This is a genomic window from Arthrobacter sp. J156 (assembly GCF_056172865.1).
Map to the genome: position 1 here is coordinate 3165498 of NZ_CM149650.1, position 55722 is coordinate 3221219.

The 55722-nt window shown below is 70.3% G+C and carries 57 protein-coding genes and 1 pseudogene (1 of these 58 cut by a window edge); 32 read left to right on the forward strand and 26 right to left on the reverse strand.

The features are described from left to right. Positions 1-50: 50 nt before the first annotated feature. Positions 51-1727, reverse strand: a complete 1677-nt coding sequence (locus tag AC0QR5_RS14695) for an SLC13 family permease (RefSeq protein ID WP_329862170.1) — start codon at positions 1725-1727, stop codon at positions 51-53. A 158-nt stretch (positions 1728-1885) separates the two neighbouring features. Here AC0QR5_RS14695 and AC0QR5_RS14700 point away from each other — a divergent pair, with 158 nt between their 5' ends. After that, a complete protein-coding gene (locus tag AC0QR5_RS14700) occupies positions 1886-2803 on the forward strand; it encodes a LysR family transcriptional regulator (RefSeq protein WP_329862169.1) in 918 nt (305 codons plus the stop codon). 214 nt (positions 2804-3017) lie between these two features. Next, on the forward strand, positions 3018-4118 hold the full coding sequence (locus tag AC0QR5_RS14705) for a tartrate dehydrogenase (RefSeq protein ID WP_329862168.1): 1101 nt from the start codon (positions 3018-3020) through the stop codon (positions 4116-4118). 142 nt (positions 4119-4260) lie between these two features. Here the strand turns inward: AC0QR5_RS14705 and AC0QR5_RS14710 are convergent, their stop codons facing one another. Then, a complete protein-coding gene (locus AC0QR5_RS14710) occupies positions 4261-5190 on the reverse strand; it encodes a DMT family transporter (RefSeq protein WP_329862215.1) in 930 nt (309 codons plus the stop codon). A gap of 175 nt (positions 5191-5365) precedes the next feature. Here AC0QR5_RS14710 and AC0QR5_RS14715 point away from each other — a divergent pair, with 175 nt between their 5' ends. Then, a complete protein-coding gene (locus AC0QR5_RS14715; protein WP_329862167.1) occupies positions 5366-5878 on the forward strand; it encodes a MarR family winged helix-turn-helix transcriptional regulator in 513 nt (170 codons plus the stop codon). Here AC0QR5_RS14715 and AC0QR5_RS14720 read toward each other — a convergent pair. Next, the gene (locus AC0QR5_RS14720) at positions 5875-6492 is read right to left on the reverse strand and encodes a LysE family translocator (protein WP_329862166.1); all 618 of its coding nucleotides are present in this window, start codon (positions 6490-6492) and stop codon (positions 5875-5877) included. The two genes, AC0QR5_RS14715 and AC0QR5_RS14720, sit on opposite strands and share 4 nt — an antisense overlap. A gap of 139 nt (positions 6493-6631) precedes the next feature. On the opposite strand from AC0QR5_RS14720, the gene AC0QR5_RS14725 reads away from it, so the two are divergent. After that, complete coding sequence (locus AC0QR5_RS14725; protein WP_329862165.1) at positions 6632-7084, forward strand: Lrp/AsnC family transcriptional regulator; 453 nt, start codon at positions 6632-6634, stop codon at positions 7082-7084. 222 nt (positions 7085-7306) lie between these two features. Here AC0QR5_RS14725 and AC0QR5_RS14730 read toward each other — a convergent pair whose 3' ends face one another. Further along, the gene (locus AC0QR5_RS14730; RefSeq protein WP_329862164.1) at positions 7307-7879 is read right to left on the reverse strand and encodes an NADPH-dependent F420 reductase; all 573 of its coding nucleotides are present in this window, start codon (positions 7877-7879) and stop codon (positions 7307-7309) included. A 206-nt stretch (positions 7880-8085) separates the two neighbouring features. Between AC0QR5_RS14730 and AC0QR5_RS14735 the strand changes: the two genes are divergently transcribed. The 10 genes from AC0QR5_RS14735 (at position 8086) to AC0QR5_RS14780 (ending at position 19376) form a co-directional block, all read left to right on the forward strand. Then, positions 8086-9834: a hypothetical protein gene (locus AC0QR5_RS14735; protein WP_329862163.1), complete on the forward strand. Its 1749-nt coding sequence runs from the start codon at positions 8086-8088 to the stop codon at positions 9832-9834. Next, entirely contained in the window at positions 9831-12602 is a 2772-nt protein-coding gene (locus AC0QR5_RS14740; protein ID WP_329862162.1) for a DUF5129 domain-containing protein, read from the forward strand. The genes AC0QR5_RS14735 and AC0QR5_RS14740 overlap by 4 nt, the downstream gene beginning before the upstream one ends. A 259-nt stretch (positions 12603-12861) precedes the next feature. Next, entirely contained in the window at positions 12862-13143 is a 282-nt protein-coding gene (locus tag AC0QR5_RS14745; RefSeq protein WP_329862161.1) for a hypothetical protein, read from the forward strand. 401 nt (positions 13144-13544) lie between these two features. Beyond that, complete coding sequence (locus AC0QR5_RS14750; RefSeq protein WP_329862160.1) at positions 13545-14066, forward strand: hypothetical protein; 522 nt, start codon at positions 13545-13547, stop codon at positions 14064-14066. Further along, positions 14063-14644, forward strand: a complete 582-nt coding sequence (locus AC0QR5_RS14755) for a hypothetical protein (protein ID WP_329862159.1) — start codon at positions 14063-14065, stop codon at positions 14642-14644. Before AC0QR5_RS14750 ends, AC0QR5_RS14755 begins: the two co-directional genes overlap by 4 nt. 65 nt (positions 14645-14709) lie before the next feature. Next, positions 14710-15156 carry a hypothetical protein gene (locus AC0QR5_RS14760; protein ID WP_329862158.1) on the forward strand — a complete coding sequence of 149 codons (447 nt, stop codon included), beginning with the start codon at positions 14710-14712 and terminating at the stop codon, positions 15154-15156. Further along, on the forward strand, positions 15153-16979 hold the full coding sequence (locus tag AC0QR5_RS14765; RefSeq protein WP_329862157.1) for a hypothetical protein: 1827 nt from the start codon (positions 15153-15155) through the stop codon (positions 16977-16979). The genes AC0QR5_RS14760 and AC0QR5_RS14765 overlap by 4 nt, the downstream gene beginning before the upstream one ends. Next, positions 16976-17659 carry an ABC transporter ATP-binding protein gene (locus tag AC0QR5_RS14770; protein WP_329862156.1) on the forward strand — a complete coding sequence of 228 codons (684 nt, stop codon included), beginning with the start codon at positions 16976-16978 and terminating at the stop codon, positions 17657-17659. Before AC0QR5_RS14765 ends, AC0QR5_RS14770 begins: the two co-directional genes overlap by 4 nt. After that, on the forward strand, positions 17656-18588 hold the full coding sequence (locus tag AC0QR5_RS14775) for an ABC transporter ATP-binding protein (protein ID WP_329862155.1): 933 nt from the start codon (positions 17656-17658) through the stop codon (positions 18586-18588). Before AC0QR5_RS14770 ends, AC0QR5_RS14775 begins: the two co-directional genes overlap by 4 nt. Further along, positions 18585-19376, forward strand: coding sequence for a hypothetical protein (locus AC0QR5_RS14780; protein ID WP_329862154.1), 792 nt, complete (start codon positions 18585-18587; stop codon positions 19374-19376). Before AC0QR5_RS14775 ends, AC0QR5_RS14780 begins: the two co-directional genes overlap by 4 nt. A gap of 32 nt (positions 19377-19408) precedes the next feature. Here the strand turns inward: AC0QR5_RS14780 and AC0QR5_RS14785 are convergent, their stop codons facing one another. Then, entirely contained in the window at positions 19409-20587 is a 1179-nt protein-coding gene (locus tag AC0QR5_RS14785; RefSeq protein ID WP_329862153.1) for a sensor histidine kinase, read from the reverse strand. A 126-nt stretch (positions 20588-20713) separates the two neighbouring features. Continuing rightward, positions 20714-21019: a hypothetical protein gene (locus tag AC0QR5_RS14790; protein WP_329862152.1), complete on the reverse strand. Its 306-nt coding sequence runs from the start codon at positions 21017-21019 to the stop codon at positions 20714-20716. A 90-nt stretch (positions 21020-21109) separates the two neighbouring features. Between AC0QR5_RS14790 and AC0QR5_RS14795 the strand changes: the two genes are divergently transcribed. Beyond that, positions 21110-21820 carry a response regulator transcription factor gene (locus AC0QR5_RS14795; RefSeq protein ID WP_329862151.1) on the forward strand — a complete coding sequence of 237 codons (711 nt, stop codon included), beginning with the start codon at positions 21110-21112 and terminating at the stop codon, positions 21818-21820. Positions 21821-22002: 182 nt separating this feature from the next. Next, a complete protein-coding gene (locus AC0QR5_RS14800; RefSeq protein WP_329862150.1) occupies positions 22003-22860 on the forward strand; it encodes a VOC family protein in 858 nt (285 codons plus the stop codon). A gap of 25 nt (positions 22861-22885) precedes the next feature. Here AC0QR5_RS14800 and AC0QR5_RS14805 read toward each other — a convergent pair whose 3' ends face one another. Next, on the reverse strand, positions 22886-23278 hold the full coding sequence (locus AC0QR5_RS14805; protein WP_329862149.1) for a nuclear transport factor 2 family protein: 393 nt from the start codon (positions 23276-23278) through the stop codon (positions 22886-22888). A gap of 94 nt (positions 23279-23372) precedes the next feature. Here AC0QR5_RS14805 and AC0QR5_RS14810 point away from each other — a divergent pair, with 94 nt between their 5' ends. Further along, positions 23373-23537: a winged helix-turn-helix transcriptional regulator gene (locus AC0QR5_RS14810; RefSeq protein WP_329862148.1), complete on the forward strand. Its 165-nt coding sequence runs from the start codon at positions 23373-23375 to the stop codon at positions 23535-23537. Between the two features lie 17 nt (positions 23538-23554). On the opposite strand, the gene AC0QR5_RS14815 is transcribed toward AC0QR5_RS14810, so the two are convergent. Next, a complete protein-coding gene (locus AC0QR5_RS14815; RefSeq protein WP_329862147.1) occupies positions 23555-23827 on the reverse strand; it encodes a hypothetical protein in 273 nt (90 codons plus the stop codon). A 205-nt stretch (positions 23828-24032) separates the two neighbouring features. Between AC0QR5_RS14815 and AC0QR5_RS14820 the strand changes: the two genes are divergently transcribed. Continuing rightward, the gene (locus AC0QR5_RS14820; protein WP_329862146.1) at positions 24033-25112 is read left to right on the forward strand and encodes a lactonase family protein; all 1080 of its coding nucleotides are present in this window, start codon (positions 24033-24035) and stop codon (positions 25110-25112) included. Positions 25113-25240: 128 nt separating this feature from the next. On the opposite strand, the gene AC0QR5_RS14825 is transcribed toward AC0QR5_RS14820, so the two are convergent. The 4 genes from AC0QR5_RS14825 to AC0QR5_RS14840 all read right to left on the reverse strand — a co-directional run bounded on the left by AC0QR5_RS14825 (position 25241) and on the right by AC0QR5_RS14840 (position 29547). After that, on the reverse strand, positions 25241-26344 hold the full coding sequence (locus tag AC0QR5_RS14825) for a hypothetical protein (protein WP_329862145.1): 1104 nt from the start codon (positions 26342-26344) through the stop codon (positions 25241-25243). Positions 26345-26469: 125 nt separating this feature from the next. Further along, complete coding sequence (locus AC0QR5_RS14830; RefSeq protein WP_329862144.1) at positions 26470-26907, reverse strand: GntR family transcriptional regulator; 438 nt, start codon at positions 26905-26907, stop codon at positions 26470-26472. A gap of 303 nt (positions 26908-27210) precedes the next feature. After that, the gene (locus AC0QR5_RS14835) at positions 27211-28233 is read right to left on the reverse strand and encodes an LLM class flavin-dependent oxidoreductase (protein WP_329862143.1); all 1023 of its coding nucleotides are present in this window, start codon (positions 28231-28233) and stop codon (positions 27211-27213) included. 228 nt (positions 28234-28461) lie between these two features. Beyond that, positions 28462-29547, reverse strand: a complete 1086-nt coding sequence (locus AC0QR5_RS14840; RefSeq protein ID WP_329862142.1) for a hypothetical protein — start codon at positions 29545-29547, stop codon at positions 28462-28464. A 191-nt stretch (positions 29548-29738) separates the two neighbouring features. On the opposite strand from AC0QR5_RS14840, the gene AC0QR5_RS14845 reads away from it, so the two are divergent. From AC0QR5_RS14845 to AC0QR5_RS14860, 4 genes are read left to right on the forward strand one after another with little or no spacing between them, the layout of a single operon-like run. Further along, on the forward strand, positions 29739-30317 hold the full coding sequence (locus AC0QR5_RS14845) for a helix-turn-helix domain-containing protein (RefSeq protein WP_329862141.1): 579 nt from the start codon (positions 29739-29741) through the stop codon (positions 30315-30317). Between the two features lie 35 nt (positions 30318-30352). Then, complete coding sequence (locus AC0QR5_RS14850; RefSeq protein ID WP_329862140.1) at positions 30353-31873, forward strand: type I restriction-modification system subunit M; 1521 nt, start codon at positions 30353-30355, stop codon at positions 31871-31873. Next, a complete protein-coding gene (locus tag AC0QR5_RS14855) occupies positions 31870-33012 on the forward strand; it encodes a restriction endonuclease subunit S (protein ID WP_329862139.1) in 1143 nt (380 codons plus the stop codon). The genes AC0QR5_RS14850 and AC0QR5_RS14855 overlap by 4 nt, the downstream gene beginning before the upstream one ends. After that, a complete protein-coding gene (locus tag AC0QR5_RS14860) occupies positions 33009-33944 on the forward strand; it encodes a restriction endonuclease (protein WP_329862138.1) in 936 nt (311 codons plus the stop codon). Before AC0QR5_RS14855 ends, AC0QR5_RS14860 begins: the two co-directional genes overlap by 4 nt. A gap of 4 nt (positions 33945-33948) precedes the next feature. Here the strand turns inward: AC0QR5_RS14860 and AC0QR5_RS14865 are convergent, their stop codons facing one another. From AC0QR5_RS14865 to AC0QR5_RS14875, 3 genes are read right to left on the reverse strand one after another with little or no spacing between them, the layout of a single operon-like run. Continuing rightward, on the reverse strand, positions 33949-34179 hold the full coding sequence (locus AC0QR5_RS14865; protein WP_329862137.1) for a hypothetical protein: 231 nt from the start codon (positions 34177-34179) through the stop codon (positions 33949-33951). A 5-nt stretch (positions 34180-34184) separates the two neighbouring features. After that, positions 34185-34715: a hypothetical protein gene (locus AC0QR5_RS14870; RefSeq protein ID WP_329862136.1), complete on the reverse strand. Its 531-nt coding sequence runs from the start codon at positions 34713-34715 to the stop codon at positions 34185-34187. After that, positions 34712-35017: a hypothetical protein gene (locus AC0QR5_RS14875; protein WP_329862135.1), complete on the reverse strand. Its 306-nt coding sequence runs from the start codon at positions 35015-35017 to the stop codon at positions 34712-34714. The genes AC0QR5_RS14870 and AC0QR5_RS14875 overlap by 4 nt, the downstream gene beginning before the upstream one ends. Positions 35018-35111: 94 nt before the next feature. Here AC0QR5_RS14875 and AC0QR5_RS14880 point away from each other — a divergent pair, with 94 nt between their 5' ends. Then, a complete protein-coding gene (locus tag AC0QR5_RS14880) occupies positions 35112-38579 on the forward strand; it encodes a DEAD/DEAH box helicase family protein (RefSeq protein WP_329862134.1) in 3468 nt (1155 codons plus the stop codon). A 41-nt stretch (positions 38580-38620) separates the two neighbouring features. On the opposite strand, the gene AC0QR5_RS14885 is transcribed toward AC0QR5_RS14880, so the two are convergent. Together AC0QR5_RS14885 and AC0QR5_RS14890 are read right to left on the reverse strand one after the other, a co-directional pair. Continuing rightward, a complete protein-coding gene (locus tag AC0QR5_RS14885; RefSeq protein ID WP_475372478.1) occupies positions 38621-39598 on the reverse strand; it encodes an SRPBCC family protein in 978 nt (325 codons plus the stop codon). Positions 39599-39631: 33 nt separating this feature from the next. Continuing rightward, positions 39632-40879: an exonuclease domain-containing protein gene (locus tag AC0QR5_RS14890; RefSeq protein ID WP_329862133.1), complete on the reverse strand. Its 1248-nt coding sequence runs from the start codon at positions 40877-40879 to the stop codon at positions 39632-39634. Between the two features lie 177 nt (positions 40880-41056). On the opposite strand from AC0QR5_RS14890, the gene AC0QR5_RS14895 reads away from it, so the two are divergent. Together AC0QR5_RS14895 and AC0QR5_RS14900 are read left to right on the forward strand one after the other, a co-directional pair. Then, the gene (locus AC0QR5_RS14895) at positions 41057-41725 is read left to right on the forward strand and encodes a DNA alkylation repair protein (RefSeq protein WP_329862132.1); all 669 of its coding nucleotides are present in this window, start codon (positions 41057-41059) and stop codon (positions 41723-41725) included. Positions 41726-41956: 231 nt separating this feature from the next. Continuing rightward, positions 41957-42406: a PaaI family thioesterase gene (locus tag AC0QR5_RS14900; protein WP_430970742.1), complete on the forward strand. Its 450-nt coding sequence runs from the start codon at positions 41957-41959 to the stop codon at positions 42404-42406. A 75-nt stretch (positions 42407-42481) separates the two neighbouring features. Here the strand turns inward: AC0QR5_RS14900 and AC0QR5_RS14905 are convergent, their stop codons facing one another. Further along, the gene (locus AC0QR5_RS14905) at positions 42482-43630 is read right to left on the reverse strand and encodes a N(5)-(carboxyethyl)ornithine synthase (RefSeq protein WP_329862130.1); all 1149 of its coding nucleotides are present in this window, start codon (positions 43628-43630) and stop codon (positions 42482-42484) included. A gap of 5 nt (positions 43631-43635) precedes the next feature. Then, positions 43636-43773 carry a hypothetical protein gene (locus AC0QR5_RS14910; RefSeq protein ID WP_329862129.1) on the reverse strand — a complete coding sequence of 46 codons (138 nt, stop codon included), beginning with the start codon at positions 43771-43773 and terminating at the stop codon, positions 43636-43638. Between the two features lie 124 nt (positions 43774-43897). Here AC0QR5_RS14910 and AC0QR5_RS14915 point away from each other — a divergent pair, with 124 nt between their 5' ends. Further along, entirely contained in the window at positions 43898-44308 is a 411-nt protein-coding gene (locus AC0QR5_RS14915) for a VOC family protein (RefSeq protein WP_329862128.1), read from the forward strand. Between the two features lie 75 nt (positions 44309-44383). On the opposite strand, the pseudogene AC0QR5_RS14920 reads toward AC0QR5_RS14915, so the two are convergent. The 4 genes and pseudogenes from AC0QR5_RS14920 to AC0QR5_RS14935 all read right to left on the reverse strand — a co-directional run bounded on the left by AC0QR5_RS14920 (position 44384) and on the right by AC0QR5_RS14935 (position 47361). Next, positions 44384-45266, reverse strand: a pseudogene (locus AC0QR5_RS14920) (IS5 family transposase). 46 nt (positions 45267-45312) lie between these two features. Further along, a complete protein-coding gene (locus tag AC0QR5_RS14925; protein WP_329862127.1) occupies positions 45313-46416 on the reverse strand; it encodes a hypothetical protein in 1104 nt (367 codons plus the stop codon). Further along, positions 46406-46942, reverse strand: a complete 537-nt coding sequence (locus tag AC0QR5_RS14930; RefSeq protein ID WP_329862126.1) for an RNA polymerase sigma factor — start codon at positions 46940-46942, stop codon at positions 46406-46408. The genes AC0QR5_RS14925 and AC0QR5_RS14930 overlap by 11 nt, the downstream gene beginning before the upstream one ends. A 134-nt stretch (positions 46943-47076) precedes the next feature. After that, positions 47077-47361, reverse strand: a complete 285-nt coding sequence (locus AC0QR5_RS14935; RefSeq protein ID WP_329862125.1) for a hypothetical protein — start codon at positions 47359-47361, stop codon at positions 47077-47079. A 320-nt stretch (positions 47362-47681) separates the two neighbouring features. On the opposite strand from AC0QR5_RS14935, the gene AC0QR5_RS14940 reads away from it, so the two are divergent. The 4 genes from AC0QR5_RS14940 (at position 47682) to istB (ending at position 51475) form a co-directional block, all read left to right on the forward strand. Beyond that, on the forward strand, positions 47682-48095 hold the full coding sequence (locus AC0QR5_RS14940; RefSeq protein ID WP_329862124.1) for a (R)-mandelonitrile lyase: 414 nt from the start codon (positions 47682-47684) through the stop codon (positions 48093-48095). A gap of 33 nt (positions 48096-48128) precedes the next feature. After that, entirely contained in the window at positions 48129-49169 is a 1041-nt protein-coding gene (locus tag AC0QR5_RS14945; protein WP_329862123.1) for a zinc-binding dehydrogenase, read from the forward strand. Positions 49170-49484: 315 nt separating this feature from the next. Then, positions 49485-50720 carry an IS21 family transposase gene (istA, locus tag AC0QR5_RS14950; protein WP_430633782.1) on the forward strand — a complete coding sequence of 412 codons (1236 nt, stop codon included), beginning with the start codon at positions 49485-49487 and terminating at the stop codon, positions 50718-50720. Beyond that, positions 50717-51475 carry an IS21-like element helper ATPase IstB gene (istB, locus tag AC0QR5_RS14955; protein ID WP_329862121.1) on the forward strand — a complete coding sequence of 253 codons (759 nt, stop codon included), beginning with the start codon at positions 50717-50719 and terminating at the stop codon, positions 51473-51475. Before istA ends, istB begins: the two co-directional genes overlap by 4 nt. 193 nt (positions 51476-51668) lie before the next feature. On the opposite strand, the gene AC0QR5_RS14960 is transcribed toward istB, so the two are convergent. Beyond that, positions 51669-52649, reverse strand: a complete 981-nt coding sequence (locus tag AC0QR5_RS14960) for a hypothetical protein (RefSeq protein WP_329864297.1) — start codon at positions 52647-52649, stop codon at positions 51669-51671. A 225-nt stretch (positions 52650-52874) separates the two neighbouring features. On the opposite strand from AC0QR5_RS14960, the gene AC0QR5_RS14965 reads away from it, so the two are divergent. Both AC0QR5_RS14965 and AC0QR5_RS14970 read left to right on the forward strand, forming a co-directional pair. Beyond that, positions 52875-53354, forward strand: a complete 480-nt coding sequence (locus tag AC0QR5_RS14965; protein WP_329864295.1) for a hypothetical protein — start codon at positions 52875-52877, stop codon at positions 53352-53354. A gap of 111 nt (positions 53355-53465) precedes the next feature. Further along, positions 53466-53597 carry a calponin homology domain-containing protein gene (locus AC0QR5_RS14970; RefSeq protein ID WP_329864293.1) on the forward strand — a complete coding sequence of 44 codons (132 nt, stop codon included), beginning with the start codon at positions 53466-53468 and terminating at the stop codon, positions 53595-53597. Here the strand turns inward: AC0QR5_RS14970 and AC0QR5_RS14975 are convergent. Together AC0QR5_RS14975 and AC0QR5_RS14980 are read right to left on the reverse strand one after the other, a co-directional pair. Beyond that, positions 53590-54828 carry an IS256 family transposase gene (locus AC0QR5_RS14975; protein ID WP_475372535.1) on the reverse strand — a complete coding sequence of 413 codons (1239 nt, stop codon included), beginning with the start codon at positions 54826-54828 and terminating at the stop codon, positions 53590-53592. The two genes, AC0QR5_RS14970 and AC0QR5_RS14975, sit on opposite strands and share 8 nt — an antisense overlap. A gap of 472 nt (positions 54829-55300) precedes the next feature. After that, on the reverse strand, positions 55301-55722 hold the 3' portion of the coding sequence (locus tag AC0QR5_RS14980) for a S8 family peptidase (RefSeq protein ID WP_329862582.1). The gene runs 2095 nt beyond the window's last position; 422 of the gene's 2517 nt are visible here — the last part of the coding sequence; its start codon lies beyond the right edge, outside the window; it ends in the stop codon at positions 55301-55303.

Here is a 55722-nt window from a genome sequence, read left to right on the forward strand (position 1 = left end):
CAGCCCTGAGGACGACGTGGGAGTGGAGAGTGATGCGGGGGACGGGGCGGTCAGCCGCCGATGCCGGTGACCGCCACCATCACCGGGAGCAGGACGATGATGAGCGCGGCGCCGAGGACGTCGAAGAAGACGCCCGTGCGGACCATGCGGATGATCGGCACGGTCCCGGAGCCGTAGACGATCGCGTTCTGCGGCGTGGACACCGGCAGCATGAAGCCGAAGGAAGCCCCGAACGTCGCGGCGAGGGCGGGCACGAACGGATCCACGTCCATGGCCAGGCACAGCGGGATGACGATCGGGACGACGACGGCCGCGGCCGCGGTATTGCTCGTGGTCTCGGAGATGACGATCGCGAGGACGGCGGCGAACGCGGTGATCGCGAAGACGCTCGTCACGCCGAGACCCTCGGACGCGGCGGCACCGATGGTCTCCGCCAGGCCCGTCGCGGCGAGCAGCGCGCCGAAGATGATGCCGGTGCCGAACAGGAGGATGGTTCCCCAGTCGATCTTGGCGGCATCGGACCATGTCAGCGTGGCCTTGCGGGCCTTCCAGTCGGTGGGCAGGATGAACAGCAGCGCGGCGCCGAGGACCGCGACGATCCCCTCGTCGAGCCGTTCGTCGAGGAACAGGTACGCCTCCGACTCGGTGCCGGCGACGAGGCTGACGATCGCGGGCAGGAGCCACAGGGTGACGGTGAAGCCGAACGCGGCGAGCGTATTGACCTCGGCGCGGGACATCTTGCCGCGGGCGGCCTTCTGTTCGGCGATGAACTCCTCGACGCCCTCGATCCGGCGCAGTTCCGGCTTGTTGAGCAGGAACATGATGACGGCCAGGACGGCGAACATCGCGGCGCACAGCGGCAGCGCGGTGGCGGTCCACTGGGCGAAGGAGATCCGCACGCCGGTGGCCTCCTCGATGAGCCCGCGGCCGATCAGGTTCGGCGGGGCGCCGACCGGGGTGAGCAGCCCGCCGACGCTCGCGCCGTAGGCGAGCATGAGCATCAGGGCGGCGCCGACGCGCAGCCGCTTGGGGTCGAAGTCGGACGCCACGACGCCCCGGTCCTGCATCAACTGGGCGATCACAGCGAGGATGCCGAGCGCCGTGGGCATGAGCATCGCCACGGTCGCCGTGTTCGAGACGAACGCGGAGAGCAGGCATGTGATGACGCCGAACGCGATGATGATCCGGTACGTGGACTTGGCGACGCCGGGCAGCGACAGCACGGCGAACGCGAGCCGCTGGGCGAGCCCGTGCTTGAGCATGGCCTGGGCGAGGATGAACGCGCCGATGAACGTGAAGATCGTGGTGGACCCGAACGGCGCCAGGACGGACTTGGCGTCCGCGACGCCGAGGAGCACGATCGCGGCGACTCCGATGAGGCCGCCGATGGGGATGGGGACGGGTTCGCAGATCCAGAGCACGATCACGCCCAGGAGCACGGCGGCGAGCAGCTGCTGCGTTGGTTCCATGCCGGTCGGCAGGAGGGCGAAGCCGATCGCGACGGCGGGGGCGAGGAAGAAGCCCAGGGTCTGGCGGATGCGTTCGAACCTCTCCTCGCGCGGGGAGAGCTTCTGCTCGCTGAGGCTGCGGAACGTCTTGCCGCCGAGGAGCGCCTCGCGGACGTTGGTGCGGGCGCCGGGGGCGCTGCCGGAGGCCGGGGGTACGACGCCGGTGCCGCCGGCGGTGCCCCGGGTTGCGTTGGTGGGGGTGGCTAGGTGCTGGGACATCATCGTCCTTCGTGTCGATCGAGTCCGGTGGGGTGGTCATCCCACGATCGGCCCGTGACGCGGCTCACGTCCAAGACCTTTCCCCTACCTCCGGAATAGGCATACCCTATGGACGCGGCCCCGCCCGGCGCCCGCCCCTATCTTTTTCGGGAGGATCCATGGACGTCCGCCAGCTGCGCTACTTCCTCGCCGTCGTCGACCACCAGGGCTTCAGCCGCGCGGCGGAGAAGCTCTACATCGCCCAGCCCTCGCTCTCCCAGGCGATCAAGTCGCTCGAGCATGAGGTGGGGCTGCCGCTCTTCCACCGCGTCGGACGCCGCGTCGTGCTCAGCGAGGCGGGCCACGAGCTCGTCGGCCCCGCGCGGCTCGTGGTGCGCGACCTCGAGGCCGCGTCCTCGGCGATGGACGCGCTCAAGGGCGTCCGCACGGGCCGGCTCGAGCTGACCGCCATGCCGTCCCCGGGAATCGAGCCGCTCACGGCGATGATCGCCGAGTTCTCCCGCGCGCACCCGGGCATCACCGTGGGAGTCGACGGGGCCTTCACCCCGGAGGAGGTCATCGCGACGGTCCGGGGCGGCAGCGCGGAGATCGGCCTGCTCGGCTCGGACCGGCCCATCCGCGTCCCCGACCTCGACGTCACGCAGCTCGAGCGCCAGCCGCTCGTGCTCATCGAGAGCCCCGGCGCGGGCGCGTTCGAGGCGGACGAGGCGATCCGCCGGGAGGACCTCGCGGGCCGTCGCGTCGTCGTCTCACAGCGCGGATCGCTCATGCGTTGGCTGGTCGACGACATCCTGGCCTCGGGCGTCGACGTGCGGATCGCCGTCGAGGTCGCGCACCGGACCTCCGTCCTGCCGCTCGTGCTGGCCGGGATCGGCCACGCCGTGATGCCGCTCTCGTGGGCTCCGCTCGCCCGCCGGTCCGGTCTGCGGGTGCTGCGGATCGAGCCGCTCTCGGAGCTCCATGTGGCGATCGTCGGGCGGCGCGCCGATCTTACGCCCGCGGCACGCGCCTTCCTCGACGTGGCGCGCAGCTATGCGGCGACGCATCGGGACGACGACGCCGGGGCCGCGCCCTGATCCCGATCCGGCGCCCCGGGAACGGGGGTGCCGGTTCGCTGGCGGGCGCGATGCGAGGGCCGCGCGGAGGCGCGCGTCCGGCGTCGTACTCATAGGTCCTGCCTATCCCGGCCATGGACAAAAGGTCTTGGACGCGATGCACCCGGCCGGCGTTCCATGGAACCCACGGCCCCCGCACCGACGCGGCCGGCCAAGGATCCACGGGAGGAACACCATGACGCAGACCCAGGTCTTCACGATCGCCTCGATCCCCGCCGACGGCGTCGGCCAGGAGGTCGTCGCCGCCGGGCGCCGCGTCCTCGACGCCGTTCAGGCGCAGTCCGCCGGCCGCTTCGCGTTCGACTGGACCGAGTTCGACTGGGGCAGCGACTACTACGCGCGGCACGGCCGGATGATGGCCGAGGACGGGCTCGAGCAGCTCAAGGACTTCGACGCGATCTACTTCGGCGCCGTCGGCTGGGAGAACGTGCCGGACCACGTGAGCCTGTGGGGGCTGCGCCTGAACATCACGCAGAACTTCGATCAGTGGGCCAACATCCGCCCCGTGCGGTTCCTGCCCGGCGTCGAATCCCCGCTGCGCAAGGCGGACCGAGCCGAGCTCGACTGGGTCGTGGTCCGCGAGAACAGCGAGGGCGAGTACGCGGGCCTCGGGGGGCGCAACCTCTCCGGCCGCGGCCCCGGCAACGAGGTCGCCCTGCAGACGGCACTGTTCACCGAGAAGGGCTGCGAGCGGATCATGCGCTTCGCGTTCGACCTGGCCCGCACGCGCGCCGTGAAGAAGGTCTCCTCCGTGACCAAGTCCAACGCCCAGCAGTACGGCATGGTGCTCTGGGACGAGGTCTTCGCCCGCGTGGCCGCGGACTACCCGGACGTCGCGACCGAGTCCGTGCTTGTGGACGCGATGAGCGCCAAGTTCATCCTCAAGCCGGAGGAGCTCTCCGTCGTCGTCGCGTCCAACCTCAACGCGGACATCCTCTCCGACCTCGGCTCCGCGCTGGCCGGCAGCCTGGGCCTGGCCGCGAGCGCCAACCTGAATCCTGAGCGCCGCTTCCCGTCGATGTTCGAGCCCGTCCACGGCTCCGCCCCGGACATCGCGGGGCAGGGCATCTCCAATCCCATCGGGGCGATCGCGAGCGCGGCCCTCATGCTGGACCACTTCGGATTGCACGAGGAGGCGCGGCGGGTCGAGGCCGCGATCGAGGCGGCCACCGCTGCCGGGGCCCTGACCCGCGACATCGGCGGCACGGCGGGCACGGACGAGGTCGTGGACGCGATCGTCGCGGCGCTCGGGGCGGATCTCGCGGCGGCCGTCTGACCCCTCAGTCCCGCATCACCCTCCACTCCCGGGTCGTTGTCAGCTCTGAAAACGACGCTGGGGTGGACAGCGTTGCGCGAGGGGGTGCCGGGGGCGGGGGTCAGTGGCGCGCCGGGGTCGCCGTGTGCTCCGCCGTGGTCGGCTAGTCCGCAGGCGCCGGGAGCGGCGCCGTGGATGCGGGCGGGGGAGTGCGACGCCGGAGCCCCGCCGTGGCGCGCAGCCACGCCTCGAGCGCGGGCTGGCCCAGCAGGATCCCGGCCAGGACCAGCCCCATGCCGGCCAGTTGGCGGCCGCTGAGCGCCTCGCCGGCCACCGCGGTGCCGAGCAGCACGCCCGTGACGGGGTTCAAGAGCCCGATCAGGCCCACGGTTCCCGCGCCGAGCCGGCCGAGCGCGGCGAACCAGCACGCGTACGCGAGCGCGGTCGCGATCACCGACTGGTAGGCCATCGCGGTGACGGCCGGCCCGTCGAAATGGGGAAGCGCGCCCTCGACGAGCGCGGCCGCCGGCAGCAGCATGACCCCGCCGAAGACGAGCTGCCAGGAGGTCTGGGACAACACGTCCACGCCCGCGCCCCACTTCTTGGCCAGCACGTAGCCGAGGGAGGCCATGGCCATCGCCGAGACGGAGGCCAGCACGCCCGGGGCGCGCACCGCCGTCGTACCCGTCAGCACCATGAGGGCGACGCCCGCGATGCCGAGCGCCGCGCCGCCCAGGGCGAGCGCGCGCGGGCGTTCGCTGATCACGGCCCAGGCGATGAGCATCATCGCCACGGGGGACGTGGCCATCAGCGTCGAGGCGATGCTGGCCGGCAGCAGCTGCGCGGCGACGTAGACGAGCGCGAAGAACGCGCCCATGTTCAGGGTGCCCAGGACCGCGGCCTTCCACCACCACGCCCCGCGGGGGAGGCGGCGCCGGATCGCCAGCAGGAGCAGGCCCGCGGGCAGGGCGCGCAGGGCCGCGCCCCACAGCGGGGCGTCCGCGGGGAGGAACATCGGGGTGACCAGGTACGTGCTGCCCCACGTGATCGGCGCGACGGCCGCCACGAGGACCCAGCGCCATTTAGCTTCCATGGAAGACACTTTAGCTTCCTGGGAAGCTAAACGTCGAATGCGTTCGGCTTTTCCCGCGGGCCGCCCCGGAGTCCTCCCGGCGAGGTCGGGGAACGTGCGGGAAAACGTGCCCCTATCGAACCACTACCCCGACGCCGGCGGCCGGACTCGCTTCCCGGGAAGCTAGGCTGGGCGGGTGAGCGAAGTGAACGACAGGGTCGCGCAGATCCAGGCCGAGTGGGCCCGCGAGCGCCCGGAACTGGACACCTCGCCGATGGGCGTGATCGGGAGGTTGCATCGGCTGGCGTCCTTCCTGCGGGAGGAGCTCGTGGCCCTCTATGCCCGCCACGGGCTGGGGGAGGGCGACTTCGACGTCCTGGCCGCGCTGCGCCGGGCGGGTGCGCCGTTCGAGCGGGCGCCGAAGGACCTCGCCGCGCACACCATGGTCACGACGGGCGCCATGACCAAGCGGATCGACCGGCTCGAGGCGGCCGGGCTCGTGGACCGGCGGGCCTCGGAGGTGGATGGCCGCGGACGGGTCGTCGCGCTCACGGCCCGGGGCCTCGAGGTCATCGACGCCGCTTTCGCCGAGCACCTGGACAACGAGCGCCGTCTCCTGGCTGCGCTCTCGGAGGCAGAGGCGGAGCAACTGCAGGCGCTGCTCGCCACGTGGCTGCGGTCGTTCGAGGGCGCCCCGGCCGAACGCTAGCGCAGCAGCTGCTCGAGCAGGAGCGCGACGCCGATGGCCACCATCGCGGCGCCGGAGAACCGGGTGACGGCGCGGGCCGCGGCCGGCCGGGTGCCCAGCACGGCGCGGGAGCCGACGCCGACGGCGAGGTAGACCACCGCGCAGCTCGCGATGTGCACGAGGCCGAGCGCGACGATCTGGCCGGACAGCGGCCAGGCGCCGCCCGGGTCCGTGAACTGGGGGAGCAGGGCCAGGAACAGCAGGAACACCTTGGGGTTCAGGCCGCTGATTCCCGCTCCCTTGAGGCCCTGCCGCAGCCAGCCGCCGGCGGCCGGCTCCTGCCCGGCCGCGGGGACGGCAGGCCGGGCGAACATTCCCACCCCGAGCCAGATCAGGTAGGCGCACCCGGCCACGGTCAGGACCGTCAACGCCCAGGGCGTCGCGGCCAACAGCGCCCCGACGCCGGCGGCGACCACGAGCGTCGCGGCCAGGTGGCCCGCGAGCAGCCCGGCGACCGCCGGGACCACGGAGCGGTTCCGGAGCCCCGCAGAGATGGCGTAGGCCCAGTCGGCCCCCGGAGTGATCACGAAGAGTGCCGAGACGGCCCAGAAGGCGGCGACGGTGGCGAGGGGCATGGAGGGATCTTCCTGGCTGGCGATTCCGGCCCGGGATTCCTCCCCGGTTCCGGCCTGTGCTAGAAGATTAGTGAAATTCTCGCGAAATGTGCTTCCAAATTCTTTCCCAGAACGGCGCTTCAAGGGGAGAATTCTTCCCATGGACCAGCTTGACCGCGCAATCCTTGCGGAGCTACAACGGGACGGCCGCCTGACGGTCACCGAACTCGCCGAGCGGGTGGGGCTGAGCCTGTCCCCGTGCCACCGCCGGCTGCGCGCCCTCGAGGCGTCCGGCGCGGTCACGGGCTACCGGGCCCAGCTCGACGCCGGCGCGCTCGGCTTGGGCTTCGACACGCTCGTCTTCGTCACGATGCGCGATTCGATCCGGGACACCCTCGACGCCTTCGAGGGCGCGGTGGCGGAGATCCCGAACGTGCTCCAGGCCCAGCGGCTCTTCGGCAACCCGGACTACCTCCTGCGCGTGGTCACTGCCGATCTTCCGGCGTACCAGCGCCTCTACGACGACCAGTTGGCCACCCTCCCCGGAGTGCAGAGCCTCAGCTCCACCCTGGTCATGAAGAACGTCGTCGAGAACCGTCCCCTGCCGCTGTAGCCGCCGCCCCCTCCGAGCGGTGTCGGGGAAAAGTCCGGAATACCGCCCGCGGAGGGACATCTTCCCCGACACCGCGAGGGTGGGGCGCGGGTGGCGGTGGGGCTTCGACGTCGTGCCCCCAAGGCCCTCGACGTCGCCACCTATGAAAAACGCTCTCCACTCCCGGGTTGCTTCGACGACGTCGTGGCAACCCGGGAGTGGAGAGTGTTGTGCCCGTGGGGCTTAGACGAGCGCGAAGCCCTCGGTCCAGGAGATCTTCTCGCCGGCCGCGAGGGTGATCTGCAGGAAGCCGATACCCTCGAGCTCGCGGGCTCGGGACAGGGCCCCGGCGTCGACCGCGCGCAGGCCGCCCGCGGCGACGATCCCGGAGAGCAGGGCCTTCGCCTCGGCGTCGTCCCCGGCGATGAGCACGGTGGTGCGGTTCTCGCCGACGGTGCCGGAGGCGAGGGTCGCGGCGAAGTTCGTGTTGAAGGCCTTGAGGACCTTGGCGCTCGGCACGGCGGCGGCGATCTCCGCGGCGGCCGAGGAATCGGCGTCGACCGTCAGCGCGTCGAACGTCTCGAAGTTCAGCGGGTTGGTGATGTCGACGACGACCTTGCCGGCGAGCTGGGAGCCGCGGGCCTCGAGGATCCCGGCGACGGCCGGGTAGGGGACGGCGAGGACGACGACGTCGCCCGTCACCGGCTGTGCGGAGTCGGCGCTGCCGAGGACCTGGACGTCGTTGCCGCCCTTGCTTGCGATGCCGGCGATGGCCTGGCCCATGTTGCCGTTGCCGATGATGGTCACGTTCGCCATGAGAGTCTCCCTTGGATCGTTTAGTTGAAGCTACAAGTAAAACTCTACGCTTCGTTGTTTGAAGTGTCAAGTGATTGGGGTGCCAGGATCTCTCCGGCCGCCACTACCCATCCGGCGGTGCCGGGAATGTCGTCGACGGGCCGGACGCCGGGGTCACCGCTAGAGTTGTTCCAGTCACCTGCCTAACGCACCGGACCGGAAACCCCATGCCCGCACCGCACCGCACTCCACGTCCGCACGTCGGCGCGCCTTGGCCGAGCCGCACGTCCGCCAAGGGCTCCCTGCGCGCGGCGACCCTCGCCCTGCTGCTCGGGGCGGCCCTGGCGCCGACCGCCCCGGCCGCCGCCGAGACAACGACGCCGGAGCCTCCTTCCAGCCCCGCCCCCGTCTACCCGACGGCGGACCCGGAGGCGCCGCCCGCCGAGGAGGACGAACCGCTCGTGTTCCCGGGGCGCACGGCGGAGTCGGAGCACCTCTTCCTCTCGGTCGCCGACGCGCTCGAGCCGCGGGTCGACGCGGCGGCCGTCACCTCGGCCCTCGAAGCCGCGGACCACCACGGCGCGCAGCTCTACCTCGGCGTGGACGGCGAGCCGTCGTCGAGCTCGAGCGCCGCCCAGCTGGTCCGCGGGCTGCTCCTCTTCGGCGAGACCGACGCGCTCGCCGACGACTGGCTCGAGAACGGCAGGCGGCTCGGCTTCGTCGGCGACGACTGGATCGTCATCGGCGTGATCGTCCCCGCCGAGCCGGGTGTGCCCGCGGACGTCTCGATCGACATGGGGCGCAACATGGACGTCGTGGCCGACGGCGGCCTGGAGGCCATCGAGGCGGCCGGCGCGGAGGACTTCGCCGCGGGCCGCTACACCGAGGCCCTCACGCGGCTCGCGGTGGCGGCGGGGACCGGGATCCAGCCCCGCTTCGACGCCCGCCCGATGCTCGCCGGGGCCGGGGTGGTCCTCGGCGCGGGGCTGCTGGGGTACTGGCTTGTCGGAGTACGACGCCGGAGCCGCGCCGATGCGGTCCGCTCGGCCGAGCGCCGGGGTGCTGCTCTCAGGGGCGGGATCCGCACCGGTGCCGGGCGGCTGCGGGAGATCGCGCAGCGTCCGCCGGGACCCGTCCCGGCCATCCCGTCCGCGACCCCGGGCGATGCCGAGGCCCCGCGCGATGCCGCAATCCGGCGCGATGCCGCCACCGCGGGCGACGCCGCGACCGCGCCCGCCCCGGGGACCTTTCACGCCGCGGACGAGGTTCCCGCGAGCGTCCGGCTGGCCCGCGTCCTCGACGGCCTGGCGGAACGGGCCGATACCGAGCTGCGGCGGGCCGTGGAGCTCGACGTCGGGGACGTCGAGTCCCTGACAGCGATCCGCGAGCGGGTCGATGCCCAGGTGGCGGCGCTCGAGGGCGTCCTGGTGCTGGAACGCGGCGGGCCGGCGGCCAGACAGGCGTGGGAGCGGCAGTTCTCGGCCCACGCGGAACGCCTCCGCCTCGCCGCCGACGGGCTCGCCGTGCCCGGGGCCCGCGCGCTTGCGTCCGCTCACGAGCTGCTCGCGGCGACCGTGGGGCACACCACGGCCCTCGACGGCCTCCGGGAGGAAGCGCGGCGGATCGCCTCCCGGCTGAACCGCGCGGGCCCGTACGGGCTCCTGGACCGCGTCGACGCCTTGCGCGCGGAGCTCGACGCCGCCTTCGCCGCGTTCACCGCAGACGCTGCGGGCGCCCGGATCGCGCTTCCGGAGGAGGTCCAGGCTCAAGGCCGCGGGATCGGCTTCGCGGCGGAGGGGCGCCGCCCCGCGGAGCACGACGTCGTCGGCCTCCTCGCCCTCGCGGCCGCCGCCGCGGCCGCTGGAGCGCCTGGACCGGCCTCTGCGGGGTCCTCCGCCGCTCAGGCGACCTCGGAGTCAGGCCCGGCGGAGCGCACGGAGTCCGCGGCACGGAGCCGGAAGGAAGGACGCGCATGAGCGTCGACGACGCGGCGACGCGCGCCCCGGCAGACACCGGAACCCGCCTGATCCACGCCCGCAGCCGCCCGCGCTTCGGCCTGCCGTGGCTCGCGATCGCCCTCGGCGCCGCGACCGCGGCGTTCGCGGGGACCGGGGCCGCCGCGCTCACCGCACAGCCCGCGGCTGAGGTGGTGATCGAGGTCGACGACGGCCTGCCGTACAACATCAGCCAGGCCACGGTCGACGCCGTCCTGCCGGAGACGATCCCGGCGTGGGAGCCGGTCACCGTCAAGGTCACGTCGCGGCTCCTGAGCTACGCGGAACTGTACGGGGAAGCGGACCCCGGCTACGACGTCGTCCTCTCCACGGCGCTCGAGAACGACACCGATTCCGACGCCGACGAGCGCTTTGCCGGCGCCGCGGTCCGCGTGGACCCGCCCGGACCGGACCGCCCGCGGGACGCCGGCTTCGACATCAACCGCGCGTTCCAGGGCAACCTCGGGCTGGGGCACGGGCCGCAGGCCGTGGCCGCCGCCGCGCGCACGGCGTCCGAGGTGCTCCACCCCGGCCCCGTGCGGACCCCGCACTTCTGGGCGGCCGGGACCGCGCTCGGACTGCTCGGCACCGTCGGCGCGCTCGGCCTGTCCCTGCGCCGCCGCGCCCGCTGGGAACGGCGCTACCGCCGGCTGGCGGCCGCCCAGCACCGGCTGGCCCGCGTGGTCCTGGACCTGGAGGCGCTCGAGGTCACCTACCTCTCCACCCCCGAGCAGGCCCGGCCGGCGGGATTCACGCGGGCGTGGGAGGCCCTGCGGGACTCCTCGCTCGCCGCGGCGCGCACGGAGGACGCCGTGGTCGGGGCCGTGTCCTCGCGCCGGACCGCGCTCACGGAGGGCACGGAGAAGCGCCTCGCCGCGTTCGAGGCCGCCGCGGACCGCCTGACGACGCTCGCCGACGCGCTCCTCGGGGCCGGCGCCGTCCACGGAGGGCACTCTGGCGGGGGATCGACATTCGACCGCCTCGCGGCCCCCGTCAACGACGCCGCCCGGGAGCTGCTCGTCCGCCTCGAGGCCGCGCCCGCCGGGACCCTCGACGAGGGGCTCGAGGAGGAGCTGCGCGCCGCGCTCGCGGGCCTGCTCTCCGTCGCGGGGGAGCACGGCGCGGCCGCGGACGCTGCCGTGGAAGCCGCCCGTGGCGCGGACCGGGATTCCGGGGCCGGCCGACGCGGGGGCAGGGCCCGTGCGGGCCGGAATGACGCGGGCCGGAATGACGCGGGCCGGGAGGGCGCGCCTGGGGTCGGCGTGGACGCATGGGTGCGGGCCGAGCGGCGGCTCGGCCGGGCGGCGGGCGCGGTCGGAAAGCGCCTGCGCCGCTACCCCGGCGGCGACCGGCTCTCCCGCCGGCTCCGCGCGACGGAGGACCTGGGTGCGCTCCGGGCCGGGCTCGGTCTCCCGCGGTCCGGGGGTGCGCTGGACGCGCTGGACCGCGCGAACGCCGCCGCCCGCTCGCTGCTGGGCGAGGTCCCGGCGTACGACGCCGATGCCTCCGCCGCCGCCTCGGCCCGCCGGCGGTGGTCGGCCCGGTTCGGGGGCTGGATCGAGCGCAGCGGGCTCAATCCCGCGGGCCCCGGACGCGAGGGGGCCGCGGTCGGAACGGGCCCCGTCGGCACGGCCTCGAGTGGCGTGGGCGGCGCGAAGGGCGCGCGCGGCGGCCGTCCCGGAGCCGGGCGGCACCGGGCCGCCGTGTGGGCGGTCGGGGGCACCGCCGTCGTCCTGTCCTCGCTCATCGCCTCCGGGATCATCGTCTCGTCCGTGACCGAACGACCGGGCTGGGCGCTCACCGGAGGCGTGCCGCTGCGCTCGCTGACCGTGGACGGCGAGGCCGGGGGGATCGACGAGGCCTCGATCCGGCGCTACCTCGAGGACAGCTTCCCGTCCGAGCTCGACGTCGTCGTGGCGCTGCGCGACGCGGAGGAGTACCTGCCGATCGTGCCCGATCCGCACGACCCCGGGCATGACATCCTGGACCCGGCCGGCACCCTGGACATGCTGTGGCGGATCAAGGCCGAGTTCCCGGAACTCGTGGATCCCGCGACGCGGGAGCTGCGCGGGGACCAGGCGGTCCTGCCGGTCATGGTGTTCGACGACGGAACCGTGAACATCCCCACCGTCCTGGCGGGGGCCGTGGCCGTCGGCGACGTGAACCGGCTGCAGCGCACGCAGTGGACGCACGGCAGCTTCCACGCCTCCGGGAGCCCCGAGGTGCGCGTCGCCTCCGAGCTGGAGGACCTGGCCCGCGGCCTGCAGGCCAACGGGTACCGGGACGCCGACGTGGACTTCTGGGCGCTGTACTGGCTCGTCGCCGCCGCGCTGGCACTGGGGCTCGTGGGCGTGGGCCAGGCCGTGCGCTACGGAGGGGCCATGTCCGCGTCGCTGGGCCGCTTCGGCCGCGGCGGCGCGGGGCTGCGCAGGGCCCGGGAGGAGCTGGAGCGGCTGGCCCTGGGGCTGGACGACTCGCGCCTGAACGCGGTCGCCGTGCTCGGCGCCGGGGCCGCGGGGACCGCCGCGGAAGCGGACCAGCGGCTCTTCGAGCGCGCCCTCGTGATGGCGTGGCGGGAGGCGGAGGAGCTCGCCGCGCTGCCGCTCGCGGGCCGGCTCGGGCCGCGCTACGAGCGGCGCGTGGAGCACCTGCAGGGCCTCGCCGCGGTGCTGGGGGAGCGGGACGCGGACGTCGAACGCCGGACCAGGCGCCTCCTGGCCGCCGCCCGCCCCCACCCCAGCGCACTTTAAGCCTCAACCGATCCGGGAACTCCTCGTCAGCGCGATGTAGCCGCGACTTAACCGCGCCGGACGCCCGAAAGGTGCGCGGGAGTGTCGGAAGCGGCGCACGCACAACAGCCCTGGGTGGATCGTGATGCGGGGTGGCGGGGGAGCCGAAAGTAGCTAGTGCCGCTGCCGCGTTGCTGGTGGGATCGAGGGAGCACGCAGAAAGCGTGCGACGGTGGGACGGATGGTCCCACCGGACACCCCGTCTGGAAGGACACTCATCATGCAGTCGAGCATTCGCACCTCCCGAGGCCTCCTCGCCGCCGCATTCGCCGCCGTCGGACTCGTCGTCGGTACCGCGTCGACGTTCATCGTCGCGGGCCTCATCGGCGCCGGAACCGCTGGAAGCTACGCCCTGGCGACGAAGATCGTCGACGCGATCATGGTCGGCGCGAGCGCCGCGGCCATCGCCGCCCTCCTGCTCACCGCCGGCCTCGGAACCGCGGTCATCGCCACCGTCCGCTGGGCGATCGGCTTCTTCGGCCGCAAGAAGGCGATTGCCTGAGCCCCGCAGCACATTGCTGACGGGCCCAGGCAATCACACGATGCCCTGAGAACTCAGGAACCGCTGGTGCTGGTCCTTCGACCTTGCGCGGAGAGGGGCCAGCGCCAACGGCATCAGGCTACAACGAGGCGCCACGGCAGGCAACGGCCTACCGGCGGCCGGGCGGCCGTCCAGAGGCGGCGGACCGGCGGAAAGGACCCCAGGAGATCATGGACGAGCACCACGCGTCGGCAGCGCCATCCGTGCCGCCCTCACCGGCCGGAGCCCCCCTGCCACACCCGCCGCCGGGACCGCCACGGGGGGCACGGCCACAGCCGGCCGATGGGACCGGGACCGCATCCTTCTCGCCCGGCGCACCCGGCCCGGCCCGACGGCGAAGGGGCGCCGCGGAGCGGCTCGTCGTGGCCACCTCCGTCGTGGTCACCGCGGTCCTGTGGGGCGCTCTCATCTGGATCGGCTATTCGAGCGGCCTGCGCTTCCCGGTGGCCGGCGGCGCGGGCCGGGAGCAGGACTGGGGAGAGCTGGGACCGATCCTCGCGACCAACCTCGCCGCGGCCCTCGGGCTCGCCTCGGGCATGCTGACCGCCGGCCTCTCCACGTTCGCGTCGAGCATCATCCTCGGTCTGTTCACCGGGGCCGTGTTCCACGGCGCCGTGGACGCCCTGGGCGCGGCCGGCGCCGCACAGACGCTCGCCCCCTACTTCGTCTTCGAGGGACTCGGCCTTCTGGCAGCTTCCGTGGCGGGCTTCATCCCCGTCCTCGGGCTCCTGAGGCACTGGGGCGCGGGCGGAGCCGTGACCGTGCGCAGCTCCCTGCGGGCCTACGGAGCGGCCGTGCGCTGGACCCTGCCGCCCCTCGCCACATCCCTGGTCCTGATCACGGCCGGGGCCGTCCTTGAAGTCATCGGAGGAATCCCGCAATGAAGGCAGCTACCCCGCCCCCGGCCGATCTGGCCGTCGACGCGGCACCCGCACCGTCCCGGCGCTCCGCTCTCCGCGGCCTGCTCCGCGTCCTGGCTTCCGTGGCCGTCGTGGGCGCCGGGATCGCGCTCATCTACGCGGCCGTGGACTCCCGCTCCGCTCTCATCGCGGCCCAGGCGCCCATCCGGGACGCCGGACTGGATCCGGAGTTCGCCGAGCTGGCCGTACGCTCCGGAGTGGTCGTGACGACGCTCGGCATTGCGTTGAGCTACCTCGTCGCCCGCGGAGTCGAGGCCATCGTCGTGGCCCAGTGGCGCCGCCGTTTCCCGCTGTCCGTCCGCCCGCGCGCCGTGGACCTCACGACCATCCTGGCCTTCGGCTGGGCGGCCTTCCTCGACACGCATCCCGTGCAGTTGGCCGCCGCGGCGCCGGGGTGGGTGTTCCTGGCCGTCCCCGCCCTCGTCCTGGCGCGCCAGGCTATCGCCTCGCGCAGGGCCGGGTGGCCGGGCACGGGCACGACCGTGCTGCTGGCCGGCGCCCTCACCGCGCTGACCTTGCTGGCCTACGGCCGGTGGTTCTGACCATGGCCTCCCAGCACCCCCCAACCACGCAGGCGACCCGCGTCCGCCGTCCCGAGGAGGACCCAGTGAAGAACAGCACGAAGCAGCGCACGAGGCCGGGGAAGTGGACCGGTCCGGCAGCGATCGGCAGCTGGGTGTCCGCGGCGGCCGCGCTGGCGCTGATGGCCTGGATCGGCCTGACCTCGTCCGCGGCGGCGGTGGTCGACGACGCCGCGGCCGCCGGACGGCTCGAACTCCTGTGGCGCGTCCAGGGAGGAGCGGCGGCGTTGCTGCTGTTGATGTGGATCCCGTTCGCCTTCCACCGCAGGATGCTGCCCGTCGTGGCCACGGGGATCTGTGCCGTGGGGGCGATGGCGGCCGTTGCGGGGCTGGCGTTCTTCCGGGAGCTCGACACGGTATGGATCCACGGGGCGGCCGCGGTCGTCCTGGGGCTCGGGGCCCTCGTCCAGCTCGCGGTGCGCTTCCCGGACGTTCCCGGCGGCAGGGCGGGGGTCGGGCGTTGGCCTTCATGACAGAACACGAGGTCCTCCGGGAGGAGCGGCCGGGCCGGGCCGTGCCCGGCGGCACCCGGGAGTACGACGGCGGGGCCGGCCCCATCACGCCCGTCGCCTACGGGTTCATCGCCTCGGTGCGCTACGTCAACTCGCTGCGTCTGCTCCGGTACTGCCTGCGCAATTCGCTGCCGTTCCCGGGCCGACACCGCGGCCTGCTCCTGGCGCTCGCCACGCTCGGCGCCGTCGTCGTGGTCCCGGCGCTGGCGCTGCTTGCCGGCGCCGCCGTGTCACTCGTGGCCGGAGCCATCGGGATCGACCCCGTCGACGCGGCCGGCGTGATCCTCCTGGCAGTCGTCGTCTCGGCGGCGGCCTCGGCGGTCACGGCCCTCACGGGCCGGGCCCGCGAAGAGCTCGTCCGACCCGTCGACGGACCCCACTACGTCGGGCTGGACCTGCATCCCTGGGCGTCCGGGACGGCGCACGTCCTGCTCCCGCGCCTGCTCGGCACGCTCGCGCGATCGGGTGTCGGCGCGCTCGCTTGCGTCGGCGCCGTGGTGGGCGCCCCGGGGGCGTCCCCGGAAGACGCGGCGGCCTGCGCGGTGGCGGCGGCGCTCGTGCCGTGGGCCGCTTCGATGACGGCCACGGGCCTGCAGATCACGCTCGCCGCGCGTACTCGGGGCGCGGCGCCGGGTTGGGCCGCGACCGCCACCGGCACGGTGCTCCTCTTCGGCGCGGTGCTGGCCGCCACCGCGCTGGCCGCCGCGGAGGGGCGGCTGTCGCTGCCTGGCGACGAGGTGCTGTTGGGTTCGCTGCGGGACGCGGGAGCGTTCGGCGCACGGATGGCTCCCGCCGCGGCGTACGCCGCCGGGGCCGTCTGCCTCCTCGGTGCGGGGCTCCTCTCGGCGGTGCTGGCGGCCCTGCGCGGTTCCCGACGCCCCGGCCCCTATGCCGTTCCCGGTGCGCTCCGCGAGCCCCGGCCGACAGCGTGGCACCGGACCGCCGGGAACCGGCCCGGCCGCGAGGGCACAGGACCTGCCGGAGCCGGTCGCGCCTTCCCGCCCACACCGGGTTCCGTCCACCGCCGAAGCAGAGGACTCGCCACGATGCTCGTGCGCCAGGTGCGCGGCGGAGCGTCGCAGGCCTCCGCGCTGTATCGCCGCCTCGAGCGCGTCATGCCGTTGCTGGGAGCCGTGGTGGCCGGATTCGGTGCCGGCATCCTGGCCACCGGTGAGCAGCAACAGGTGGCGTGGCTCGACGTCGCCTCGGCGGGCGCGCTGGCCATGGCCGTGGTGCTCGTCGGCCTGACGGTGACGAGCGCCTCGGGTCCCGTGAGCTGGATCCCGCGGCTGCGATGGCTCGCCGATTCCGGCATCGACACCGGCGCGCTGTGCCGGTCCGTCGTGGTCCAGGCCCTGCGCCTGTGTGCCGTCCCGGTGCTGGTGCCGGTCGCAGGGTTCTGCCTGGTCCGGTCCTCGCCCGCTCCGCTGATCGAAGCGGCGGCACTCGTGACTTTCCTGACCGCCGTCGTCCTGGTGGCCGACCTCGTCGACCCGCAGCGCCAGGAGAACGGCGACGGATCCGCCGAGGGCGGGCTCGGCGGAACGCTCGTCCTGCTGCTCGGCACGCTCGGCGCGACCACGGTCTGGCTGCTGCCCTGGGGCGCGGCCGTGGCCGGCTTGTCCGCGGCGGCCGGGCTGATGCTCTGGTGGACGCCGCGGCTCCTGCGCCGCCGGATCCACCCATGGCGGCTCGGGTCCGATGCGGCCGGGCACCGCTCGTCCGGCGACGCGGCGCGACGTCCCGCACCCACTCCCTCGACCCCAACGGAGGACACGCCATGACCACCCGCACGCGCCGCGGCGCACCGGACTCCGCGCCCCCGTTCCTGGAAGTCGAGGGTCTGACGGTCGGCTACATGCCGGGTGTTCCCGTCCTGCGGGACCTCACCTTCACGGCCGCGCTGCCCCTCGTCCACTTGCGCGGCACCAACGGGAGCGGCAAGTCGACCCTGCTTGAAGTCGTGGCCGGCATCCTCGAGCCGTGGAGCGGCACCGTGCGCGTCCAGGGCTTTCCGCCACCGAGCGACGCCGCCCGCGCGGCCCGCCGCGTCGTCCGCGCCGATCCCGCCCTGATCCCGGCGCTCTCCGTCAGGGCGCAGGCCGAGCTGATGTCCCAGTCGCTCGGCCTTCCTGGGGAGGCGCTCTTCGAGCGGCTGGCCTCCCACCGGCTCGGTTCGTGGCTCGACGCTCCTGCGGGAGAGCTCTCCACCGGCAACCTCCGCAAGGCCTGGTTCGTCCTGGCGACGGCGTCACCGGCGTCGCTGATGATCCTGGACGAACCGTTCAACGGCCTGGACGACTCCGGCGTCGTCCGCGTGGTCGAGGAGATCGACGGCTGGATCGCCGAGGGACGCAGGGTCCTCGTCGTGGCGCACGACCTCCCGGACGGGCTGGTCCCGCACGAGCGGATCGAGCTGCCTGCGTGGCGGCACGCGGCCGGCCGAATGGGAGGCCGCCCGTGATCGCCTGCAGCTCGGTCACCAAGCGCTACGGCCGCCTGACCGCCGTGGAGGGCCTCGACCTCGAGGTCCCGCGCGGCCGCATCGTCGGGATGATCGGCCCCAACGCGGCGGGCAAGACGACGACGCTGGGGATGATGTGCGGCCTGATCGCCCCGACGGCGGGCGGCATCCGGGTGAACGGGCTGCCGCCGACCCGGCTGCCGGATCCGGCGGGCGTCGTGGGCACGGTGCTCGACGCCGGGGCGGCGCCCGGCGGGGTCGCGGTCTCCGAGTTCCTCGAGCAGGTCCGGCTGGTCGCCGGTGCCGGGCGCGAACGGCTGGTCCGGGTCGTCGAGGAGCTGGGCCTGGGCCCCGTCGCCGGCTCCCCTTTCAGGGCCTGCTCGCTGGGTTCGCGCCGGCGCGTCATGCTGGCGGCCGCTCTGCTTGGCCGGCCACAGTACCTGCTCCTGGACGAGCCGCTCAACGGGCTGGACCCCACGATGGTCCGGTGGCTGGCGGGGTACCTGCGGGAGCTGGCCGACCGCGACGGAGTCGGGGTCCTGCTGTCCTCCCACCTGCTCGACGAGCAGTCGCGCGTGTGCGACGCGATCGTCGTCATGGGCTCGGGGCGCGTCCTGGCCCGCGGCACTCTGGGGGACGTCCTGGCGGCCCACCGTGCTCCCGCGGTCCTCGTCGGAACGACGCCGGAGCTCCTGGGCCCGCTGGCAAGCCGCCTCCGGGCGGACGGATGGGACGTGGCCCTGCGCGACGGTGCCTGCGTGGTGGCCGGCGGGTCGCCGGAGGCGCTGGCCCGCGAGGTCCTCGGGGCCGGGTACCCCCTCACGCGCCTCGAGCGGGACGTCCCGTCCCTGCAGGAGGCCTACTTCGCGCTGACGGCCGGCCACGAGGGGCTCAGGTCCGCCGGCGCCCCGTCGGGGGTGGATTCGTGAGTGCCGGTACGACGCCGGTGCCCGGGCCGGGTGCCCGGCTGCTCCTGTCCGTGGCGCGGCAGTACTCCCGGGACCGGTGGTGGCTCGCGACGATGGCCGTGGGGTCGGTGCTCGCCGTCGGCCTGGCCGTCCTCTTCGCCCTCGTCGCGTCGAACGGGCCGGAGCCGGCCGCGCCGGGGACGCCGGGGATCCTGTCGATGGCGCTCACGGGCTGGTCGACCCTCGTGGCCGCGGCCGCCGTCGCGGCGGGTCTCGTGGCCGGCTCCGAATGGACGTCGGGCCGGTACGTCGTTTCCTTCACCCTGACCCCGCGGCGTGCCCGGGTCGTCACCGCGCACGTGGTGGCCGCCGCGGGCTGCACGGCGGTGGCCGCGCTGCCCGTGGGGACCGTGATGGTCGTGGCCGCGCAGTCCGTGGCAGGCGCGTCCTCCGGGGGAGCCGGCGGATCCGCGGCGCTTGGCTGGGCGTCCGCGTCCGCCGTCGTCCTCTTGGGCTGTCTCGGGGCCGCGTGCGGTGCCGCATCCGGCGCGGCCCTGGCGATGGCCGCGCGCTCGCGGGTCGCGGGCGTCCTCGCCGTGGCCCTGCTGTTCTTCGTCCTGCCCCCGCTCGCGGCTGCGGGCGGTTGGCGGCCCGAGCTCCTGCCCGCCGCCCAGTGGTCCCAGCTCGGCGCCGCGGCCTTGATGGACGGGGGATGGCAGCTGGCCGTCGCCGCCGCGGCGGCACTGGCGTGGCCGCTCCTGGCGACGGTCGCGGCCGTGGTCCGGACGGTGCGGCGCGACATCGCCTGACGCCGCCTGCCCGCCGCCCGTCCCGGCCGGGGTCACTCCCCGACGAAGGACAGGGAGGCCGTGACCGTCCACCAGCCGTCGCCGGGTCCCGCTTCGAGCGTTCCCCCGAAGGCCCGCACGCGCTCCCTCATGTTCTTCAGCCCGTAGTGCCATGAGCCGGTCCGGCCCGTGGGGACCGTCACGGGGCCGGCCAGCTCGTTGGCGACGACGAGCGTTGCGGACGTGGCCGCGACGTCGAGCGAGAGCCGGCAGCGGGCGCCGTCGGGTGCGTGTTTGAGGATGTTGGTGGCGGCCTCCTGCAGGAGCCGGTAGAAGGTGCTGCTCTGGGCGGGCGGGATGCGCTCCCCGGGAAGTCCGGTCACGGAGAGCTCTGGGCGGTGGCCGAGGCTCGTGAGCGTGAGCGCGATCTGTTCGAGGCCCACCTCGATGCGGACGACCCCCGTGCCGTCGGCCGGGGCCGCGTCGGCGGGTTCGACGTAGAGCAGCGTCAGGAGCGTGCGCATGTCGGAGAGCGTCTGCTTGGCGACGCGGTTGACGGTGTTGAGGATCTCGCTCGTGGTCTCGGGGGAGGAGGAGAACCTCTGGGCCTCGGTCTGCAGGGAGATCACGGCGAGGTTGTGGGCCAGGATGTCGTGCAGGTCGCGGGCCATGGAGCGTTTGAGGGCCACGGTGCTGCGCTCGGCCTCCAGCCGCTCCCGCTCGCGCTCCGCTTCGAGCTCGAGCTCCGTGACGCGGTGGGTGCGCAGGGCCCAGCCGAGGCCGCCGGCGACGGCGCAGGCCGGCAGGAGGTAGACGAGCAGCGGCGCGTCCTGAGGGTAGAAGAGGATCAGGGAACCGATCCAGATCGCCATCCCCGCCACGCAGCCGAGCAGCGTGTTGCGCTTGAGGTAGAGGAGCGTGAGGAGGAGCAGGAACGGGAGGACGAGGGCGGCCAGGATGTAGTTGCCCGTGACGAGCGAGGTCGCGAGGGCGACGAGGGAGAACGTCACCGTGGTCGCCATGGAATGCCAGACCAGGAGCAGCGCGACGACGAGCTGCAGCGTGGGAAGGTACGTCAGGAGCGCCGGCTGGACCGGCCCGCCGCCGGGCGTACCGGCCAGGTCGGCGCCCAGGAAGACGGCCTCCGTGAGCGCGATGACGACGGCGGCGGCCGTGAGGGCGAGCTTGGACCGGCGGGTGCCGGCGGGCACGTCGGCGTCGATCGTGCGCATCACGCGCTGTCTGTGGGACACGGCGTCCACCCCCTGGCCTCGGCCTCCATCCTGCCGCAGGGGCGTCGTGGCGGCCAAGCCGCGGGACGGGCCGGCGCGCCCCGGCGGCCAACCCGTCGCGGAGGGTCAGCGGCAGCCGATCCCGAACTTGCGGCACAGCCACTTGCCGAGTTCGGTTTCCAGGCCGTCAGGCCCCTGGGAGTCTGCGGAGGGGGCGTGCGCCGCCAGCGCCGTGGCCGGCACGGCGGGCGCGGGGGCGGCCGCGGAGGCCGGGCCCGGGACGGCGGCCGCCAGGGCCAGTGCGGCGGCCAGGGCCAGGCCGGGGCGCACGAGGCGAGGGCTGCGCCGTCGTCCCCTGGCCGGAGAAGGGGCCCGGGAGGCGCCGGTGCCCGGCGCCGCGTGGAAGGAGGAGGATGCGGTGATGGTGTCCATGCTTCGAGGATGCCCGCGCGCCGTCGCCCGGACTACATACTTTCGGCTGCATCTGGGCCGGGAGTCGCGGTTCGGCTATATGGTGGTCATATGGGGGAACTCGGGATCCTGATCGTCGACGACGAGCCGCTGCAGCGGCAGGCGCTGTCGATGATCGTCGGCGGCTCGCCGGGTTTCCGCGTCGTCGGCGAGGCCGCGGACGGCCGGGCGGCCGTGGAGGGATACCTGGACCATGGGCCGGACGTCGTCCTGATGGACCTGATGATGCCGCGCATGAACGGCGTCGAGGCCTCCCAGCGTCTCATGCGGCTCGATCCCCGGGCCAGGATCGTCGTCATGACCTCGCTGGCCTCCGAACAGTTCCTCGTGCCGGCCCTCGCGGCCGGGGCGTGCGGGTACCTGACCAAGGACGTCGGGGCCGAGGAGATCCTCGACGCCCTGCGTGGGGCCGCCGCGGGGGACTTGAGGCTCTCGGCCACCGTGACCCGGAACCTGGTTCAGCTGGCCGTGCGCAACTTCTCCGCGGAGACCACCGCGGACCCGCGCGCCGCCGCGCCGGACGGAGGCGATCCCGCGGTCCGCGTCACGGCGCGTGAGCAGTCCGTGCTGGACCTGCTGGCCCGGGGCCTGTCGAATGCGGAGATCGGGCAGGAGCTGTACCTCTCCGAAGCCACCGTGAAGGCCAATCTCGCGCGGGTCATGATGAAGCTCGGCGCGCAGAACCGCGTCCAGACCCTCATCAAGGCCGTGCGGCTGGGACTCGTGGACCTGGCGGAGGGCGGACCGGCGACGTCCGTCTAAACAGGATGTCGCCCGCCCACCCCCTCCCCAGCGCACTTTAAGTTTCAACGGTTTGTGGAGCTGCTTGTCAGGGGCCTTGAGCCGCGGCTAAACCGCGCAGGAGGCCCGAAAGGTGCGCAGGAGTGCCGGCGGTGCGCGGCTACAGGGTACGGGGCGCCGGAGTACGGGCCTACGATGGCCCCATGGACGAGGACGACGGCGGAGGCGCGGACCGGGCGCGGATCGGTGCCCCCGACCCGGAGGGGGAGATCGACGACGACGGCAGCGGTCCGGGCGTCGACGAACGCCCCGACGGCCTCGAGGGGGCGTGGATGGTGCCCGCGCTGCCCTGCGGCGACATCGACGAGATGCAGGCGTTCTGGACGGCGCTCGGGCTGCGGACCACGTACCGGCAGCTGCGCCCCAACCCCTACCTCGCCCTGAACCGCAAGGGCCTGGACCTGCACTACTTCGGCATGCCCGGGGTCGACCCGGAGCAGAGCTACTCGACGTGCATCGTCGTCGTCCCGGATACGGCTCCCGTCCACGCGCTCTTCACCGACGGACTCCGGGGCCTCTACGGCCGCGTCCCGGTGGCCGGCGTCCCGCGCATCACCCGGCCGCGCAAGCGTGCCAACAACGCCGGCCTGAGCGGCTTCAGCCTGGTCGACCCCGCCGGCAACTGGATCCGGTTCACGCGCCGCCCGGACGCGGAGCACCGCCCACGCGCGGTGGAGGGCAGGACGGAGTGGGTGTCCGACGGCGGCGGGCCGCTCGCGCGGGCGGTGGAGAACGCCGTCGTCATTGCCGACTCCCACGGCGACGTGGGCCAGGCGCTGCGCGTGCTCTCCGGGGCCGTGGGCCGGGGCGCGGAAGAACCGCTCGCGGACCGCGCGGCGGCGTGGGCGTACCTCGCGGAGCTGCGCGTCTGCGCGGGCGACGCCGCCGGCGCGCGGGAGGCGGCGGACGAGGTCCGGCACCTGGCCGGGGCGGCGGACCTTGGGGACCGGGACCGCCGGACGGTCGACGACGCGGTCCGCGCGCTCGACGAGCTCCTCTGACGCCGGCCCGCCCGGCGCGGCCGGTCTAGGCGGCGTCCCAGAAGCGGTCTTCGGCCGCCTGGTCCTCGCTGATCAACCAGATCTCGGCGATCCTGCCGTCGGCGACGCGGAACACGTCGACGCCGCGCTGGTCGAGCGTTCCGCCCCCGGGCCGGGTGGCCGTGAAGCGGAGCGTGGTGGAGACCAGGTCCCCGCTCTCGGTGGCCGACTCCGTCTCGAGGGCGAACGTGCCGCCGCTGAGCTCCATAAAGCGACCCAGGTGTGCGAGGATCGCGGCCGGGCCCACCTTGTCGCCGGACAGCTGGTTGGCACCCGGCTGGTGCCACACCGCGTCCTCGGCCAGCAGGGACGCCAGCGCGTCCATATCCCCTGCCGCCGCGGCGGCTCCGTAGTGTCCGACGACGTCGATGGCCGACATGATGTACCTCCGTGGTTGGTTCGGTAGCGTTGTGCTTCCCAGCGTGCCGAGAGGCGGGCGGTTACTTCAACGTGACCAGAGAGGCCGGATTCCCATGACGAGGCAATGGACCGTGTTCTCCGCGAAGTGCCCGTCGCGCGCCTCGCTGGCCCGCATCGCCAACAAGTGGACGGCCATGATCGTGGTCCTGCTGCACGGAGGCCCGTTGAGGTTCGGCGAGCTGCACCGCTCCGTGGACGGGCGGCTGCTGGAACCCTGACCGGCAGCCCGCATGGTTCAGCCCTGCCGCGGTGGGTCCTGCGGCGATCTGGGCTCGGCGCCGCCCGTCGAGACCCGTGCGGATCCCGGAGCCGCCGCGGACCCGCCGAGCGAGTGCCGCTTTCGGCGACGCGCCCACCAGGTTCCGAGGGGGACCAGGGCGATGGCAAGGCCGATCGCGAGGGCGTAGTAGGAGAGACCCGGCACATCGCCCAGGGCCAAGGCCATCAGCACGACCATCAGGACCGGCGTAACGATCCACTCCCACGGGATCCCCCGGTCACGGTCCACTCGGTACTCCCGGTCCCCGACCTTGCGCATGCCCTCGACCACAACCCGCCGCTCCGCCGTCGTGCACCGGACCCCGGACGGGGGCACCGGCGTCGTCCCCTCATCATGCCAGCCCGCGCGGCCCCGATAGGATCGTGAGCCAACGGCCCGCGTGGCCGCCCCGCGCCCGGACACCTCCGCGCGCCCCGCCGACCAGGAGGCCCCCGTGACCCCGTCCGAGAACCCCGCGTCCCCTGCCGACGGCGCGATCACCGTCCTGCTCGGCTGCAACGCCGGCCGCAGCGTGGACGTGCTGTCCATCGACCCGGCGACGGGGAGCGTCGAGGCGGCGGGCCGGCTCGCGACGGACGCGCCCGTGCAGTGCCTGGCCCTGGGCCGCAACGGCCGGGTGCACGTCGCGCTCGGCTCGACGCCGCCGTCCGTGGCGACGTTCGCACTGGCGGGGGCCGGCTTCGAACCCCTCGGCGGCACAGCGACGGAGGTGAAGCTCGCCCACCTCGCCGAGACCCCGGACGGGCGGGCGCTGATCGGCGCGTCCTACGACCGCCACCGGGTGCTCGCCCTGGGCATCGACGACGACGGCGCAGCCGCACCCGCGCGCGGACCCTCGCCTTCGCCGGGCCGTCACGCCCACGCCGCCCTCGCCTCGCCGGACGGGCGGTTCGTCTACGCGACCGGGCTGGGGGACGACGCCGTCGCCTGGTGGCCGTGGACCGCAGAGGGAACGCTCGGGGAGCCGGCAGACGGCGTGGCGACCGGTGCGGGCAGCGGGCCGCGGCACCTGCGTTTCTCGCCCGACGGGCGCCACCTCTTCGTCCTGACCGAGATGTCCGGCGAGGTCATCGCCTACCGCCGGGACGCGGAGACGGGGGGCCTCGAGGAAGTCGCCCGGACCTCGGCCGTCCCGGCGGACCGCGGGCTGGTCCCGGGCCGCGTGCGCAACGGGACGGGGCCGGATCCGGATCCAAACGCGATCTGGTGTGCCGAGCTGTGCGTCGATCCGGAAGGCCGGTTCCTCTACGCGTCCGAGCGCACGACGAGCACCGTGAACGTGCTGCGGTGGGACGGTTCCGCGGGGGTCCTGGAGTACGTGGCCGCCGTGGAGACGGAGCGTCAGCCGCGCGGGATGGGGCTCGACCCCTCGGGTCGCTTCCTCGTGGCGTGCGGCGAGGCGTCGGATACCGCGGCCGTCTACCGCGTCGCGCGGGACACCGGGCTGCCGGAGCGGATCTGGAGCGGGGCGGTCTCCGCGGGCCCGCGCTGGGTGGAGTTCCCGGGCGCCTGATCCCGGGACGCCCCCACCCGGCCCCTCCGATCGGCAACGCCCTCGATCCCCGGATCTCTCCGGCGCACGCGAAGCGACGCTGGGTAGGGGGGTGTGCGCCGGGGGTCAGGCGGGGTGTGCGCCGGGGGTCAGGCGGGGTGTGCGTTGCGGCCCCGGGGAGTCTCGCCCAGGACGACGGCGACCGCGGCCTGCCGCGCGGCCGCAAGCTCGAGCGCGGCTCCGGCCGCGATGACGAGCAGGACCAGGGCGAGCAGCCGCAGCAGGACGGCGCCGAGGTAGATCCAATATCCGCTCAGCATGGCCTCGTGGTAGAAGAATTCCACGCCCGTCCCGGCCAGCCGGAAGTCGCCGGCGACCGTGGCGAGGGCCCCGCCGGTCGCCGCCGCGATCGAGGCCAGCGTGCCCAGGAGCCCCGCGCCGGCGAGCGTCGCGACGAGCTTGGCCTTGAGGGTCCGGGCGAGGTCGTCGACCCGGTGCAGCCCGGGGTCGAGGGGCCGTGGCGCCTGGGCCAGGCGCCGCAGCAGCAGCGCGGCCAGGCCCACGAGGAAGGCGGCCGCGGCGATCACCGGGAGGGTGTAGTACCAGCCCGGGAAGTCGACCGAGACCTGCGAGGGCGTCAGGGGTGGGACGTAGCCGACCGCCGGATCGTCGGCGGCGGTGTGGCGGTCCACGGTCAGCTGCGTGAAGCGGCCGGAGGGATCGCGGCTGGAGAACAGGCCAGTCACCACGAGCCACGCGCCCAGCACGAGCGCGGTCAGCGCGGGGATCGCGAGCGCCCAGCGCGGCCCGAAGCTCAGCGCGCCGCGGGGGCGGAGTCCCGCCGACGCCACGCTGACGGGCGCGGCATTGGGACCAGGACGGCGCCGGGCCGCGAACCACGCGAGCGTGCCGAGCGCCACGCAGGCCGCCGCCACCGGGGCGAGCGTCTGCGCCAGCTGGGCCAGCGCGCCATCGCCGCGCTCCGCCGTCGTCTGCGAGACCCGCCAGCCGATGACCGACGCGGTGGCGGCGAGGTAGGCGAGGAGTCCCAAGGCGACGGCGGCGACCCCGGCCGGGCCCCAGCCCTGCAGGAGCGAGGCAACCGCGCGGCGTCCGGCGTCGTCATGGTGTGCCGTCTCCGCTCTCAGCTTCCCGCGGGTGCGGGGGATGACGCGCAGCAGCACCCACGTCAGGGCCGCCATGAGGAGTAGGACGGCGGCGAGTCCCAGATATGTGCTGGTCGAGAGGTCCATGATTCGTTCCACCTTGCGCAGGGGCCGGTCCGGGCCCGTTGTCCGCAGCGGCCTCCGCGGGGGGAGGCCCTCCGCCACCCGGCGAGCGGACGCCGGGGAGGGGTGGCGGAGGAGTCGTACGACGCTCAGGGAACGGAGCGTTCCCATCCCACGGCCAGCAGGCCCTGGGCTTGTTCGAGGTTCAGGCCCGCGCGGCGGGCGGCCCGGGCGAAGGCGAGCGCGTCGGCAAGCGCCGGCCCGGCCGAGCCCTGCCCGGGATTGACGCGGGTGCCGGCGGCGCGACCCGTCCGGACGAGCCCCGCGGCTTCGAGTTCCTTATAGGCCTTGGCCACCGTGCCGGCGGCCAGGCGGAGGTCGCCCGCGAGCTGGCGGACGGTCGGCAGGCGGGTATCGGCGGGCAGCCGGCCGCTCTGGATGAGGGCCGTCAGTTGGCTCCGGATCTGCTCCGACGGGCCGGCGGGGTTCGCGGGCTCGACGGTGATGGCGGTGGCGGCGTCCAGGCCGTCCCCGGGTGCCGGTCCGGGCGCCGGGGAGGGGTCGGCGACGTGCTGTCGATGTGCCACGGTCCGCCTCCCTCGCCTAGCCGTCTTGTATCAGTGAGATAATACAAACAGCAGATCGATCAATAGTCAAGGGGTCGGCCGCGAACCCAGCCCCGGACGCAACACGATCCATCCCCGCGCTGTTTTGACGCATGCGAAGCAAGCGGGGAACGGATCGTGTTGCGGGAAGTGGGTGCGAGGGAGAGGGGCGTCGCGCCGTCGTGGCAAGAGCGCGGGGAGGCCGCGGGCCCACGGCCCGACTCTACCCATGCGTTGTGACAGTGGATAGTGGGAGCGGCAGAAGTGGGACCCGACGCCAGCGGGTCACCGCCAGCCGAGCCCCGGGGCCACGTGTGTCAGGATCGATTCGATGACGTGGGCGTTGTAGTCCACGCCCAACTGGTTCGGCACGGTCAGCAGCAACGTGTCGGCCGCTGCGATCGCCTCGTCCTGGGCGAGCTTCTCGACGAGCTCGTCGGGGGAGCCGGCGTAGGAGCGGCCGAAGATCGCGCGCGTCTTCTCATCGATGTTGCCGACCTGGTCGGAGCTGAAGCGGTCGCGGCCGAAGTACTGCCAGTCGCGCTCGTCCGTCAGGGCGAAGACGCTGCGGCTGACGGAGACGCGCGGCTCGCGCGCGTGGCCGGCCTCCTTCCACGCCTTGCGGTACAGCTCGATCTGTTCGGCCTGCTGGACGTGGAAGGGCTTGCCGGACTCGTCGTCCTTGAGCGTGGAGCTCTGCAGGTTCATGCCGAGCTCCGCCGCCCAGACGGCGGTCGCGTTGGAACCCGAGCCCCACCAGATGCGCTCCCGCAGCCCCTCCGAATGCGGCTCGATGCGCAGCAGGCCCGGGGGATTGGCGAACATCGGGCGCGGGTTCGGCTCGGCGAAGCCCTCCCCGCCGAGCACCTCGAGAAGGCGCTCGGCGTGCCGGCGGCCCATGTCGGCGTCGGACTCCCCCTCAGCGGGGGAGAAGCCGAAGTGGCGCCAGCCGTCGATCACCTGCTCGGGAGATCCCCGGCTGATGCCGAGCTGCAGGCGGCCGCCCGAGATCAGGTCGGCGGCGCCGGCGTCCTCGGCCATGTAGAGCGGGTTCTCGTAGCGCATGTCGATCACGCCGGTACCGATCTCGATCCGGCTGGTCCGCGCGCCGATGGCGGCGAGCAGCGGGAACGGGGAGGCGTACTGCCGCGCGAAGTGGTGGACGCGGAAGTAGGCGCCGTCGGCGCCGAGCTGCTCGGCCGCGACCGCGAGGTCGATCGCCTGCAGCAGCGCGTCGGAGGCGCTGCGCGTGCCGGACTGCGGGTGGTCGGTCCAGTGGCCGAAGGACAGGAAGCCGATCTTCTTCACACCCGGCCCAACGCGGTTCCGGGGCCGGCTATTCCTCCCGGTGCGGGGCGGGTTGTGCGCTGTACGACGGCGGGGCGCGCCTTCCGGGGCGGAGCCCGGTGCAAAGTTGCTCACTTCTCGCAGCGTCGGTCCGGCGAGTCGGCGAGACACACCGCGTTCCGGAGCCAGGGCTGGTCGGGAAGTGGGAAGAAGTCGTCGCGGGCAGATGGCGCGGCGCACTCCGGCGGTTCAGTCGTCGAGCGCCCGGGCGACGGCGTCGTGGACGTCGTCCGGCAGCGTCCGCGGCAGCGAGAGCGGGTCGAAGAGCCGCCGGCAGCCGTTGATTTCCAGCGTGAGTGGCGCGCCGACGACCTCCCCGCCGGCGAGCGGCCAGAGGACCGCGAACTCGGTGGCCCGTTCCTCGCAGGCGGGGGCGGCGGTGTTGGCGGGCCTCTCGGCGGCCCGCAGGAGGGCCTCCACCGCTGGACCCTCGAGGTGCCCGCCGCTCGCGAAGGTCCCCGAGACGAGCTCGACGATCTCGAAAGGCGTCTCCGCTCCTCCGTTCGGCGGGCGGGTCGAATCCCTGTCCTCTTCCGCGTCGGCCCGGTAGTGGCAGATCCTCAGGGCGTCGGCCTCGCCGGAGCCGGGCACGACGCCGGGGTCCGCGGCCACGCCACCGCCCGTACCGCCGTCGGACTTCGCGCCCGCGCCGCCGTCGATTCGGACCGGGACCTCCGGAGCCAGCCTGACCAGGCCGTTCGCGGCGGTGATGCTCCACGTGGCCGGACAGCCGGCGTCGAGCGCGGCCCGCGGCTCGATCAACGTGACCGGGATCCGCTTCGTCGAGGCCACCTCCATGCCGGCCAGGACGTCGTGCACTCCGGGCTTGGTCTTGCCGCAGGAATTCACGGGCCACGCAGCTCTCATCGCCCGACCCGAGGCGTCGACGAGCCAGAGGTCGGGGACGATCTCCAGGTCGGCCGTGCAGGCCATGTCCATCCGCGGGCCGTCGTCCGGCTCGTCCAGGGCGATGGCGAGCGCGTCGAGGTCTCCCGCCAGGTGTTCCTCGCCGACCGCCGACCAGAGCCCCTGCTCGTCCTCGTAGCCGTCCATGAGGAAGCTGCAGCGAATCAGCTCGACGGGGACGAAGCCCGCTGGGATGGCGCCGGCGGCAGGTGGTCGCGGTGCGGAGGGATCCGGCGGCGACAGCACTTCGGAGGCCGAGGAGCAGTCGACGCCGTCAACGAGCTCGGCGTCGGCCCGCGGCCCGGCGGGGGTGTCGGGCATCGGCCCGCAGCCCGTCAGGACACCGAGCGCAAGCAGTGCGGCCGTCACCGTCCGAGACGCGGGCCCGCGACGCGTCCTCGCTCGCCCTTGCGACATCGCACCGTCTCCTGACTTCGCCGATGCCGTCAGTGTAGCGAGGATGGAGTACGACGCCGAGGCCCGGCGTGCGAGAAGTCCACGGGACGGCCGCGACCGCGGGCGGGAGTGAAATTGTCACCGTACGGTGTCACCATGGCTGCATGGAAATGACTGCGGAGGCCCTGGGCCGCACAGTGCGCGAGCGGCGGAAGACGCATGGCTACACCCAGCAGGACCTGGCCGAAGCCATCGGCGCCTCCCGCAAGTTCATCGTGGATTTGGAAGCGGGAAAGGATGGCGCGTCCCTCGGACTGGTGCTGAAGGCGATGCGCGTCCTCGGTCTGGAGATCACCGCGAACGAGACGTCCGCCCGTGAGTTCGCAGACGAATACGCCCGAACAGTCCGCGAAGGCGACTACCACTTCGCCATCCGCTTGTTGGGTGAGTACGCCAGCGCGTCGCTGTCTGCGGGGCGGGTGCTGATGCCCCTCGCGCCGATCGTCGACGACGATGGCTATCGGACGGCGTTGGAGGCAGTGACCCGCTGGGTGGCAGCCAAGACCCGGACCCCCGTCCCCCGATGGGCCAAACGGGCCAAGGAGTCTTCCGAACCGGTCTATCTGGCCGAGAAGCTTCATCCGGTCAGCGACCGGATGAAAGACCTCATCCGGCGTGAGACGCCCAGCGAGATCGCTGCCATGAACGTGTGGATCCGCGAGCGGGATCTGGCAACGGTGTGAATTGACTGTCAGTGCCCCGGGATAACCTTGTCCCCATGATCACCGGGGAACTGAAATCGCACGTAGACCGCCTGTGGGACGCCTTCTGGTCCGGCGGCATTTCGAACCCCATCGAGGTGATCGAGCAGATCACCTACCTGCTGTTCCTCAAGCGCCTCGACGACGCGCAGATCGCGGCCGAGCGCCGCGCGGCCCGCACCGGCAAGCCGCTCGAGCGCCCGGTCTTCCCCGAAGGCGCGGACCGCTTCGGCCGCTCGTACCAGGACCTCCGCTGGTCGGTCTTCAAGAACTTCGACAAGTCGGAGATGTTCAAGGTCTTCAGTGAGAGCGTCTTCCCGTTCCTGCGCGACGAGCTCACGCGCAAGGCGGACGGCAGTGACTCGTCCTACAGCCACCACATGCGTGACGCGCGCTTCACCATCACCAAGGACCACTTGCTGCAGAAGGCCGTGGACTTGATCGACGAGATCCCGATGGACGACCGCGACACCAAGGGCGACCTCTACGAGTACATGCTCTCGAAGATCGCCTCGGCCGGGACCAACGGGCAGTTCCGCACGCCCCGGCACATCATCAAGCTGCTCGTGGACATGCGTGCCCCGAAGCCGCTCGAGGCGATCTGCGATCCGGCGGCGGGCACGGCCGGATTCTTGGTTGCGGCGGGGGAGTACCTGCGGGAGAACAACCCGGACCTGCTCTTCGACCCGGCGCAGCGCGCGTTCTTCAATAACGAGCAGTTCCACGGCTTCGACTTCGACTCCACGATGCTCCGGATCGGCGCCATGAACCTGCTGCTGCACGGCGTGGAGAACCCGGTGATCGAGAACCGCGATTCGCTGGCGGACCTGCACTCGGTCGACGTGGACAAGTACGACCTCATCCTGGCGAACCCCCCTTTCGCCGGCAGCCTCGACTACGAGAACACGTCGAAGGAGCTGCTGAAGGTCGTCAAGACCAAGAAGACGGAGCTGCTGTTCCTGGCGTTGTTCCTGCGGCTGCTCAAGCCGGGCGGGCGCGCGGCGGTGATCGTGCCGGATGGCGTGCTGTTCGGCTCGAGCAAGGCGCACAAGGACCTGCGGCGCGAGATCGTGGAGGGCCAGCAGCTGGAGGCGGTCGTGAAGCTTCCGTCGGGGGTGTTCAAGCCGTACGCCGGGGTCTCGACTGCCGTGCTATTCTTCACGCGCACGGACTCGGGCGGCACGGAGGACGTCTGGTTCTACGACGTGGGCTCGGACGGCTTCAGCTTGGACGACAAGCGCACGCCGCTCGAGTCCTCGGACCTGCCGGAGGTGCTGGAGCGCTGGCGCGCGGTCCGCGGCGAGTTCGGGGAGGAACGTACGACGGCGGAGCGCGCCCGTGCGCGCACCGAGCGTTCGTTCGTGGTTCCGAAGGCGGAGATCGCGGAGAACGGGTACGACCTGTCGATCAATAGGTACAAGGAGATCGAGTACGACGAGGTCGAGCACCGTGCCCCGGCAGACATCATCGCGGACCTCGAGAAGCTCGACCGCGAGATCGCCGACGGCCTGGCGGAACTGAAGGGCCTGCTGGCGTGAGAGTCTTCGAGTTGGGCGACTTCGCAGTCAGGACACAGAATCTGAATCCGGCGCAGTATCCGAACGAGGAATTCGACCTTCTAAGTATTCCTGCCTACGACCGCGGTTTCCCTGAAGTCACTCACGGAAGAGAGATCGGTTCGACGAAGCAGCTAGTCATGCCCGGTGACGTCATGATCTCGAAGATTGTGCCGCACATTCGCCGTGTTTGGGTCGTTCCCGAAGACGAGGGCCGCAGGCAAGTTGCCTCGGGCGAATGGATGGTCTTTCGTGGCGGCGATTTCTTGGCATCGTGGATGCGGCAGGCTCTACTCAGTGAGGGCTTCCATCAACAGTTCCTTCGCACAGTGGCAGGTGTCGGTGGATCGCTTCTACGTGCCAGACCGGCGCACGTCCACAAGATCCGCATCCATCTCCCGATACTTGACGAGCAGCGCCGCATCGCCGACATTCTGGACAAGGCCGACGCCCTCCGCGCCAAGCGCCGCGAAGCCATCGCCCACCTCGACGCCCTCGGACAGGCCATCTTCCACGAGATGTTCGGTGATCCTGTGGACAACGAGCATGGTTGGACTCAACTCGCACTGGGTCAGCTTGGCGTTTGGCAAAGCGGGGGCACGCCTCTCCGGAGCAACGGAGCCAACTTCGGGCCAGGCTACAGCTGGTTCACGTCCGGGGAACTTGGCCAGAAGTGGCTTCTTGGATCGCGAGAGTGCATTACAAGGGACGGCTTGCTGACCTCGTCGGCCAAAGTAGTGCCGACCGGGGCCCTGTTGCTAGGGATGTACGACACCGCCGCCCTGAAAGCTGGGATCACGACGGACGAAGCTACGTGCAATCAAGCGATCGCATTTGGTCTGCTCGATGAAGAACAGGTCTTGGTCGAGTTCGCGTACGAAGCGATTCGGCTTGGGCGAACCCGGCACTTGGCCAGGCGGAGAGGCGTACGACAGAAGAACTTCAATCTCTCTATGGTTCGGGACTTGAGGATCCCTGTTCCACCTATGCCGCTCCAGGTCTCCTTTGTAGAGCGACTCCAGGCAATCGAGCGTCAAAGACGCGACTTCCTGACACAACTGATGAGTCTCGACAGCCTGTTCCACTCACTTCAAGACCGGGCTTTCAAAGGAGAACTGTGAGCGGCGACCCGACAACTGGCGACGGCATCCCTCCGTGGCAGGACTTCATGATTCCGGTGCTCACCGTCGTCTCCGACGGCCAGGCATGGAAACGCAGGGACCTGATTGCCGCCGCCAGCACGCAGGCCGGCATGACGCCCGAACAGCACGAGGTTGTGCTGAACTCCGGCCAACCGAAGATCCAGAATCGCATCGGCTGGGCCATCTCCGACCTCACCACCGCGGCGGCGATCGAAAGGCCAGCCCGCGCGACCTTCTCCATCACGCAGCTCGGCCGCGACCTCATGGACAGTCATCCCGGCGGACTCACACGAGCCGACCTCGAGGGCATCGCCGCGTATCGCGACTATCGGCCCGTCCCTCGTCGTCCGACCGTGGCTCCCGCGCCGGAGGTGGCCGAGGAAGAATCCGACGAACTCTCGCCCGAGGAACAGATCGAGTCCGGGATCGGGCGGATCCACGCCGATGTCGGCGAACGCCTGATCGAACGGCTCCGCGGAAGTGACCCCGCGTTCTTCGAGGAGGCCGTGGTCAAGCTGCTCGTTGCCATGGGCTACGGCGGCGCCGAGCAGCGCGGCCGGCGGATCGGCGGTACCGGGGACGGCGGGGTCGACGGGGTGATCGACCAGGACGCGCTCGGCCTGGAGCAGATCTACGTGCAGGCCAAGCGCTATGCAGAAGGAAACAGCGTCGGCCGCGAGGCGATCCAGGCCTTCATCGGCGCGCTCCACGGCTTCGGCGCGAGCCGGGGAGTTTTCATCACCACGAGCACCTTCACGCAGAACGCGCGCAACTATGCGGATGGCATCGCGACGCGGATCGTCCTGATCGACGGTCGGCGGCTGGTCTCGCTCATGATGAAGTACCGGGTCGGCGTCCAGGTGACGCAGAGCTACGACGTGGTGGACATCGACGAGGACTTCTTCGAGTAGGACGTCAGGCGGCCGACGAGGCGAGGCGACGTCCCGTGAAGTAGCGGGAATGCGTCTTTTGAATCGTAGCTAGGGAGTCGCTGTTCAGCGATACGATCTCCCACGCGTCGTCCAGACGGTGCTTCTCCAACTGGAGCCGTTCAAGAAGCGCGCGACGCGGACCGTCTTCGCCGTCGAAGACGGTCACGATTCGGTCGCCCGTGCGGCGATCGTACTGAATGACGAATCCTGACATCGGTCCTACCTCCTCTGTTCGCGGATTTCCGTGAACTGGTCTCTCAATCTGCGGCATAGATCCAGCATGCGTTGCTCTTCAGCCAAAGTTGCTTGATGCAGTTCCTCCAGTTCGAGTCTACGACTCCCGAGCTCTGTCGAAGCCTCGCCGGTCTCGTCGCCCGTCGACCGCTCGATCTCAGCCGTTCGAAGCCTCATGAGATCAACATCATTTCGGCGTGCTTCAATATCTTGAATGGTCTCGGACAGGTCGTGGAGTCGGAGCACCAGAGACTGCGATTGCTCGGACGACGGTAGTTGGCCGTAGCGGATCTCCCTCCCGAGGACGTCCGCCGCGGACTCGTACATGTTCGCCCACATGCCTTGAAGGTGCGTGCGGACTTGAACCTCGATCCGTTCGGGTATCCGCAGCCACACATGTACGGCCCGGTAGCCGCTATGTGGAGCCTGCCGAATGTCCCGGATGCAGGTTGTCGGGTCATGGCCGAACAATCCGGCGATCGCCGTGGCCACGCCATCTTGCTCGTCCAAGGTCATCTCGGCTCCGAATCGCACACCTGCGATGTCCTGATGCTGGACAGCGGAGTCGCGTGGTCTCGTTGGAGTTTCTGGCGCAAGGTGTCGATCGTCTTCGAACGAGACGTGATCTCGAAGGTCCTCCCGCCCAGCAACAGTGTCCAGTCGAAGTCCATCAAGCGGGACTGCGTCCGGGATGCGAGCTCGTTGTAGTGCAGCATGACCTCGTCGTAGCGGGGCAGGTCGGCCGGTGGGGTCCTCTCATCGCGGATGGACTCACCCAGCCGGCGGAGCTGCTTGTTGGACCACGACGGTTCTTCCATGCGAGGAATCCTACGGCGTCACCCGGCTCGGGAATCAGGGGGTGTTGACTAGCATGGGCGTAGACGTCGGGCGCGACACAGGGGGAAGAAGCGCGTGGAAGGAAGCCAGCAGCAGGAAGTCCGGAGCAACTTCGGCTTCCTCGCGTCCCGGTGGCCCGGGATCTTCGGCGAGGCGCGGAACGCTGAACGCCACGCCGCCCGGGACCCGCGCAGCTCGCTGCTCTACGCGCGGCGGACGCTCGAGCAGATCGTCGACTGGCTCTACACGGCGGACCCGTCGCTGAGCGTGCCGCTCAAGGACGAGTTGAACAACCGCCTCACCGACCACCGCTTCAAGGCGCTCGTCCCCGCGCGGGTCCTGGACAAGATGCACGCCGTCCGGAAGCTCGGTAACCAGGCCGTCCACGGAAACCACCCGGTCAGCACCCAGGTCTCCCTCCACGTCCTCGCCGAGGCCTTCCACATCGCCTACTGGCTCGGTGCAAGCTACGCTGCGAGCGCGGCCGAGCGCCCCGCCCCCGGGACCCGCTTCGATCCGCAGCTGCTGGCACCCGGGCCGGGCCCCGGCGTCGTACAACTCACCCGCGCCGAGGCGGAGAAGCTCGCCGAGCGCCTCGATGCGAAGGACGCCGAGCTGAAGCGCGCCGCCGAGGCGGCGGCCGGCTACGAGGCCCGCATCGCCGAGCTGCAGGAGCAGGTCGAGGCCGCCAAGGCCGCCAACGAGGCGATCCCCGACGAGCACGACTACACCGAGGCCGGGACCCGCGTCTACATCGACGCCTACCTCGCCGAGGCCGGATGGGACGTCGACGCGCCCCGCGTCCGCGAGTTCCCCGTCACCGGGATGCCCGCGGCCGACGGCTCGCGGACCGGCGCGGGCCGCGTCGACTACGTCCTCTGGGGAGCCAACGGCAAGCCGCTCGCCGTCCTCGAGGCCAAGCGCACGAGCCGCGACGCGCACGCCGGCAAGCAGCAGGCCAAGCTCTACGCCGACGCCCTCGAGAGCGCCTACGGCCAGCGGCCCGTCATCTACTACTCCAACGGCTACCGGCACTGGCTCTGGGAGGACACGGGCTACCCGGAGCGCGAGGTCCTCGGCTTCCACACCCGCGACGAGCTGCAGCTCATGGTGGACCGCCGCACCCAGCGCCGCCCGCTCTCCGGCGCCGTCATCCCCGAGGGCATCGCGGACCGGCCCTACCAGCACCGCGCGATCCGCGCCGTCGCCGAGGCCTTCGACGCCGACCGCCGCCGCGCACTGCTCGTCATGGCGACCGGCACCGGCAAGACGCGCACCGTCGTCGCACTGACCCAGCTCCTGTCCGAGAACCGCTGGGCCAAGCGCGTCCTGTTCCTCGCCGACCGCAACGCCCTGGTCACGCAGGCCGCCCGCGCCTTCAAGACGCTCATCCCGGGCTCCTCGCCCGCCCGGCTCGGGACCGACGACGCCGCCGGCAGCCGCATCCACCTGGCCACCTACCCGACCATCATGAACATCATCGCCGGCTCCAGCGAGGGCCGGCTGACCGGGCCCGAGCGCCGCGGGATCGGCTACTACGACCTCGTGATCGTCGACGAGGCCCACCGCTCCGTCTACCAGAAGTACCGGCACGTCTTCGCCTACTTCGACGCCCTCGTCATCGGGCTCACCGCGACCCCGCTCGACGAGGTCGACCGCAACACCTACGCCCTGTTCGGGATCCAGGACAACAACCCCACGAGCGCCTACGAGCTCGGCGAGGCCATCGCCGACGGCTTCCTCGTTCCGCCGCGCGTCATCGACGTGCCCGTCGGATTCGTGCGCGAGGGCGTGCGCTACGAGGACCTCTCCCCGGAGGAGCAGGCCGAGTGGGACGAGAAGGAGTGGGACGAGGACGGGCTCGTCCCCGAGGAGGTCGCCGCGCCCGAGCTGAACCGGTGGCTCTTCAACGCCGACACCGTGGACCACGTGCTGCGCGTGCTCATGGAGCGGGGGCGCCGCGTGGCCGGCGGGGACCGGCTGGGCAAGACGATCGTCTTCGCGCGCAACCAGGACCACGCCGAGTTCATCCGCGAGCGCTTCGACGCGAACTATCCTGCCGGGGCGGGGCACGTGGCCCGTGTCATCACGCACAGCGTGAACTACGCACAGGACCTCATCGACGACTTCTCCGACCCGGCGAAGGCGCCGGACATCGCGATCAGCGTGGACATGCTGGACACCGGGATCGACGTCCCCGACGTCGTGAACCTGGTGTTCTTCAAGCCCGTGCGGTCCAAGGCCAAGTTCTGGCAGATGGTGGGGCGCGGGACGCGCCTGCGGCCGGAGCTCTACGGCCCGGGGGAGGACAAGGACGGCTTCCTGGTCTTCGACGTCTGCGGCAACGCGGAGTACTTCAATGCCGGGCTGGACGCGCCGGACACGGTGCTCACGCCGTCGCTCGCGGCGCGGACGTTCGCCACGCGGGTGCGGCTGCTGCTCGCGGCGACGCAACGGGAGTACGACGCCGGCTTCCGCGCCGATCTGGTCGGCACCCTGGGTGCCGTGGTGCGTTCTCTGCCGCGGAACAACTTCCTCGTCCGGCCCCGGCTAGCCGAGGTCGAGCGGTTCGCGGAGGACTTGGCCTGGGAGGACCTGAGCGAGGCGTCCGCGGCGCAGGCCGAGCAGGTGCTCGCGGAGCTCGCCGGCGTGGCCGTCGTGGGGTCGGCGGACACGGACGAGGATGCCAAGCGCTTCGACCTGCTCGCGCTGCGGACCGAGCTCGCGGCATTGACGGGGGACGCGGCGGCGCTGGCCGTCCTCGGGACACGGCTCGTGCGCATCGCCGAGGCGCTGCGGGAGAAGGCGAACATACCGCACGTCGCGGCGCAGCTGGCCGTCATCGAGGCCGTGGCCGAGATGGCCGTGACCGACCCGGAGTGGGCCGGCGTGGATCCCCAGTGGCTGGAGACGGTGCGCAGGAGGCTGCGCGGGCTGGTCCGCCATCTCGACAAGAGGCGGCGCAAGCCCGTCTACGCCGACTTCGAGGACACGGTGGGCGAGCTGACGGAGGTCGAGCTGGAAGGCGTACGGCACTCCGCGTTCGACATCTCCTTCTACCGCGAACGCGTCGAGGTCTACGTCCGGGAGCATCTGGACCACATGGCCGTGCAGCGCCTGCGGCGCGGACTGCCGCTGACCGAGATGGACCTGCGGGCGCTCGAGGAGATGCTCGCCGAGGGCGGCGTCGGCTCCGCGGAAGACCTGGAACGTGCCGCGGCCGGCGACGTGGCGGGGTTCATCCGCTCGCTCGTCGGGCTCGACCAGCAGGCCGTGCAGGACGCCTTCGCGGACTTCATCGCCGAGACCACGCTGAACAGCCGGCAGCTCGAGCTGTTGAACATGGTCATCAAGCAGCTCACCCGTGGCGGGCCGATGGACGCCGGGGCGCTGTACGAGCCGCCCTACACGGACATCGCGGCCGGCGGACCCGAGGCGTTGTTCCCCGAGGAGGATGTGGACCGGATCGTGTCGATCATCAATCGACTCGGCGGGCCGGGGCTGCCGGAAGGGGAATGGTTGGTGCAAGGTGGTGCGTCATAGGCTCCATGCTGTGGCTCCACGGGCTCCTGCATCGAGTGAGACTATCGAGCCGACCAGAGACGTCTAATCCGAGTCAGTAGAGAAGCCGGCCGTTCCGAAATTGACGAGCCGTTCCCGTTTCCTAGGCGATGGTCGATGAACTCCGAGAGGTTGTCCAACGTGGCCTCCCAATGGCGGGCTGTGCGCCCGTCGGTGTAAGCGCTCAAGTCCGTCAACGTGACAGCGAGCTTTGACCCAGATGGCACTTTGACGAAACGGACGTGGATCGTCACGGCCAGCGAGGCCCCGGGCTGCCCGGGGCCCCAACGGAAGCTAAGATTCCGCATCTCTTCCACTGCGTCGAACGCACACTTCAGTTGATAGGCGTCCCCACTTCCGCCTTCGATGAGCGTGTAGGCCAGCTTGCCGCCCGGGCGGAGATCTAGGTGCATGCCGCCAAGTGGTGTCGCTGCCCCGCGAGGGTGGAGCCATTCTGAAAGCGAATCGGTTGAGGCCCAAGCTGCCCAGAGGTCTTCCAGTGGGCACGGAAAGTGCCATGTGCCTTCGTAGACGTCTCCGCTTTCCGCCCCGTTCGTCGAACTTCGCGTCGACACCAGTGACAGCCTGTCTTGGGCAAAGTTGCTTCGGAGCATCCGCGGCGATGAACTCCCGGTCTTCGACGTCGCCACGGATTGGTGCTCAGAGAACTTGGATCGAGCCCAGACCCTACCGTCCGTGCACGGGTGTTTGGGCCATGGAGGGCCAAGGTCGTCAAAGTAGACCTTGCTGCCGAACTCATTGGCATAGAAATACACGTTCGCGCCACAGACAGGGCAGCGGGCATTGTATGTGCGCGACAGCGTCTCCCAGCCGGCAGGACGGTCTGCACTCTTCCGTGATCCATCGATGCGGGCGGCAGGCCGACTTGTGGGAACAGGAGAAACGCGTGACGAAGAACGGTTGACCGTGTGTCCGCTGACCCAGTGCCGGTAGCCGTCCTTGCCGCGCCGATAGTGGCCACGGCGATGGAACTGAGTCATCGAACTGACCACCCGGCACCGTCCGGAACTCTGCTACGCATTGTCGCCGAGACCCAGCTGGTGCCAGAGGAAAGATTCGCCGACCACCGGAATCCCATAGTCGCGAGCCTTGCGTGCCTTCCCTGAGAGGGAGTCGGGGTCTGCGGCGACGACGAGTCCGACCTTCTTGGTGACGGCCCGGCGTGGGACGAAGCCGGCGGCACGGAGGATGTCCTCGATCTCGCTGCGGGGCCGACTCATGTCGCCGGTCAAGACGATTAGAGTCCCGGGAGGCAATCGTGAGGCGTCGGGGTTCGTGGTGTTGCCCGTCGAGGGCTCCGGTGTTCGGGGAATCTGCGCGGCACGGAGTGTCTCTTCGTCGATTCCGAGAAGGGCAGCGACTTCCGCAATGTCAATCAACTCTTGTTCGGTGAGCGTTCCATCGGCCCAGGCTGCTTCGACCACCTGCTCGAAATATTGTCGATGCAGTGACGCCGCCCCGTCTCGACCGATCCCCAGTTCGTGAGCCGTTTCGACGAGCATGGCTTCCTCGTGCGCCGATAGATGGCGGTCCAGGAGGGCCATGTCGAGCACGGCGAGGTAGTTCTCATGCTCGGCTGGACCAGTGAACTCCGGTAGGCGGACGACGATCCGATTCAAGAAGTGCTCCGGCTCGGCGGGCGCGCCGGACCCTCGAACTACGGGCACATATCTTTCGACCGGCGGATCGCTGCGCCAGTGGCTGTCCGTGGCCCTCGCCAGCATGACGTCCCAGATGGGATCGGAATCGTCGAGGTCGATGTAGCGAGAGAGCAGTACCGCCGCTGCTTCGGCATCGTCACCCGCGCAGTGGGCATTCGTGAGTTCGATGCTGAATGCGTCGCAACAGTCCTGGAGCGACCGTCCACCGCCCGGGAGATAGCGATGCACCATGCGCATGGTGCAGAGGCCGTTCGGAAGGTAGTGGCCCGGAAGCTGTCGTCCTGCCCGCTGGAACTCCGCGTCGAGGAAACGGCCGTCGAAGGAGAGGTTGTGGGCGACGACGACCGTTCCCGACAGTCGCCACTCGATCTCATCCGCTAGATCACGAAATGTCGGCGCGGCGAGGACATCTCGGGCTCGGATCCCGTGGATGGATTGCTTTCCCAGATCCCGCTCGGGGTTGATCAATGACTCCCAGCGGTCGACGATCCGACCGCTGCGGTCCATGGTCACTATGGCGATCTCAGCGACCCGGTCGTGCTTTCCCGGGAAAAGCCCAGTCGTTTCCGTGTCGATGACGGCGAACAATCCAGAGTTCATGGTCCCCCTCCATGAAGATGTGACGTGAAGCTACAAGCAATCTAGCGGGAGCCCCGATCGTGGCGCAATGGAATTGGCGGTCCCGCATTGGAAGCACTCCTGAACTCAACGCATGCTCGTAGGCCGAGCCCCGCCGTCGTACGCTTGTCCCGGTAGCAGTACGAGCAGGAGGTAGGGATGCCCACGGAGACCGTCGACGCGCTGCTGGCCGAGCTGGCGGCGCTCGAGGACCCGAAGATGCGCGCCGTGAACGAGAAACACGGCGACGACCACGGCGTGAACCTGTCCAAGCTGCGCGCGATCGCCAAGCGGCTCAAGACCCAGCAGGACCTCGCCGTCGAGCTGTGGGCCACCGGCAACACGCCCGCCCGTCTCCTGGCGCTGCTGATCTGCCGGCCCAAGGCGTTCGGGCGCGACGAGCTCGATGCCATGCTCCGCGACTCCCGTGTCCCCAAGGTCCACGACTGGCTCGTGAACTACGTCGTCAAGAAGAGCGCCCACGCCGAGGACCTCCGCACCGAGTGGAAGGCCGATCCGGACCCCGTCGTCGCGAGCGCCGGCTGGGCGCTGACCAGCGAACGCATCGCGAAGAAGCCCGACGGGCTCGACCTCCCCGGCCTCCTCGACACGATCGAAGCCGAGATGAAGGAGGCCCCGGACCGCCTGCAGTGGGCCATGAACCAGTCCCTCGCCTACATCGGCATCGAGAACCCGGACCTGCGCCCCCGCGCCCTCGACATCGGCGAACGCCTCGAGGTCCTCAAGGACTACCCGACCCCGCCGAACTGCACGTCCCCGTTCGCCCCGATCTGGATCAACGAGATGGTGAGGCGCAGGCAATCATGATGCGACGCCGCATCCCCGTCCTGGCTCCGGTTCCCTCCACCTGAGGAGGGTCCTGGCCGTATAAGAGAAAACTTATACGGCCTTACAGTTCGATATACGCCGGTGCCAGCGGAGGGCGGACCGGGGCGTCCGGCGTCGTACGCTGAACGGAAACCAGCCCCGGGAAGGAACGCCGTGACCGAACGCCGCAGGATCGTCGAATGGGAGGACCCGCGCCCGGGCCCCGCCGCCATGCCCACGATGAGCGGGCTCGAGTACCTGCGCGCAATGCTGGCCGGCGAGCTGCCCGGCCCGCCGATCGCGAGCCTCATGGACTTCACCCTCGCCGAGGTCGACGCCGGGACGGTCGCCTTCACATGCGAGCCCAACGAATCCCACTACAACCCGCTCGGGATCGTCCACGGCGGGCTCGTCTGCACGCTGCTCGACTCGGCCCTGGGCTGCGCCGTCCAGACCACGCTGCCGCGGGGGCAGGGCTACACCTCGCTCGAGATCAAGGTGAACTACCTGCGCGCCGTCACCGCCGGCAGCGGCCTGCTGACGTGCACCGGGACCGTGGTCAAGCCCGGCAGTCGCGTGGCGTTCGCCGAGGGGAAGGTCGTCGACGCCTCGGGCAAGGTCGTGGCCACCGCGAGCGGCTCGCTGCTTGTGTTCCCGATCGGCCCGGGCGCCGGCGCCTGAACGGCCGGCGCCGGACCGGCCGGCCCAGCGGTTGTGGCCCCCGCAGGCGGGCGCCGCACCGCCCGCGGCGGCAGCCTAGCCGGCGGCGACGGGGTGCGGATACTCCGCGGAGCGGTCCTGGAACTCGAGGATCGCCGGGTTCACGACGGCTCCCTCGCGGATCTCGATCGCGCGGGAGATGGTCTCGTTCGCGTCCCACCCGGCCGGGCCCTCGAGGACGCTCCGCAGGAACGGCATGAGCGCCTCGCTGACCTCCCACGTGGCCGAGTTCCACAGGTAGGACGGCGTGTGGTCCACGGCGTAGTAGTGGATGTGGTCCCCGACGTCGAACATCGGTTCCTTGAACGTCGTCATCTTCGCCCAGCTGAAGCCCATGCCCTCGTCGCAGGACACGTCCACGACCAGGCTGCCCGGCCGGAACGCGGGCAGGTCCTCCTCGGTGAGGTACGTCAGCGGCGAGTTGGGGTCCTGAAGCGTGCAGTTCACGACGATGTCGTGCTCCGCGAGGTACGGGGCCAGGGGCAGCCGGCCGCGCTCGGTGATGACCTGGCTCAGGTACGGCGCATTGGCGTCGTGATCGAACTGCGTGATGCGCACCGAGTGGATCGGCGATCCGACGGCGGCGACGCCGCGGCTCGTGAGGACCTCGACGTCGTGCACGCCGTGGGCGTTCAGCGCGGTCACCGCGCCGCGCGCGGTGGCGCCGAAGCCGATGACGACGGCGGTGAGCCGGCGCCCGTAGACGCCCGTGGTGCCGACGAGCTCGAGCGCGTGCAGCACCGAGCAGTAGCCGGCCATCTCGTTGTTCTTGTGGAAGACGTGCAGGCCGAACCCGCCGTCCGACGCCCAGTGGTTCATGGCCTCGAACGCGATCAAGGTCAGCCGCTTGTCGATGGCCAGCTGCGTGATGGCGCGGTCCTGGACGCAGTGGGGCCAGCCCCAGAGGACCTGCCCGTCGCGCAGTTCGGCGAGGTCCTCCGGCTGGGGCTTGGGCAGCAGCACGACGTCGGCGGCGGCGATGACGTCCTCGCGCGGGGCGATCCGGCCGACCAGCGGGGCAAGCTGGGCATCCGAGAGGCCGAAGCGCTCCCCGTAGCCCTGCTCCAGGATCATCCGGTCCCGGAGTTCCGCATCGATCCGCTCCAGGTGCAACGGATGGATGGGCAGCCGGCGCTCGTCGGCCTTGCGGCTCGTGGCCAGGACGCCGATGCTCAGCAGGGCCACGCGGATCAGCGCTTCTTGGTGATGGAGACGATCTCCGAGGCCGCGGCCCCGGCGGCCTTCGCCTTCTTGTCGAGCCGCTTTTCCTTGATCGTCTTGCCGGCGACCTTCTTGGCGGAGGACTTGTTCGGGGATTTGTTGGCCATGGATGTGCTCCTCGCGGAAGCTAGTTCAACCGCTTCCTGACAGGAGCAGGAGTTGCTCCCTGCCCCTCACAGTACGGCACCGCTGGCCGCGCCCCGTCCGGCGAGGCTCCGGTAGGATCGCCGGATGCGTGGGATCCCGCCGAAGACCGGACTGCTGCACCACGTCGAGCTGTGGGTGCCGGACATCGACCGTGCCGCGGCGCAATGGGGCTGGCTGCTCGGGGAGCTCGGCTACGAGCCGTTCCAGGACTGGCCGGCCGGGCGCAGCTGGCGGCTTGGCGGGACCTACCTCGTCGTCGAACAGTCCCCGGACCTGCTCGGCGCGGAGCACGAGCGCCGCCGTCCGGGACTGAACCACCTCGCCTTCCACGCCGGTGATCCGGGCAGCGTCGACGAACTCGCGGCCGAGGCGCCCCGGCACGGCTGGCGCCTCCTGTTCCCCGAGCTGCACCCGCACGCCGGCGGGCCCGAAACCTACGCGGCCTACCTCGAGAACGCCGACGGCTTCGAGGTGGAGCTGGTCGCCGCCCTCTGAGCCGGGCCCCGCCCCCGCGTGGTCTGCTCCGCCGCGCCCGTCCGGGTTCCGGGGCCCGCGCTAGGGCGTGTCTCCTTATTGGCGTAGCCAGATGACGACGGCATAAAGGACGACGCCGGCGCGGTGGGTCAGTGCGAGTTTGTCGTAGCGGGTGGCGATGCCGCGCCATTGTTTGAAGAGACTGAAGGATCTCTCGACGGTATTGAGGCCTTTGTAGGTCTCAGCGTCGAAGTTCACCGGCCGCCCTCCGCGTGAACCGCGGCGTTTGCGGTGTCCGATCTGGTCGGAGGGTTCCGGAATCACAGCCTTGATGCCACGGCCGCGCAACAGGGAGCGGTTCGCCCTGGACGAGTAGGCCTTATCGCCCATCACCGCATCGGGCCGGGTTCTGGCCCGGCCGCCGCCGAGGCGGGGAACCCGGACCGCTTCCATGACGACGGGGAACATGGGAGAGTCGCCGCCCTGTCCGGGGCCGAGAATCATTACCGGGGGCCGGCCTTTCCCATCGCACGCGTGATGGATCTTGGTGCTGAGGCCGCCTCGGGACCGGCCAATCGCATGGTCAGGCGGTTCGGCAAACAGTTTCTTGTAATTCGGGAGTTCCCCCTGTGGTGCGGGGAAGGTTCGTCCCGTGCTGGTGGGCTCGGTTGATGGTCGAGTCCACCGACACGGTCCAATCGATCAGCCCCGCGGCATCGGCTTCGGCCAGAAGCTTTCCATGGATCCGGTCCCACGTCCCGTCAGACGCGTATCGGCGGTGCCGCTTCCACACCGTCTGCTACGGACCGAACCCTGCGGGAAGATCCCGCCAGGCAACGCCGCAGCGGTAGCGGTAAACAATGCCTTCAACGACTTGGCGGTGACCCCGGAACGGGCGACCCCGCCGCCCATCCGAACTCGGCAGCAAGGGCTCGACCCGAGACCACTGATCGTCACTCAAAACAGATGTTCTCGACACCTTTCAAGCATTCCAGCCAGCACGCCCCCGATTTAGGAGACACGCCCTAGGGCATGGCGACGGTCGCGCTGCGGAGCGTGCCGCCCGGGACGAAGTAGTCGATGTCCTCGCCGGCCACTTGCTCGTAGGCGTTGAGGTGGCCCGTCTCCGGATCGAAGATGAACGAATGCCGGTAGGTGTTCCGGTCGTCGGTCACGGTCCCCGGGGCGTAGCTGCCCGTGGCGGAGAACATCAGGCCCGGGCGGCCCATGCGGTCCGCGACCTGGCCGTCGAACTCGACGTGCGGCATGTCCATGAGCAGCTCGAGCACCGCGGCGCTCTGGTCCTGGCTGGGGTTCCAGCCCGCCATGGCGAACCCGAGGACCTCGAACAGGGCCACCTCCCGCGACCCGGTGAACATCGCGGAATCCGGGGTCGAGTAGTCGTGGACCAACTCGTGGATGGCCTCGGCCGTATCGGGAACGGTGGACTCCATGGACTGACCCTGCTGCCCCTCGCGCGTGAACTCGTACACGACCTCGGTTCCCGGCGGGATCCGTTCGCCCGTCGTGCGGTCGAAGTCTGGAATGCGTTCGCCGGTCCTCGCCGAGAAGATGCCCCAGTAGGTCACCCGGCCTTGGAACCGGCCATCGGGCAGCGGCGTGATGACGGTTTCCGTTTCGCTGACCGGGCTGAAGACCGAGCTGGGATCCCCGCTGCCGGGGCCGCTCGGCACGTAGGACTCGTTGAGGAACCGGATGTGGAACGTGCCCGGATCGTATCCCGCCGGGTCGTCGCTCCCTTGGGCCTTGAGGAGGAGATCCTTCAGCGCCGCGTCCCTCGACTGCCCGGTCTCGCTCGCCACCAGGGCGGGAACGCGGCCGGCCACTGCCGCGGAGGGGGCCAGGGAATGGCCCGCGAGAACGATGACGGCAACGGCCAGGACGGCCGCTGCCGAGGCGAACATCGCCGTCCGGACCGTCCACCGGCGTCGACGTCCGGCCGCCGGACCCGCGGGGAGCGGAATGGGAGCATCGACCGGGCGCGCGCAGTCGCTGGCGCGGCCGGGGGTGTCGAGGATCGCCGCCAAGACGGTGCCGGCGTCGATATCGGGGACATAGCCCGCGGCCGGGTCGGCCCGGCGCAGCGTGGCTTCGAGGTCAGTGCTCATGCTGGTTCTCCTTCAGGATCCGGGCGAGTTGGCGACGGGCCCGGCTGGCTTGCGCCCAGACCGCTTGTTCCGTGCTGCCGACGACGGCGGCCGCTTGCGCCGCGGTGAGGCCGTCCCAATAGAGCAGGCGGATGATCTCCCGGGCGGGTTCCCCCAGGGCGTCGACGGCATCGCGGACGTGATCGAGCGCTTCGGCGTCATGCCCCGCGTCGGCGATGACGAAGGCCCTGCGGGCGCGGTCCTCGGCTTCGGTGCGCCGGCGCCCGCTCCGCAGGGCGTGCAGCAACAGATTCCTACACGCCCGGTAGAGGAACGGCACCGCGGAGTCGACGAGAACCGGGCACTTCTCCCACACCACCTGGAGCGCGTCGGCCGCGACCTCCTTCGCGTCGGCCTCCGACAAGCCACGGCGCAGTCCATACCGGATGGCCGGGACGTGATGGGCGGCAAAGAAACGCTCGAAATCGCGGCAGCGTGTGCTTTCGGGTGGTCTGCCGACGGGTGGGTCGTCAATCTCTGTGGTCATCGCATCCTCGGTCCGGTGGTCCATCAACCCTTACATTCCCGCCGGGATCCGAAACCTGACACGTTAGCTCCGACCATTCCCCAGACCGAGGGAGTGGAGAGTGATGCGGAATAGAGGGGGTGCCGGGCGCGGCGTCAGGTGCAGTCCCCGGTCACCAGCTCGATCGCCTCGGGCGTCGTGTCCCGGTAGCCGCGGCCGTCCGCCTCCTGGCTGATCGCCAGTCCGGAGGCCGTGCCGCGCCCGGCGCCGTCGGCCAGGCGCAACTGCACCAGCAGGTTCACGTCTCCCGAGGTGACCGTGGTGCCGACGGCCTCGCGGCGGGCCTCCCACTGGTCCGCGTGGGGTCCGTCGACGGGCAGCAGCTCCGAGCCGATCACCGTCCCGTCTTTCGCCGGCTCGATGAGCCAGGAACCGGTCACCTCCAGCCCGTCGGCATCGAGGAGCTCGACGCCGGTCAGCGTTCCCTCGTCGCCGTCCCCGGTGCGCAGGACCGTGCCGAACAGCGCCTCCTCGTGCCCGCGGAGCTCGATGCACGTCGCGCCGGGCGCGGAGAGGGCCGTGACGGGGCCGCCGATTCCCGCGCCGCAGCCGGCCAGGACGACGGCGGTGCCGCGCCGCCGTCGTACCCTTGCCTCCGCGTGACGGCGCCCACAGGTACTGACAGGGCCTCCCGCGGCGCCGGCAGCGCCCTTAGCGTGGATCGCGGCACGATTCCGCGAGCCACCGAGGAGGAGCCAGCATGGAGATCATCGAACCCGCCCCGACGGCCAAGAACCCGCCGGAGCGATTCACGGGCGACGTCTGGGTGGATCCGATCGCCTCGCCGCGCCAGGAGGGCCAGTCGATGACCGCGGCCACGGTGCGGTTCGCGCCCGGCGCGCGCACGGCCTGGCATTCCCACGCCCGGGGCCAGACCCTCCACGTGACCGAGGGTGTCGCCTACATGCAGTCCCGCGGCGGCGAGGTCCTGCGGGTCCTGCCCGGCCAGACCGTCTACACCCCGCCGGGGGAGGAGCATTGGCACGGCGCCGCGCCGGACCGCTTCATGGTGCACCTCGCCCTGCTGGACCAGGGCGAGGACCCCGCCACGACGACCACGTGGCTCGAGCAGGTCTCCGACGCCGAGTACGCCGCCGGGCCCGCCGACGCCTAGCCGCCGACCCACCACACCGAGGAGAAACACACCTTGAAGGCCACTTTTATGTACGGAGCCGGCGACGTCCGCGTCGAGGACGTCCCGGATCCCGTGATCCAGCAGCCCACCGACGCGATCGTGCGCACCGTGCGCGCCTGCATCTGCGGCTCCGACCTGCACCCCTACCACTCCCTCCCCGCGGGCGAAGGGGCCAAGTCGATGGGCCACGAGCTCATCGGCGTCGTCGAGGAGCTCGGCTCCGAGGTGACCGGGCTGAACAAGGGCGACCTCGTGATCGCGCCCTTCGCCTTCGCCGACAACACGTGCGTGTTCTGCCGCGAGGGCGTGCACACCTCCTGCCTGCACGGGGGCTTCTACGGCACGGACGAGACCGCCGGGCTGCAGGCCGAGTACGCCCGGATCCCGCAGGCCTCCGGCAGCCTGGTCCCCGTGCCCGGCGTCGGCGAGGACTCCGGGCTGCTCGCCTCGCTGCTGACGCTGTCCGACGTCTACCTGACCGGATACCACGCGGCCTTCCAGGGGCGCGTGGAGCCCGGCAAGTCCGTCACGGTGATCGGCGACGGGGCCGTGGGGTTGTCCGCGGTCCTCGCGGCGCGGCAGATGGGCGCCGAGCAGATCATCCTCATGGGCCGGCACCGCTCCCGCACGGACCTGGGACGCGAGTTCGGGGCGTCCGACGTCGTAGCGGAACGCGGCGAGGAGGGCATCGCCCGGGTCCTCGAGCTGACCCGCGGCGAGGGGAGCCACGTGGTCCTCGAGGCCGTGGGGCACCTGCCCGCGTACGAGCAGGCCTACGGCGTGGTCCGCCCCGGCGGCGTGATCTCCCGCGTCGGCGTGCCGCAGTACGAGTCGGCGCCGATCGGCTTCGGATCCCTCTTCGGCAAGAACGCCGCGCTCACCGGCGGGCCCGCGCCCGTCCGCGCGTACATCAAGGCCGCGATCCCGCAGGTGCTCTCCGGCGAGATCGACCCGGGGCGCGTATTCGATTCGACCGTCGGGTTCGACGGCGTGGCCGATGGCTACGCGGCGATGGACGCCCGCGAGGCGCTCAAGGTGATGATCGCGCCCTAGGGCTGACGCGTAGCCGGCGTCAGGTTTGAAGGTTGGCTCGTGCGCCGTGGTCTTCAGGTCAGTAAAGATTCGAGACAGGACCCGGAGCCGCGGCGATTCGGGCTATCTGTCCATTGCGCCTTCAGAGTCTGAAGGAAGCAGGCCGGAGACCCTATTGTTTCCGGCCTATGCCAGTGGGTACCTATGGCTCCTGCCTGCAGCTAAGCTGTACGCGCTGACTGGGCGCGGGATAAGCAGATTTCTGCGTGTTGACGCCGACCGAAAATAGGGCCAAGAACGCCAACTGAAAATGAGGCCACCTGACCATCATGGAAGGTGATCACATTGGACGTTTGGGCGCAGATTCGCCACCGGTACGCGACGGAGAAGATCTCTAAGAGAGAGCTGGCCACGCAGCTCGGGGTTTCGCGGGGAACGGTTGACCGGGCGCTGGAATCAGACCGGCCGCCTAAGTACGAGCGGGCGTCGGCAGGTTCGAGCTTCGACTCCTACGCCGGCCGGGTCCGGACCCTGCTGGCCAGGACTCCGACGATGCCGGCCACCGTGCTGGCCGAACGCGTGGGATGGACGGGATCGGCGTCCCTGTTCCGCGACAAGGTCCGCCAGATCCGGCCCGAGTATCTGCCGGCGGACCCGGTGGACCGGCTGGTCCACGAACCGGGCAAGGCGGTCCAATGCGACCTCTGGTTCCCGCACGAGCCGCTACCGCTCGGGCACGGCCAACAGGGCAAGCCGCCGGTGCTGGTCATGACCAGCACCTTCTCCGGCTTCATCCAGGCCCGGATGATCCCCACCCGCACCACGCCGGACCTGTTGGGCGGGATGTGGTCGCTGATCCAGGACGCGGCCGCGGTCCCCGAGCGGCTGGTCTGGGACAACGAGAGCGGCATCGGCCAGGGCCGGCTGACGGATCCGGCCGCGTCTTTCGCCGGGGTGCTGGGCTGCACGATCCGCCAACTGCCGCCGAACGACCCGGAGTCCAAGGGCATGGTGGAGCGGATGAACCGGTTCTTCCGCCAAGGCTTCATGCCCGGCCGGACCTTCGCCTCCCCGGGCGACTTCAACGAGCAGCTGGCCGACTGGTTGCCGCGGGCCAATGCCCGCTACTCGCGCTCCCGCCACGGACGGCCCGCCGAGCTCGTGTTGCGCGACCGCGAGGCGATGCGCCCGCTGGCACCGCTGGCGCCCGAGACTGGGTTGCGCAAGAGCATCCGGCTGCCGCGGGACTACTACGTGCGGGTGTTCTCCAACGACTACTCCGTCGACCCGTCGGCGATCGGGCGGATCGTGGACGTGGCCGCGGACCTCGAGCAGGTGACCGTCACTGCCGGCGGGACGTTGCTGGCCAAGCACGAACGACGTTGGGCGCGCCACCAGATCCTTACCGATCCGGCCCACGTCGACAGGGCCGCCGCCCTGCGCCGCGCCCACCGCACCATCAGGACCGGCCGCCACGCCGAGGTCCAGGAACGCGATCTGGGCATCTACGACCGGCTCTTCGGCCTCGCCGTCCCGGACGATGCGCGTGAACTGGCGGAGGCCGGCCGGTGAGCGAGCCGGCGAAGAGCATCGAGTACTACGCCCGGGCATTACGCGCCCCGCGCATCACCGACGGCTACCGTGCCCTGGGCGACCGCGCCCGGGAAGCGGGCTGGTCCCACGAGGAGTACCTAGCCGCCGTGCTCAGCCGCGAGGTCGCCGAGCGCGAAGCCTCCGGGGCGGCCCTGCGGATCCGTGCCGCCCGCTTCCCCGGCGCCAAGACCATCGAGGAGTTCAACTTCGACCACCAGCCGGCCGCCGACCGCAACCTGGTGGCCCACCTCGGCACCGGGGTCTTCCTCGAGGAAGCCAAGAACGTGGTCCTGCTCGGTCCTCCCGGCACCGGCAAAACGCATTTGGCCGTGGGCATCGGGATCAAGGCCGCCCGCGCCGGGCACCGGGTCCTGTTCGACACCGCCACCGGCTGGGTCGCTCGCCTCGCCGAGGCGCACGAACGCGGACGCCTGCCCCAGGAACTGACAAAGCTGCGCCGCTACAAGCTGCTGATCGTCGACGAGGTCGGATACATCCCGTTCGACCAGGACTCGGCGAACCTGTTCTTCCAACTGGTCTCGTCCAGGTATGAGCACGCCTCGCTGGTCCTCACCTCGAACCTGGCGTTCAGCCGTTGGGGCGAGGTCTTCGGCGACGCTACGGTTGCCTCAGCCATGATCGACCGCATCGTCCACCACGCGGAGGTTCTCAACCTCACCGGCAGCAGCTACCGACTCCGCAACAGAACCACCACAAGACCTCAGGCACAATAGAACCGCAACCCGGTGGCCCTATTTTCAGTTGGCAGAAATGGCCCTATTTTCGGTCGGCGTTAACACTGCGTTTCGCTACAGCCGTGACCAAGTCAAAGGTTCGCATGGTGCGCTCGTCAATAGCGAATCTCGATGCTCATGGCCGCGAGGCCCATGAACTGGCGGAACTTTCGGAAGGGGACGCGAATCTGATTTATCGTGCGCTATTTGCTGCGTCGACAAAGTTGTGTAGCAACGTTGCTCTTGACAATGTTTTCCAGACATTCGTTTGGGAGACGCTGGAGTAGAAGATGAGCTCAGGCTGATCAACCCACTTTGTTAGCTTACTCAAAATGGTGGCAGAGCTATGGTCCACTCTTACTGCGCTTGCACCATAGTCACTCAGAAACTTCAACGCAAATTGGTTGATGACCGCAAGATCTCTCGTCCTCGATAGTCGATGTGCATGGGGGCCCCGGTAGTGCCCTGCCGGGCGCAGGATTATGGCTCCTTTGCGGTTGAGCAACATGAGGTCATCTTTCGATTTCGTATTCAGGTCCTCGTTTGAGGCCAAGACCCGCTGGATGAGATCTTGCTGAAGGCTGCTTGGTTCGCTAGTGCCGATTAGCAACGCGACGACGTCTCGTCCATGGTCTTCAACAAGTCTTGTGAAGACATCTGAATGATTCGGAATCTGGATCTCGCCTATAAAGAAGCCCTTATAGTTTCGGCGCACTGGTTGAGCACCCAGGCCGGCTAGGCGTGCAAAGAGGAGATCAAACAACGTTCTGATCTCAGGGATGTCCTTGGATGCTCTTAGGCGTTGTAACGCTGCAAGATCTCTCTCCAGTTCCCCGGAACCGACCAAGTGTGCCTTAGCACTTATCCTTGCGACTGCTATGTCGGTCGGGAACAACGAGATAGTGATGTCGCAGACTTCAAGATCAATGCCCTGAATCGAGATTCTGGGATACGGAAGACGTCGACAAGTGTGACCGTCGAAGAGGCGCCGAGTGGCCCACTCATGAGTCCCCGCAGTGAGCAAGTATCGGACGGGTGCAACGGCAAATTCATCCCTGATGTCGAACTGCCCGAACAATCGTTGGTGCACTGAAGAGTTGAATAGTTTTCCGCATTGGGGTTCGGTATCTAGCCCGAGAGTTGCTAGCCAGTCCATTTTCACTTCGATGCTCATCGTGACACGCCTCGGATTCGAACCGAGCAAGGGGTCCAAGGACCCCATCCTCCCAAGCGGGCGTGTCGAAATCTAGTAAGACGAGTGTCCCACTGGGCCAAGTCTAGTGACAACACATTCCAAGAGTGGCGCACTGCGCCTCGGGGAGTGAGCGGTGGCCGCACGAAGGGGGGAAGCGGAAAACTGCTCCCGAGGAGTTCGACCGGCCTGAAGTAGCCTTCTTGCATGGACGCGGCCCTATTTATATCGATCATTGGTGCTCTCGGAACGGGGGCCGCGGCCATCATGGCCTGGACCGCCAGGGCAGACTCGCTAAAAGCTGAGGGGCGCGCCGAAAGTGCCAGTAAGGCGGCGAATGCAGCCGCGGAAAGGGCGGCAGGCGCAGCCGAAAGGCTCGCCATGATTCAGTCGGCGATATTCGATGGTCCTCCTTGGTCGATGACTTGGTTAGATGGGGATACCTATCTCCTTCGAAATGACAGTCCGGTTGAAGCACTCGAAGTCTCATTCACCACTGACCCTGACAGTCTTCTCTCAACCGTAAGCGAAGTCATGCCTTGCCGAGTTGGTCCGCGAAGCGCGATCAAGTTCATGTACGCGGCAGCTATGTCGGATGGTTTCAAACGTGACGCGATTGTGGTGTGGAAACGACCGGGCAGCGACGAAGGATTTGAGTGGCGCCACCCTTTGCCGACACGCCCATAGGGTCCTCTCCGCCAAGTAGCAAGTCCTCCCGGTGACGTCGGGCGCTCCTCAATTGCTGGGACTGCCGGATTCAAGGTGAATGTCATCGGGTCTGGGAGAAAAGAAGGGGCGATGATCGATGCCGTCGAAATCGGTGCATCTGCAGCCGGAGAAGCCGGGACGCTGCAGGGGCTCGCGGGGCAGCCGCTGACGCAGGGGTCTGTCAGATTAACGGTGGATCTGGCCTGGCGCATTGTCAGTTGATTCGGCCTTCGAAGGTGATAGCGAAGGCGTTGAGCGCGGGCTTCCACCTCGTGACCCACCGTGCCCGACCTCGCCCCGTCGGGTCAAGCGACCGGGTCACGAGATACAGGCATTTCAGCGCGGCAGCGTCGTTGGGGAAGTGCCCGCGGGCACGGACGGCACACCGGTAGCGGGCGTTGAGCGACTCGATCGCGTTCGTGGAGCAGATGATGCGGCGGATCTCGACGTCGTAGTCCAGAAACGGGATGAATTCCGCCCATGCGTTCTCCCAGAGCTGCCGGATCGCGGGATACATGGTGCACCACTTCTCGGCGAACTCCTCGAACCTGGCCCTCGCGACAGCTTCGTTGACGGCGGTATAGACCGGCTTGAGGTCGCGGGCGATCTGGTCCCAGTACTTCCGCGACGCGTATTTGAACGTGTTGCGGATCAGGTGGATGATGCATGTCTGCACCGTCGTCAGCTCCCACGTCGTGTTGATCGCGTCCGGGAGGCCTTTCAGCCCGTCGCAGACGACGATGCAGACGTCCTCGACGCTGCGGTTCTTGATCTCGGTGAGCACGCCGAGCCAGAACTTCGCGCCCTCACCACCGTCGCCGGCCCAGATCCCGAGGATGTCGCGTTCCCCGCCCGTGGTGACGCCGACGGCGACGTAGAACGGTTTGTTGCGCACCTGCCCGTCCCGCACCTTCACGACGATCGCGTCGATGAACACCACCGGGTAGACGCGGTCCAACGGACGGTTCTGCCACTCGGTCATCTCCTCGATCACCTTGTCGGTGATCTTCGAGATCGTGTCCTTCGAGACGCTGGCTCCGTAGACATCGTCGAAGTGCGCCGCGACCTCACCGGTCGTGAGCCCGCGCGCGGTCAATGACAGCACGATCTCGTCGATCCCGTCCAGCCGACGCTGCCGCTTGCGCACGATCCTCGGCTGGAACGACCCCTCACGATCCCGGGGAACGTCGATCTGCACTGCACCGACCTCGGTCATCACGGTCTTCGCCCGCGTCCCGTTACGGGCATTCTCGCCGGTGCTGGGCTGGTGCTTGTCATAACCGAGGTGCTCGGTCATCTCGACCTCGAGCGCAGTCTCCAGCACCCGCTTCGTTAGCCCGGCGAGCAGCCCGTCCGGGCCGACCAGGCTGACGCCCTTCTCCTTCGCTTCCGCGAGCAGCTGCTCCGCGATCTGCTGCTGATCGATGATCTCTCCCGTCACAGGATCAATCATCTCGATGACATCGGTCATCGCCTTTCCTTTCGGTCAGGCCAGGACCAGATACACCGTTCGTCTGACACTCCCAGGGACGGGCCTTTCTCGTAAGCCGGTGTGTGGTCAGAGACCACCAGCTTCGAGGAAGGCCCGCCCCCGTTTGGGGACTGACACGGGCGGGGAATTTCAGTGAGCGTGGAGTGGGGAATTTCGATGAGCGCGATCAACCGAAAGGCCCGACTTAACACCAGAGCGTCTCAACAGTGCTGATTGTGCGAAGTAGATCACCGGTCACGGCATCGCCGGCCACGATCATGCACGCTACGCGATCCTCTCGGTGAGCTCGTCCCTCGCCAACGAGGTGATGCTATGTGCGACCTCCTTCCCGTCATCGGGGAGATGTGCAGAGGCTTCAGCACCGAAACGGGCGACGGCGACGCCCCGATAGCTGGTGAAGCTCCGCGCAAAGCGACGTGCGCAGCAACCAGGCTTATCCCTGGGGCTGGATTGTGACTCTGGCACGAACCTGAGCCCGCACCTGGCTGTACACGTCGACATTGAGTGCCGGCGCGACCCAGAGGGAGAGCGCGACAGCGAAATCAACCCGCTCGCCGAGTAGCCCGCCGGCCTGCTCGTAGCACTTGACCCGCACCTTCATGTTCGATCCCTGCCCGGATGCGAACGTGCTCTGCAACTCCCACGACTGGCGTTGCAGGGTTGTCGCTCCGCGCGTTGTGGCGTCTGAGCTGAGTCCTGTCGGTGTTCCGAGCTTCGGAATCGCTCCCTCCGGCTTGACGAAGGACAGTGCCGCCTTCCGGTACTGCCGATGCCGCCAGTTGACGGGCGTGAGCCATGCGAGGGTCGCTTCGATGCGTTTGGCTTCGCGTACGTTGAGACCGTCGGGTAGCGGGA

Coding starts and splice junctions, on each gene's coding strand:
- AC0QR5_RS14695 (WP_329862170.1), bottom strand. CDS start 1,727: ATGTCCCAGCACCTAGCCACCCCCACCAACGCAACCCGGGGCACCGCC.
- AC0QR5_RS14700 (WP_329862169.1), top strand. CDS start 1,886: ATGGACGTCCGCCAGCTGCGCTACTTCCTCGCCGTCGTCGACCACCAG.
- AC0QR5_RS14705 (WP_329862168.1), top strand. CDS start 3,018: ATGACGCAGACCCAGGTCTTCACGATCGCCTCGATCCCCGCCGACGGC.
- AC0QR5_RS14710 (WP_329862215.1), bottom strand. CDS start 5,190: ATGGAAGCTAAATGGCGCTGGGTCCTCGTGGCGGCCGTCGCGCCGATC.
- AC0QR5_RS14720 (WP_329862166.1), bottom strand. CDS start 6,492: ATGCCCCTCGCCACCGTCGCCGCCTTCTGGGCCGTCTCGGCACTCTTC.
- AC0QR5_RS14725 (WP_329862165.1), top strand. CDS start 6,632: ATGGACCAGCTTGACCGCGCAATCCTTGCGGAGCTACAACGGGACGGC.
- AC0QR5_RS14730 (WP_329862164.1), bottom strand. CDS start 7,879: ATGGCGAACGTGACCATCATCGGCAACGGCAACATGGGCCAGGCCATC.
- AC0QR5_RS14735 (WP_329862163.1), top strand. CDS start 8,086: ATGCCCGCACCGCACCGCACTCCACGTCCGCACGTCGGCGCGCCTTGG.
- AC0QR5_RS14740 (WP_329862162.1), top strand. CDS start 9,831: ATGAGCGTCGACGACGCGGCGACGCGCGCCCCGGCAGACACCGGAACC.
- AC0QR5_RS14745 (WP_329862161.1), top strand. CDS start 12,862: ATGCAGTCGAGCATTCGCACCTCCCGAGGCCTCCTCGCCGCCGCATTC.
- AC0QR5_RS14755 (WP_329862159.1), top strand. CDS start 14,063: ATGAAGGCAGCTACCCCGCCCCCGGCCGATCTGGCCGTCGACGCGGCA.
- AC0QR5_RS14765 (WP_329862157.1), top strand. CDS start 15,153: ATGACAGAACACGAGGTCCTCCGGGAGGAGCGGCCGGGCCGGGCCGTG.
- AC0QR5_RS14770 (WP_329862156.1), top strand. CDS start 16,976: ATGACCACCCGCACGCGCCGCGGCGCACCGGACTCCGCGCCCCCGTTC.
- AC0QR5_RS14785 (WP_329862153.1), bottom strand. CDS start 20,587: ATGCGCACGATCGACGCCGACGTGCCCGCCGGCACCCGCCGGTCCAAG.
- AC0QR5_RS14790 (WP_329862152.1), bottom strand. CDS start 21,019: ATGGACACCATCACCGCATCCTCCTCCTTCCACGCGGCGCCGGGCACC.
- AC0QR5_RS14795 (WP_329862151.1), top strand. CDS start 21,110: ATGGGGGAACTCGGGATCCTGATCGTCGACGACGAGCCGCTGCAGCGG.
- AC0QR5_RS14800 (WP_329862150.1), top strand. CDS start 22,003: ATGGACGAGGACGACGGCGGAGGCGCGGACCGGGCGCGGATCGGTGCC.
- AC0QR5_RS14805 (WP_329862149.1), bottom strand. CDS start 23,278: ATGTCGGCCATCGACGTCGTCGGACACTACGGAGCCGCCGCGGCGGCA.
- AC0QR5_RS14810 (WP_329862148.1), top strand. CDS start 23,373: ATGACGAGGCAATGGACCGTGTTCTCCGCGAAGTGCCCGTCGCGCGCC.
- AC0QR5_RS14825 (WP_329862145.1), bottom strand. CDS start 26,344: ATGGACCTCTCGACCAGCACATATCTGGGACTCGCCGCCGTCCTACTC.
- AC0QR5_RS14845 (WP_329862141.1), top strand. CDS start 29,739: ATGGAAATGACTGCGGAGGCCCTGGGCCGCACAGTGCGCGAGCGGCGG.
- AC0QR5_RS14850 (WP_329862140.1), top strand. CDS start 30,353: ATGATCACCGGGGAACTGAAATCGCACGTAGACCGCCTGTGGGACGCC.
- AC0QR5_RS14865 (WP_329862137.1), bottom strand. CDS start 34,179: ATGTCAGGATTCGTCATTCAGTACGATCGCCGCACGGGCGACCGAATC.
- AC0QR5_RS14870 (WP_329862136.1), bottom strand. CDS start 34,715: ATGACCTTGGACGAGCAAGATGGCGTGGCCACGGCGATCGCCGGATTG.
- AC0QR5_RS14875 (WP_329862135.1), bottom strand. CDS start 35,017: ATGGAAGAACCGTCGTGGTCCAACAAGCAGCTCCGCCGGCTGGGTGAG.
- AC0QR5_RS14885 (WP_475372478.1), bottom strand. CDS start 39,598: ATGACTCAGTTCCATCGCCGTGGCCACTATCGGCGCGGCAAGGACGGC.
- AC0QR5_RS14890 (WP_329862133.1), bottom strand. CDS start 40,879: ATGAACTCTGGATTGTTCGCCGTCATCGACACGGAAACGACTGGGCTT.
- AC0QR5_RS14895 (WP_329862132.1), top strand. CDS start 41,057: ATGCCCACGGAGACCGTCGACGCGCTGCTGGCCGAGCTGGCGGCGCTC.
- AC0QR5_RS14900 (WP_430970742.1), top strand. CDS start 41,957: ATGCCCACGATGAGCGGGCTCGAGTACCTGCGCGCAATGCTGGCCGGC.
- AC0QR5_RS14910 (WP_329862129.1), bottom strand. CDS start 43,773: ATGGCCAACAAATCCCCGAACAAGTCCTCCGCCAAGAAGGTCGCCGGC.
- AC0QR5_RS14915 (WP_329862128.1), top strand. CDS start 43,898: ATGCGTGGGATCCCGCCGAAGACCGGACTGCTGCACCACGTCGAGCTG.
- AC0QR5_RS14925 (WP_329862127.1), bottom strand. CDS start 46,416: ATGAGCACTGACCTCGAAGCCACGCTGCGCCGGGCCGACCCGGCCGCG.
- AC0QR5_RS14930 (WP_329862126.1), bottom strand. CDS start 46,942: ATGACCACAGAGATTGACGACCCACCCGTCGGCAGACCACCCGAAAGC.
- AC0QR5_RS14940 (WP_329862124.1), top strand. CDS start 47,682: ATGGAGATCATCGAACCCGCCCCGACGGCCAAGAACCCGCCGGAGCGA.
- AC0QR5_RS14960 (WP_329864297.1), bottom strand. CDS start 52,649: ATGAGCATCGAAGTGAAAATGGACTGGCTAGCAACTCTCGGGCTAGAT.
- AC0QR5_RS14965 (WP_329864295.1), top strand. CDS start 52,875: ATGGACGCGGCCCTATTTATATCGATCATTGGTGCTCTCGGAACGGGG.
- AC0QR5_RS14970 (WP_329864293.1), top strand. CDS start 53,466: ATGATCGATGCCGTCGAAATCGGTGCATCTGCAGCCGGAGAAGCCGGG.
- AC0QR5_RS14975 (WP_475372535.1), bottom strand. CDS start 54,828: ATGATTGATCCTGTGACGGGAGAGATCATCGATCAGCAGCAGATCGCG.